Below are 57,671 nucleotides of genomic sequence, written 5' to 3'. Positions count from 1 at the left end.
TCTCGGGGACGTGGACGCGTGGACGGGGGCCGGTGAAAATCACGACGCGGCTTCCACCCGGCTGTACGTGCTCAGGCCGGGCTGGTAGTCACGCTTTTCGAACTGCTTGAGCGCCACGTTGATCCACTCGTTGCCGCTGAGACGGGAGAGCTCCCAGAGCTTCGCCTGGTCGTAGTCGATCGACGCCGGGAGGTCCATGGTCGTGGTGCGCTCATAGACCTGCTTCGCCAGTTCCAGGGTGATCGGGTTCTTGTTGATGATCCGTCCGACGATCTGGTCGGTCTCCGCGTCCAGTTGATCCGCCGGTACGGCCTTGTTCACCAGCCCGTACGTCTCCGCCTGCCGCCCGGTGAGAGTGTCCCCGGTGAGGATGTAGTACAGCGCCTGCTTGCGCGGCAGGTTGTGGGTGGCCGCCCAGGTGGCTCCACCCGCCGGGAAGATGCCGAAGTTGATTTCGGAGAGTCCGAACTTCGCGGTCTCCGTCGTGATGGCCAGGTCGCAGATCCCCGCGACCAGGAACCCACCGCCGAAGGCGTACCCGTTCACCTTGGCGATGGTCACCGCGGGAAAGGCCTTCAGCCGCTTGAACCAATTGAGCGCCACCAGATTGGTCCGGTAGAACAACTGCGGGTCATCGAAAGGCTGCAGGAAGCACTCTTCGAGGTCCATTCCGGAGCTGAAACTGTCACCACTGCCGGTCACGACGACCGCCTTTACGGTTCCGGCTGCCTCGATCGCGTCCAGGGCCTCATTCATATCCAGGTGCATCTGCGGATTCATCGCGTTCTTCTTGCCCGGCCGGTTCAGGTAGATCGTGGCCCTCGGTCCGTCGATCTCGACTTTCACCGTGTCCAGCGTGATCATTTTTTTGGCCTCTTCTCCAGACGAAGTGCGCACGCGCACAGCAATTCACCAGTCCACCGTCCGTGGCTCCGGCCACGGATTCGAGCATCACACTTTCTGTAGCGGGTCGACTTCTCCCAATGTGCTTTGCCGTGAATCGCTGCGGAGCGCTCCGAGGCGGTGCCGGCGGCCAAGGCGCCTCTCCGGGGTCGCACGCGGGCGGACGGCCTTGCCACCGGCGAGATCCCGGCGCACCTTGCCGAGACCTGAAGAGAGCAATCGGGAAGAGGCGAGCCCGGCGGGCTGGGGGCAGTCTGTTGCGTGGGGGGCACGTAAGCGGGCCAGTTCCAGATCGTGAGCAGCGGGAGGGTGCTGGTTCTGCTCGTGCCGGGGGAACCCAGAACGTGCTTTCTCGCTGGTCTCGGAGTTCGGTCGCTGCCTCAGGGTGCTACCGCACGCCGACAGCTGTTTCTGTGCTCTTTCCGCACAGTCGAGAAACAATCAGGGAGGAACTTCGTATGGATCACTCCGGCATGCCTGGGATGGCACCCACCGTTTCGACGGTGGACACCGTCGGCGCTGTTCTCTTCATCGGCTGGGCCGTCGCGATGTGGGCCGCCGTCGCCGTGCTCGCGGTCGGTAACCGGAAGGCGGTGAAGCCGTGGCTGTACAAACTCGCCGTAGGGCTTGTGGGCGTTGGCGTGGTGGGCCAGGTCGGCCACTTCCAGGAACACGTCACACAGGCGGGCTACTGGATCGCCCATCCCTACGCCCCGGCGTGGATGACTCCGTGGGCTGACAGCTTTGCCCGTGGGATGGGTCAGGTCGATGCCGGCAAGCCCGCCCTCGGGATGGAGATCCTGCACCTGGTCGGCAACTTCATCTTCCTTGCCGGACTGGTCGGCATCGTGCAGATTACGCACCGGGTCGCCGGGCAACTGAAGGCGCGCAAGTGGGCCAGGATGGGCGTCTGGATGCAGGGCATCCACGGCATCGAGCACGTCGTGCTGACGGCTTCCGTGGCTCTGGGCGCGAGCCGGGCCATCGGCCTGTCCACCTGGTTCGGTGCCATCGAACCGGGCCCGGCACTGGTGACTTACCGAGTGTGGTGGCACTTTGTGGCCAACGCGGTGGGCACGGTCATCCTCTGCATCGCCCTCTATCACCTCTGGAAGGAGAAGCGGGCGGTCAAGGAGAGTTTCGGTCTCCTGAGGGACGTGGAAACCGCGGCTGCCCCGGCCGGCTCCGAGGAGGGTTCCGCGAGCGCACTCGAACCTCTGGGGAGCCGCTGACGGGCGGTGGCTCCCGGGCCCGGTCATCGCGCGGAGCGTGTGGCCGGGCCTGTTCGAAGCCGAGCTTTCGCGGTGCGATCCGGCCCGGTCAGGGTAGCCGCGCTCCTCGATGGGCTCCGCCCCCTGGAGTCGAGTGCGTACTTCGGGAACCCTTGCACCGGCGGTGGTGGCCCCTGTGGAGTGCGATGAGCATGACGGGAAACCAATAGGGCGCCCGTGTTGATGAGTTGAGACTTCGGATGTCTCCTCGACGCACGGGCGCCTCGTGCGCTGCGCCTCCGCACCGTCACCTCATCCGTGGCCACTGCGAATTGCTCACTCATGGGCGCGATCCGGGTCCTGGCCCGTGAAAGCCGCAGCCCTGGTGGTTCGAGCACTTCAGCGATTTTGTGCTGCACATTCTCGGCGTCGTCGCGAGAGCCGTGCACAAGCACCACGAAGCCGTGCTCGATGAGCGTGGGCAGGGGGTCGTGGACGGACGGCGGGACCACGAGAACCGCCGGCCGACGCGCACGACGTCGGGCGGAGCGCCGACGTGGCTGTGTCGAACAGCGGCGGAGACAGGCCACCGCACCGTGACGTTCCGGTGCCGTCAAGAGCTCCGGCCCCCAACTTCGGTCAGAAATCCGGACTTGAGGAACCACCTCATCACGGCCACGACGACGAGGTGGTGCTCGGAGCCGGGGGAGCGTGGACGCGTCCCGGTTCTGCCGGGCCCCCTCGAACAACCGCGAACGGCCCCCGCTCCACCAGCAGGTGAAGCCGGTGAAACCCGTTGGGGGCCGGAGGTTTATTCCGCATCGCGCTGAACACCGCCATCGGAAGCGGTACTGTAAACGCGATTTTCGGCCATCTTCTCTCGACATCCATCTCAAACCGCAATTTTGAAGATGCGGAAGGTTTCGAACAGTTAAACGATATTCGTCGGCCATACTCGGCCGCCCCGGCGCAGGCCCGGTTCGTAACGTTCGGGAAGGTGTACCGCCATATGAGGGAGCCGCCGCGCGACCGGTGCAGAACGAGCAGGCACCCCAAAGCGAAGCCGTCGACCTGCAAGGTAACTCGCTGTGATGAACGCGTCGGTGGGTCGAGGTGCGCTGCGACCGCTCACCGGAACAAACCCGATCGGGATTCCGAAATTCCCGACAGGCAATTGGTGATTTCATGCACATCCGAATGCATTATTAGCATCCAAAGCCGGGGGATATGGATGGCCACAGAGGCAGCGATCGAGCGCAGCATAAGAGCCATGTGGAATCACCACGCCGACCCGCTCTCCCTGGGACAACTGGCGGACACTGCCTTTTACAGCAAGTTCCACTATTCACGGATGTTCAACGAGGTGACCGGGACGTCGCCGGGCCGGTTCCTCGCCGCGATCAGACTGTTCATGGCCAAGCGGCACCTGCTGGAGACCGCGGCCAGCGTCTCGGACATCACCCACCGGGTGGGCTACAACAGCCTGGGCACATTCACCAGCCGCTTCACCCGCAGCGTCGGCCTCGCGCCGACCAGGTACCGGTTCCTGGCTCGCGGCGGCATGCCACCGCTCGCCCTGCCGGCCGCCCAGACCCGTCACGGGTTGTCCACTGTGGCCGGACGACTGCACTTCCCGGCAGACGTCGGCCCGGTCCGGGTCTATGTGGGCGCGTTCAGCACCCCGATCATGGAGGGACTGCCGCGCTCCTGTGACACTCTGGACGAGTGCCGCCCGTACCGCCTGAACGTCCCCGACGGGCTGTGGTTCATCCGGGCGGCCGCCGTGATGCTGCACGACGGCGCGCCTGGCCCGCAGGTCCGCCTGCCGAGGCTGATCGGCTCTGGGTGGGCGGTCCGCGCCCGCGGAGGACGCATGTACAACGCCGATGTGCAATTGCGGGCGGCCACCCAGCTCGACCTGCCGATCCTGCTGGCTCTGCCGGAACTGGACGGCCCGTACCACCGGCCGCTGCACGCCGCCCCGTCCGGCGAGGCCGGGGTCGCCGACAGCGGGTTCGGTCGGGCTCCCTGCGCGGGCGACTGGCAGGCGGATCCGTGGGGCCGGGCCGGAGCGCACCGGCTGCGGGCCGTGCAGGAGGGCTCACCATAGGCGGAACCTGCGCCCGGCCCCTGGGAAACGGGCACAACAGACGCGAGCCGGCCGGGCGGCCCGGGGCCCGGCCGAGCGGTCCGGCGAGGAAGCGGTGGCCTCGCCGGACCGGTTGCCGCCGCACGGACCCCGCCGGACGCCGCCTTGGTCATCGCACCCGTGAACCATGAGTACGGCCTCGGCTACCTGATCGCCGCCGTGATCCTCGGCGGTCTCATCCAGATCGCCCTGGGCGCTCTGGGGGTGGGGAATGATGCGGTTCGTCCCGCGCAGCGTGATGGTCGGCTTCGTCAACGCCCTGGCCATCCTGATCTTCATGGCACAGGTCCCGGAGATGCGGGGCGTCCCGTGGGCCGTCTACCCGCCGATCATCGTGACGACCTTTGTGGTGGTGGCCAGGTCCAGGTGCGGATCGAACATGGCCCGATACTTCGTGGGCGGCGAATGCATGGACAAGAACCGCACTTGCGGGGTGCCGACGGGGAAGTGGGACGCCACCGTCACCGCCGCTCCTCGGACGTTGCGAGGCCACTCCGGCGACAACTCTCCGTGAAGGATGACGGATGCTCAGACATCTCTGACGTGTCGTCAACGATTCAAGATCACCTTGCACATGTGTTGCACAAGGCGCTGAAAAACAACAGTGGTCAATGGAGGGTCGTGAAGGTGAGTACCCGCAGGTCAGCTGGGATATTTAGGTGTCGTGCCCCTTGCCTTCAAGGGGCACGACACCGCGCCGGTCAGATGTCCCGGAAGATCTCGATCTGCGCGCCCACCGAGTTGAGTCGCTCCGCCAGCTCCTCGTAACCGCGGTTGATGACATAGACGTTGCGGAGTACGGAGGTGCCTTCCGCCGCCATCATCGCCAGCAGCACCACCACGGCGGGCCGCAGGGCGGGCGGGCACATCATCTCGGCGGCGCGCCAGCGGGTCGGGCCCTCGACCAGGACCCGGTGGGGGTCGAGCAGCTGGAGACGGCCGCCGAGGCGGTTGAGGTCGGTGAGGTAGATCGCGCGGTTGTCGTAGACCCAGTCGTGGATCAGGGTCTGGCCGTGCGCGGCGGCCGCGATGGCCGCGAAGAAAGGGACGTTGTCGATGTTGAGGCCCGGGAACGGCATCGGGTGGATCTTGTCGATCGGCGCCTCCAGCTTGGAGGGCCGGACGGTCAGGTCCACCAGCCGGGTGCGGGCGTTGTCGGCCGCGTACTCCGGGGTGCGGTCGCAGTCGACGCCCATCTCCTCCAGGACCGCGAGCTCGATCTCCAGGAACTCGATCGGCACCCGTCGGATGGTGAGTTCGGACTCGGTCACCACGGCGGCGGCCAGCAGGCTCATCGCCTCGACCGGGTCCTCGGAGGGGGAGTAGTCCACGTCCACGTCGATCTGCGGGACCCCGTGCACGGTGAGCGTCGTCGTGCCGACCCCGTCGACCCGTACGCCCAGTGCCTCCAGGAAGAAGCACAGGTCCTGGACCATGTAGTTGGAGGAGGCGTTGCGGATGACGGTCGTCCCGTCGTGGCGGGCGGCGGCCAGCAGCGCGTTCTCGGTCACGGTGTCGCCGCGCTCGGTCAGCACGATGGGGCGGCCCGGGGCGACGGTGCGATCGACCTGCGCGTGGTAGAGCCCTTCCGTGGCGGCGATCTCCAGGCCGAACCGGCGCAGCGCGATCATGTGCGGCTCGATCGTGCGGGTGCCGAGGTCGCAGCCGCCCGCGTACGGCAGGGTGAACTGCTCCATCCGGTGCAGCAGCGGGCCCAGGAACATGATGATCGAGCGGGTGCGGCGGGCGGCGTCGGCGTCGATCGCCGCCATGTCCAGCTCCGCGGGCGGCACGATCTCCAGGTCCACACCGTCGTTGACCCAGCGGGTGCGCACCCCGATGGAGTTGAGTACCTCCAGGAGCCGGAACACCTCCTCGATCCTGGCGACCCGGCGCAGGACCGTGCGGCCCTTGTTGAGGAGCGAGGCGCACAGCAGCGCGACACAGGCGTTCTTGCTGGTCTTGACATCGATGGCACCGGAGAGCCGGCGGCCGCCGACGACCCGCAGGTGCATGGGCCCGGCGTAACCGAGCGACACGATCTCGCTGTCGAGTGCTTCACCGATGCGGGCGATCATCTCAAGGCTGATGTTCTGGTTGCCGCGCTCGATTCGGTTGACGGCGCTCTGGCTCGTGCCGAGCGCCTCGGCCAGCTGCGTCTGTGTCCAGCCCCGGTGCTGCCGGGCGTCACGGATGAGCTTGCCGATGCGTACGAGGTAGTCGTCTGACATGGCGGCAGGTTATCTCAGATATGAGATGAGGTTAATGTGGGGGTGTGCTGTTCGAGTGACGGCCGTGCACCGGTCCCGCGAGCGTCCTCGTATTCGCGGCCCATGCTCTCCCGGGGGCGCGCACGTGGCGCGGGCTGTGCATCCGTACGGGGCTGGAGCGCCCGTACGGCCGTGGTGGCCCCGTTCGGTTGTGGAGGCGGGGCTCCGCACCGTTCCGCCGGTTCGCGGCGACCTCAGGGCAGCACGCGGTAGGTCACATGGGTGACCGCGTTCCCGGCCCGCGTCTCCACCTGCTCAAGGTCCAGCGACGGCACGCCGTTGAACAGTCGTGTGCCGGCACCGAGGGTGAACGGCAGGATGTGGAGCCGCAACTCGTCGATCAGGCCGGCGGCGAGGTACTGGTTGATGGTGGTAGCACCGCCGTGGATCGACACATCACGCTCCCCGGCCGCCTCGCGAGCCCGCCGCAGAGCGGATTCGATGCCGTCGGTGACGAAGTGGAACGTGGTGCCGCCCTCCATCGGCTGCGGATCACGCGGGTGGTGGGTCAGGACGAAGACCGGGGCGTGGTACGGCGGGTTGTCGCCCCACCAGCCCTTCCACGGCCGGTCCCACGCGCCGCGTACGGGGCCGAACATATTGCGCCCCATGACGAAGGCGCCGACCGTCGTCAGCCGGTCGAGCTCGGCCTGCCGCTGCTCCGGGGTCTCGAACATCCAGGAGTGCAGCCGGTCGCCCCAGCCGTCGCCGGCGTCGTCGCCGAACGGGCGCTCCTCGCTCTGGCCGAGCCCGGCCGAGTACCCGTCGAGGGAGATCGAGAGCTCGCCGGTCACCCTGCCCGAACGTCCGGTCACTGTGCGGCCCTCCTGATGGCGACCTGCCGTCGCCTCGGCGGTGAACCGCCCGACGCGTTCACCATGGGGTAGACCGCTCCGACCCCCCGAACTCATCGCGCCGACGTGAGCCGCGCTGCTGTGAGCCTCGCACTGAACCCCCGGCCCGGACACTCAGGGCCTCAAGGCATCAGGGGGTCGGGGCTGCAGGGCCTCAGGCCCCGTGCGCGGGCCTCGGTGCGCGGCGCAGTCGTTCCTCCAGTGCTTCGAGCAGGCCGGGCAGGTCGGGGGCGACGGCGAGGTCCTCCAGGGTGGAGGCGGCGAGGAAGCCCGCGTCGGTGAGGCCGTGCAGGGCGCCGATCAGGGGTGTCCAGAAGCCCCCGGCGTCGAGGAAGCCGACGGGCTTGGCGTGCAGGCCGAGCTGACGCCAGGACCACACCTCGAAGATCTCCTCCAGGGTCCCCAGCCCGCCGGGCAGCGCGACGAAGGCGTCGGCGCGGTCGGCCATGACGGCCTTGCGCTCGTGCATCGAGTCGCAGATCACCAGCTCCGTGACCTCCTCGCGCGCCCACTCCCGCTCGATCATGCTGCGGGGCATGACGCCGATCACCTCTCCGCCCGCCTTCATCGCGGAGTCCGCGAGGATGCCCATGAGTCCGGTGCTGCCGCCGCCGTAGACGAGCCCGATCCCGCGGCGCGCCAGGTCGCCGCCCACGTGCGCGGCCAGCTCGGCATGGGCGGGGTCGTGCCCGTCGGACGAGGCGAGGAAGACGGCGAGGCGGCGCATACGGACTCCCGGGTACGGCTGCGGTGGACGGTCCGGTCTACCACGGTCGTGTCCACGACGGCCGGGCCCGAACCATCGACCAGGGGCGACCGGGCTCACGTAAGGCTGTGAGCTGGGCTTTCTCACTGCTGGCCACTCCCATGGGCGAGCGAGGGGGCCCGCCGTCACCGAACTCGGCCGTGTCGGCCTCGTCGGCCGCGCCGTCAACCCGTCTCCCGTACGAACTGGGAGGGAGCCGGTGTGCAGCCGGACGACCCTTGCGCCGCCGCTGACTCCCTCGGCCGCGCCCTGGTCCTGGCCCGACTTGCAGGCTGACCCGGTCCAGTTCATCGACAGCACTCCGCGCGGCGCCTCCTCCCGTCCACGCCGGCGACTGATCTCGCCGACGGAGGCCCCCGTCCCGGCGAACCCAGCCGTTTCGACTTCCATGGCGGTGCATCTGGTCGTGAGTGGGCAGTTGGTGGCCTTGAGTCCCTACGCAGTCGAGGCCACCTGCTCTAAATTGGTCATCTCATCGACTCGGGTGACGCCAGGGGGATTGGGTGCACGAGGGCATGGCTGTCGGGAGCCGCTACCGTGTGGAACGCCTCCTGGGCAGGGGCGGCCTGGGCGAGGTCTGGGAAGCGACGGACCGTACCCTCGGCCGACGGGTCGCCATCAAGTTCGTCACCGGCGTCATGCAGTATCCAGAGGCGGCTCAGCGGTTCGCGCGTGAGGCCCGCACCCTCGCCTCGCTCCGCCACGGCAGCGTCGTGACCGTTCACGACGCCGGAACGGCCGACCATGGCGGTCAGACTCTGCCCTACCTCGTGATGGAGCTACTGGACGGCGCCACCTGGGAGTTCTCGCATGTGGACTCGATCGTGGAGACCGGGGCGCGCTTGGCGGACGTTCTCGCGCACGTCCACGCGGCGAAGGTCGTGCACCGGGACATCAAGCCCGCCAACATCATGATCTGTGCCGACGGGCGCACCGTGCTGATGGACTTCGGTATAGCCCGGGACGACTCCTCGCTCACCCGCACAGCCACCACCACCGGAAAATACTTCGGAACCCCCGGCTACATGGCCCCCGAGCAGCTCCAAGGCCGTGCCGCCACACCCGCTTCGGACGTCTACGCGCTAGGGATCGTCCTGGTCGAGAAGCTCACCGGCCACCGGCTGCCCGTCACGCAGCTCATGCCCCAGGTCCAATCCTCCATCCGCGAGCCCGTACTGTCCCTGCTTACCCGGATGACCGCTGCACGTCCCGAGCAGCGGCCTTCCGCCGCCGAGTGCGTTTCGCTGCTGCGCGCGTCCGAGACGCCCACGGCATTGCGGCACGTGCCGTCCACAGGAAAGGAGTGGCGGCAACGGCTGGTTGCGCCGACGGTACTGCTGGTGCTGCACACGATCGTCCTGTTCCAGCCCGCCTACAGGACAAGCTGGAACGACAGCGTCGTCATGGCGTTCGGCAAACAGATCGTCTATGCGGAGGAAGAGGACTTCGTCGAGTGGAACTTACGAGCCTGGGGAGCCCTGACTGCCGTCGGAGCCGGCGTCGGGGTGGCGACGCTGCTGGTGGTGGTCATGCTGCTCGTCCTGAGCTCTCGGGTGCCGACGAGGCTGGCGGGCTATGGCGCGGCGGTGCTCGTCGTGGTGTGCCTCGGCTGGCAGGCCATGTCCAACCCGCCCTATTACTACGGTCGCTGGGACCCCCAAGTCGCCTATGGTCTGTGGCTCTTCTATCTGCTGACGGCGGTGACCATCGCCATGTACGTCTACCACGATGTCCGTGCCCGCCGGGTGGGCACACAGCCATAGGCCATGGCCGTGCAGAGTCGGCCAGCGATGGACTCCGGGCGGCGGCCGCACCGGAACCGCGACCTCGAACCGGGCCGTCGCGCATTCCAGCAACGCATGCCGCCACCGACGCCCGCGTGCGCCCTCCAGCGCGCGACACCCTCAGCGTGCTCACCCCTCACGACTGGATTCACTGTCGGAGAAGCCGAAACGGCTGTGTTCGCTGTCAAGCGCCTCGACTCGATGACACAGCACAGGGGCACCTGGGCATGACCGGGCGGCGGCTATGTACTAGAGTTATCTCGACATCGAGATATCTGCCGAGGCGCACCACAGCCGCCGCCCGGTAAGGGTTACCTAACTAAGCCTTACCTTAGCGGATGGTCGGGGCCGTAGACGGCAAAACGCGGCGCCGACTGCCAATGAGGCGCGGCGCGGAGATACGCGCACATTGAAGAAGGAGACTGTCGTGTCGGCGAACAGCTTCGACGCCCGCAGCACGCTGCGCGTGGGCGACGAGTCGTACGAGATCTTCAAGCTGGACAAGGTAGAGGGCTCCGCGCGCCTCCCGTACAGCCTGAAGGTCCTGCTGGAGAACCTGCTCCGCACCGAGGACGGCGCGAACATCACCGCCGACCACATCCGGGCCATCGGCGGCTGGGACTCCCAGGCTCAGCCCAGCCAGGAGATCCAGTTCACGCCGGCCCGCGTGATCATGCAGGACTTCACCGGCGTGCCGTGTGTCGTGGACCTCGCCACCATGCGTGAGGCCGTGAAGGCGCTGGGCGGCGACCCGGCCAAGATCAACCCGCTGGCCCCGGCCGAGCTGGTCATCGACCACTCCGTCATCGCCGACAAGTTCGGCACCAAGGAAGCCTTCGGCCAGAACGTCGAGCTGGAGTACGGCCGGAACAAGGAGCGGTACCAGTTCCTGCGCTGGGGCCAGACCGCCTTCGACGAGTTCAAGGTCGTCCCCCCGGGCACCGGCATCGTCCACCAGGTGAACATCGAGCACCTGGCCCGCACCGTCATGGTCCGTAACGGCCAGGCCTACCCCGACACCCTCGTCGGCACCGACTCGCACACCACCATGGTCAACGGCCTCGGTGTGCTCGGCTGGGGCGTCGGCGGCATCGAGGCCGAGGCCGCGATGCTCGGCCAGCCGGTCTCCATGCTCATCCCGCGCGTCGTCGGCTTCAAGCTGACCGGTGAGCTGAAGCCCGGCACCACCGCCACCGACCTCGTGCTGACCATCACCGAGATGCTCCGCAAGCACGGCGTCGTCGGCAAGTTCGTCGAGTTCTACGGTGAGGGCGTCGCCGCCACCTCGCTCGCCAACCGCGCCACCATCGGCAACATGTCGCCGGAGTTCGGCTCCACGGCCGCGATCTTCCCGATCGACGACGAGACGCTGAAGTACCTGCGCCTGACCGGCCGCGACGCGCAGCAGGTCGCCCTCGTCGAGGCGTACGCCAAGGAGCAGGGCCTCTGGCTCGACCCGGCCGCCGAGCCCGACTTCTCCGAGAAGCTGGAGCTCGACCTCGCCACGGTCGTCCCCTCCATCGCCGGCCCGAAGCGCCCGCAGGACCGCATCGTCCTCGCGAACGCCAAGGAGCAGTTCGCCCGCGACGTCCGCAACTACGTCTCCGACGACGAGGAGGCGGGCAAGGAGTCCTTCCCGGCCTCCGACTCCCCGGCCGCCTCCAACGGCGTCCCGTCGCGGCCGACCACCGTCACGGCCCCCGACGGCTCGACGTACGAGATCGACCACGGAGCCGTCACGGTCGCCGCGATCACCTCCTGCACCAACACCTCGAACCCGTACGTCATGGTCGCCGCCGCGCTCGTGGCGAAGAAGGCGGTCGAGAAGGGCCTGACCCGCAAGCCGTGGGTCAAGACCACCCTCGCCCCGGGCTCGAAGGTCGTCACCGACTACTTCGACAAGGCGGGCCTGACCCCGTACCTCGACAAGGTCGGGTTCAACCTCGTCGGCTACGGCTGCACCACCTGCATCGGCAACTCCGGCCCGCTGCCGGAGGAGGTCTCCAAGGCGGTCAACGAACACGACCTCGCCGTCACCTCGGTGCTCTCCGGCAACCGCAACTTCGAGGGCCGGATCAACCCCGACGTCAAGATGAACTACCTGGCGTCCCCGCCGCTGGTCGTCGCGTACGCCATCGCCGGTTCGATGAAGGTCGACATCACCAAGGACGCCCTCGGCGTCGACCAGGACGGCAAGCCCGTCTACCTGACCGACATCTGGCCCACCGAGGCCGAGGTCAACGACGTCGTGGCGAACGCCATCGGCGAGGACATGTTCAACAAGTCCTACCAGGACGTCTTCGCGGGCGACGCCCAGTGGCAGGCCCTGTCGATCCCGACCGGCGACACCTTCGAGTGGGACTCCGAGTCCACCTACGTGCGCAAGCCCCCGTACTTCGAGGGCATGACGATGGACACGACTCCGGTCGAGGACATCACCGGCGCCCGGGTGCTCGCCAAGCTCGGCGACTCGGTCACCACCGACCACATCTCCCCGGCCGGTGCGATCAAGGCCGACACCCCGGCGGGCAAGTACCTCACGGAGCACGGCATCGAGCGTCGTGACTTCAACTCCTACGGCTCGCGCCGTGGTAACCACGAGGTCATGATCCGCGGCACGTTCGCCAACATCCGCCTGCGCAACCAGATCGCGCCGGGCACCGAGGGCGGCTACACCCGCGACTTCACCAAGGCTGACGGCCCGGTGTCGTTCATCTACGACGCCTCGCAGAACTACCAGGCCGCCGGCACCCCCCTCGCGATCCTCGCGGGCAAGGAGTACGGCTCCGGCTCGTCCCGTGACTGGGCCGCCAAGGGCACCGCGCTCCTGGGCGTCAAGGCAGTCATCGCCGAGTCCTACGAGCGCATCCACCGCTCGAACCTCATCGGCATGGGCGTCCTCCCGCTCCAGTTCCCCGAGGGCCAGAACGCCGAGACCCTCGGTCTCACCGGCGAGGAGGCCTTCTCCTTCACCGGCGTCACCGAGCTGAACAACGGCACCACCCCCCGTACGGTGAAGGTCACCACCGACACCGGTGTGGAGTTCGACGCGGTCGTCCGCATCGACACCCCCGGCGAGGCGGACTACTACCGCAACGGCGGCATCCTGCACTACGTGCTGCGTCAGCTTGCCGGTTCCTGACCTGAGGTGAACGAGCGCCCTGCCCCTGCGTCTCGCGCGGGTGCGGGGCGCTCGCGCGCGACGGGGCGGAAGGCGCGCCTGCGAGCATGATCGGACGCGAGCTGCTTCCGGAGCGGAACCGCGCGTCCTGCGACGACGAAGAACCCCGTACCTGGTACCAGGTACGGGGTTCTTCCGTCCTGGCGACCGTGCGGCAGACGACCGCCGCCACAGGGGAAGACGTCAGCCGGTCGCAGGGTCCTCCAGCAGCTGTGGCCCATCGCCCCGACCTTTCCTCCTCGATGGCACGGATGAACTCCTCGTGGGCCGGTCCGTGCCTGGGCGGGCTGCGCACCGGTCAGCGGTCATGCTGCGCGGCCAGGGCCGTCACGCCGCGTCGCAGGCGGCGGAAGTAGGTGGCGCGGCTGAGGTGCAGGCTGTGGGCGACCTGCCAGTGGGTGCCCGACCGGTCGACGTAGTACGCCCGCAGGATTCTCCCGGCATCGGCGTCGGCCGCTACGGGGCTTGCCGCCAGGCTGTCCACGGCTTCGACGAGCCAGGCGCGCAGTGCCCGGGCCGTCGGTGTGTGCGCGGCGGTCAGGAGCGGACTGCCGGCCAGCCCCTTGGGGGTGTGCAGGTTGCCCAGTGCCTCGGCCATGTGGGCCGCGGCGGGTTCGTCGGCGGTGTCCGGGGCGGTGGCGGTGACGCCCAGGCGGCGGAGCCAGGCGGGGAGTGCCGCGCCGGTGAAGTCGTTGCTGTAGACCTGCGGGGCGCGTCCGCAGCGGTAGATGTCCTCGCGGATTCCCCCGTGGCGGCGGAAGGCGAGACTGTCGAGAAGCTGGTGGTAGCCGGGGTCGGCGGTGGACACCAGGAGCCTTCCGCTGGTGACCGCCTGCCGCAGGATGTGGCGCAGCACCTGGGCGTGGACGGCCGGTTCGGGGCAGAACGCCGCCCCCAGGAACAGCCCGCCGCGGTCGCCCGCCGCGAGGCCCTCGGTGTGTTGCTGGAGCAGTGGCTCCATGCCCGCCAGGGTCTGCTCCCGGACGCCGATCAGGCTGATCAGCCCGATCGGCTGTCCGTCGATGTCGCGGGCCAGGCGGAAGCCGGTGATGTCGTCGTCCAGCCACTGGGTGACCAGCCGTTCCGTCCTGCGCTGGTCGAACCCCTTGAGTGATGCCCAGCCGTGCATCAGGCGGCCGATGTCGTCGGCGTCGGCGCCTTGGGCTGTCACGATCGGGACCGGTGGGCGGCCGGGCGGGAAGAGCACCTCCCGTACGACCCGGTCACCGGCCAGGAGCATGGACTGCTCGGCCAGTTCGGCCCGCCGCTCGGGCGGGGCCGACCCGGTGAGCATCGCGCCGCGGTAGCGCGCCGCGCGGGCGAGCAGCGCGCCGTGCTGGTCCGGCCGCCGCCACTGGTAGGTCATGTCGAGCAGGGCGCGGTACGGTTCGGCGACGGTCAGCCCCAGGGCGGTCCGGTGGACCAGACTGAGCCCGGCCAGGTCCGTAAACAAGTCCGGGCCCCTGGCCAGCAGCTTCTCGTCCGCCGCGCCGACGGCGGCGAGCAGCCGGAGCGCCTGGGCCCTGCGGCGGCCCGGCAGTTCGCGCTCCAGGCGCTGGAGGATCTCGGCGCTGACCTCGTCGGCCACCGCTGCGGGGGCGGTGGGCGCGGCCCCGGCGTGCATCGCCCGGCAGGCGGCGAGCGCCACCAGGGGAATCCCGCCGGCCAGTCGGACGACGAGGTCCCGCGCGCCGGGGTCCGCGAGGCCGGCCCGGCTCGCGAGCGCCGCGATCTCGTCGTCGGGCAGAGGAGGAACGGCGAGGGTGACCGGGTCGCCCCCGGCCCAGCCCCGAGCCGCCCGTAACGGCCTGCGGCTGAGCACGAGTACGGGGCGGTGGCCGGCGGCGTCGTCGAGTGCCCCGGCGGCGGACTCCATCGCCGTACGCCCATCGACGCCGTCCAGCACCAGTGGCCTGCGGTCATCACCGGTCACGGCCCGCCGCAGGTCACCGGGGGCGTGCGGGCGGGACAGGTCGAAGTGCTGGGCGTCGAGCGAGCGCGCCAGCCAGGTCTTCCCCACGCCGAGCGGACCGGTCAGATTCACCAGCGGACGGGCCGCGACCGCCGCGCCCAGTTCGGCGGCCAGAGCCGCCCGTGTACCGCTGTCACCGTCGTTCGCCCCCATCGCGCCCCCCATCGGATGGTCCCCTGATGCCGCCCGAGGTCCCTGTACGGGTTGAGACACATATGAGACTCCCGGCGAGGCGGGAGCTTATACGTTCGTCCACGTGTTCTGACCAACTAGCAACGGAGGAGCCGTGAAGAAGTCCATCGGGGCGGCCGGAGCCGTGTTCAGCGCCCTCGCCCTCGCCGTGGGAATGGCGACCCCAGCCGCGGCCGACAGCCCGTCCAACGGCCGTTGGAACAACATGCGGGCCCTGCACACCGGAATGTGCGCTGCCGTGGGCAACAACTCGACCAAAGTCGGTGCCGGGCTGATCCAGTACCGGTGTGACTACAAGTCCAACAAGGAGTTCTACGCCCAGGGGGCGGGCACGAACGCGTACTTCCTGCGGATCAGATCCACCAACATGTGCGTGACCCCGCAGACCGGCGCCAACCACGCCCTCCTCGTCCAGTCCCCGTGCGCCAACGTGGACTCGCAGGTGTGGGTGGCCGAGTACGCCGGCAACGACAGCTGGAAGATGCGGAACCGGGCTACGGGCTTCTGCATGGGCGTCGCGTGGGGCACCACCAACAGCGGCCAGCCGTTGGACCAGTCCTCCTGCGGCGCGTTCGACGGCCAGACCTGGCGGTTCACCGCGGCGTAGTACGCCCGGCCGGTCGGCCGGACAGGTGGCAGCGCGGCCACGGGACCGTCGACGCTCTCGCCGCCGCCGGCCTCAAGTGCTGGGCGGGCAAGGCATACCCGTGACGGCGGACGGTCCGCCCCGGATCACTCCGGGGCGGACCGTCCGCCGTCACGGGGCCTTCCGGTCAGCCTGACATCGCTTCCCGCTCGACCCGGTCGATCCGGCACTTCGTGCCCGCCGGTACCTCGCCGAGGCCCTGGGCCTTGATCTTGGCGGTCGCGCCGGGGGCGACTTCGTCTTCCGTGACCGCGAGGCCCTCGCTCACCACGTCACCGTCTCGGTCCACGAACGTGACGTAGACGACGTAGGACGCCGGGCTCCCGCTCCCGTTCACGACCTTTATCTCGGCGGACATCCAGTTGATCAGGGAGTCCCGCGTGCACTTCGTGATCGTGGCGTCCTTCTCGGCGGCCGGTTCGTCGGCCTCCGGCTCCTCGAAGTCCTCCAGCTCCTCCCAGCCCTCAAGGCCGTCCGGCCCCACCGTGTCGCCGTACCGCGAAACCGCCCGCTCCTCGGCGAGCGCGATGGACTCCGAGGCCTTCTGCATCAACGCGTAGCCCAGCGCCACCGTCGCGCCGATGACGACGAGCCCGCCGACCAAGGACAACGTCACGATCAGCCCCGTACGCCGCTGCTTGCGCGGCGGGGCGGCAGGAGGCGCCCACGGCGACTGCGGCTGTGCGAACGCGGGCTGCCGCGGTGGCTGCGGCTCCGGTTCGGGCGGCGGAGGCAAGAAGGCGTCGGACATGCGGTCCCCCCACGGGAAATCGATCAGGCAAGGGCCCTACGGTACGTGCCTCCGCCTCCCCACGCCGCACGCGTTCCGGCTGGTCCGCCGCCCGCCGGGCCCGACGCACCGCCCCACGCGCGGAATCCGGGGCCTCGCCGCCCCCAGGTGCGATCGTGGGCCGGGGGCCGAGACTGCGGCCCCACCCGCAGGGCCAGGGGCTCCGAGCCCGCGGTCCCCACCCGCACCACCCCGGCACCGAGAGCGAACGGACCACCATGGGCGAGCTGATCCTCATCCGCCACGGCGAGACCGAGTGGTCCCGCTCCGGGCAGCACACGAGCTGGACCGACCTCCCCCTCACCGACACCGGGGAGCGGCAGGCCCGCGCCCTCGTCCCGCTGCTGGCCGACCGGCACATCGCCCTCACTCTGGTCAGCCCGTCCGTCCGGGCCCGCCGCACCGCCGAGCTGGCCGGGCTCACCGCGGCCCGGGTCACCCCCGAGCTGCGGGAGTGGGACTACGGCGGCTACGAGGGCATCACCACCCGGGAGATCCACCGCACCCGCCCCTTCTGGAACCTGTGGACCGACGGCGTCGACCCCGGCACCCCCGAACACCCCGGCGAGAGCCCGGCGGACGTCGGGGCGCGGGCCGACACGGTGCTGGCGGGGGTGCGGTCGGCCGCCGAGCGGGTCGGGGACGGGGACATCGCGCTCGTCGCCCACTCCCACCTCCTGCGCGTCCTCACCGCCCGCTACCTGGGGCTGACCCCGGCCGAGGGCCGCCTCTTCCAGCTCGCCACCGGCGCGGTCTCCCGGCTCGGTACGGAACACGGCCAGCCGGTCGTCACCGCGCTCAACGTCGCCCTGCCCGAGAGCTTCCGAGGGGTGAACCAGGAGGGCTGAACGCCGACGGCCGGCACCCCGCCCTCGGGTTACCGGCCGCCGGCGTACGGCACAGACGTCAGGAGAACAGCTCCACCTCCGCCAGCGTCGCCGAACCCGTCAGCACCAGCCGGTACTTCGCGTAGTCACCGGGCCGGCCCACCGAGAACACCCGGGTCTGCCTGTCCCAGGCGAACGACTGGCCGGAGCGGCGGTCGATGTCCGTCCACTTCTCGCCGTCGGACGAGCCCTGGAGCGTCCACCCCTTCGGGGCCCGGTCCGCCGCCGACGACGTCAGCGTGTACTGGAGCGCCTCGGCGGACCCGGGGACAGGCAGCTCCACCGAGGTGACCTCCGCCGCGGTGGCCGAGGTGTTGTCGAAGAGCGCGCCGTCGCCCTTGAGCACATCGCCCTTCGGCGACGGGACTCTGTCGTCCTGCTGGATGGAGACCGGGGCCGCGTTCCTCCCCGTGCCCCACCTGGACGGCTCGGGCCCCATGTCGAACGCCAGCGTGCCGCCCTTGGCCAGCACATCGTGGGGGAGCGCGGTGGAGGTCCACTTCCTGCCGTTGACCTTCAGGCTCTGCACGTAGATGTTCTTCGCGCTGTTCTTCGGGGCCTTGACGACCAGCTTGCGGCCGTTGTCCATGCGGACGGTCGCCTTCTTGAAGAGCGGCGAGCCGATCGCGTACTCCCCGCTGCCCATCACCAGCGGGTAGAAGCCGAGCGCGGAGAAGAGATACCAGGCCGACTGCTCGCCGTTGTCCTCGTCACCGTGGATGCCCTGGCCGATCTCGCTGCCGACGTACAGGCGGCCCAGCACCTCGCGGACCTTCTCCTGTGTCCTGTACGGCTGTGAGGCCGCGTTGTACATGTACGTGGCGTGGTGGGCGACCTGGTTGCTGTGCCCGTACTGGCCCATCCGCACGTCACGCGCCTCGGTCATCTCGTGGATGACCCCGCCGTAGCTGCCGACGAACTCGGGGCCCGCCGTCTCCGGGGTGGAGAAGTAGGTGTCCAGCTTCTTGCCCAGGCCCGCGCGGCCCCCGTACAGGTTGGCCAGGCCCCGGCTGTCCTGCGGGGCGGTGAAGGCGTAGCCCCAGCCGTTGGTCTCGGTGTAGTCGTAGCCCCACACGCGCGGGTCGTACGCGTCGGAGGGCAGGCGCCAGTCGCCGTCCGGCTTCCTGCCCTGGAAGAAGCCCGCCTCGCCGTCGAAGAGCGTGACGTACTTCTGCGCCCGGTTGAGGAAGTACTCCGACTCCTCCTTGTACCGCGCCTTCTTCGTCTTCTTGTAGAGCTCCTGGCCCATCCGTGCGATGCCGTAGTCGTTGAGGTAGCCCTCCAGCGACCAGGACAGGCCCTCGTGGGTCGCGGTGTCCGCGTATCCGGCGAAGACGGAGGTCTCCATGCCCTTGCGGCCGACGCCCGGGGACGGCGGAGCCACCGTGGCGTTCTTGACCGCCGCCTCGTACGCCGCCTCCGCGTCGAACTTCACGCCCTTGACGTACGCGTCGGCGAACGCCACGTCCGAACTGGTGCCGGTCATCAGGTCCGCGTAACCGGGGGAGGACCAGCGCGAGGTCCAGCCGCCGTCCTTGTAGTGCTGCACGAAGCCGTCCACCAGCTCACCCGCCTTCTTCGGGGAGAAGAAGGAGTAGGCGGGCCAGGTCGTGCGGTAGGTGTCCCAGAAGCCGTTGTTGACGAACACCTTGCCGTCGACGATCTTCGCCCCGGTCCTCGTCGGGGTGTCCTCGCCGACCGGCTCGACGAACGGGCTGGCGTACCTGTTCTTCCCGCCCACCTTCTCGTGGCCGGAGTTCGGGTAGAGGTAGAGCCGGTAGAGGCTGGAGTAGAGGGTCGTGAGCTGGTCCTCGTCGGCTCCCTCGACCTCGATCGTCTTCAGGACGTCGTCCCAGGCCGCCTGTGCCTCGCGCCGCACCTTCTCGAAGGAGGCGGACTCAGGGATCTCCATGGCCAGGTTCTTCTTCGCCTGGTCCACGCCGATCAGCGAGGTGGCCAGGCGCAGGTTGACCGTACGGTCCCTGCCCGCGTCGAAGCGGAAGAAGCCCGTGACGTCGTCACCCCCGCCGCCCTTCAGCCTTCCGCTGTCCGTCACCGGCGCGTCGAAGACGCCGTACACGAACATCCGGGTCGCCCCCGTGGACAGGCCGCTCTTCACGTCCGTGTAGCCGGAGAAGGAGCGGGCCTTCGGATTCAGGGTCAGACCGCCCGCGTTCGTCACGTTGTCGAAGACCAGGCTTGCGTCCTTGCCGGGGTAGGTGAACCGCATCCGGGCCGCGTGGTCGGTCGGCGCCATCTCGGCCTTGAGGCCGTTCTCGAACGTGACGCCGTAGTAGTGCGGCTTCGCGACCTCGTTCTCGTGCCGGAACGGCAGCCCCCGGGCCGTGCGAGCCGCGTCCGGGGTGCCGCTCGCGGCCGAGGGCATCAGCTGGAAGGTCTGCCGGTCGCCCATCCAGGGGCTCGGCTCATGGCTGGCGCTGAAGGCCTGGAGCGTGGGGAGGTTGTCTTCGTTGTTGCCCCGGGAGTAGTCGTACAGCCAGCTCAGCGAACCGGCGTTGGTCACCGGCGTCCAGAAGTTGAAGCCGTGCGGGACCGCGGTGGCCGGAATGTTGTTGCCGCGCGAGAAGCCGCCGGAGGAGTTGGTGCCCCGGGTGGTCAGCGCGTAGTCCGACAGATGCGCCCTGCGCTTCTCCGGCTTCCTCGGGGTGATCGTGATGTCGTCGATCCAGCCCTGGAACTTCGCCTTCCCCTTCGGGGAGTCGTACGCCACCAGAATCCGGTCGACCGTCTTGCCCGCGGCCACCGTGCCGAGGCGGGCGGCGACCTTGTTCCACTGGTTCACGTAGAGCCGCTTGGCATCGGCCTGGCCCTGCGGGGTGAGCAGCCCGCCGTGGCTGTCGGTGGCGCCCAGCTCGCTCAGGTACGTGCCGTCGGTGAAGGCGAGGTCCACCGAGACGTGGGTCGCCGGGTAGTCGAGGTCCGTCTCGCCCATCTGCGGATAGACCAGGTAGGACAGCTCGGTGTGCTTGGTGACGGCCGTGTTCACGTCGAAGATCTTGTTGTACGAGTACGCCCGGCCGTCCGGTTTGTGCGTACCCGCGTAACGCAGTGCCTTCTTTCCGGTGAACCCCGCGCCCGACTTCGCGGTGGGGGAGCCCGAGGGGCCGCGGTCGGGCCGGCTGCGCATCTCGTCGGGCACCGGCGCGGAGGTGTCACCGTTCGAGAACTGAACGTCGGCGAGCTGGAGCTCGGCCCCGCCGCCGTTCGCCGTGATCTCCAGCCGGAAGTGGCGGTAGGCGGTGTCGGCGGTGAAGTCGTACGTCTTCGTCTCGTGCCGCTTCGCGAAGCTCTCGCCCTCGCGGGTGTCGAGGTCCCTCCACTCCTCGCCGTCCGCCGAGCCCTTCAGCGTCCAGTCCTTCGGGTCGCGCTCGGCGTGGTCGTTGGCGGAGGTGAGGGCGTACGTCACCACCTTCACCGGCTCCTCCAGGTCGAACTCGACCCAGCCGGTCTTCGCGAACGCCAGCCACTTGGAGCCCGGCTCGACATCGACCAGGTTCTCCTTGACCTCGCCGCCCGCGGTGTTCTCGGCGCTCGCGCGGACCTCGGTGACCCGGTCGGTGACGTTGCCCGGTATGCCGGAGGAGAACCCGCCGTCGACCCCGGAGGCGCGCTCCTTGCCGTCGGGGCCCACTTCGACGGTGTCGCGCCAGTCGGGCTGCTTCTCATCCGTCTCGAACGAGCTGCTGAACGTCCGCTCGCCGGGCGGCTTCCGGTCCGGCGGGGCCGGCTGGGCGGAGGCGACCGCGGGGGCGATCACGACCAGGGCCAGGGAGGCCGCCAGGGCTGCCGCTGTGGGGGTCCGTCTCCGGCGAGGGGCCGGGCGGGGGACCGTACCGGGCGCCTCTTCGGAGCCGTGTTGAAGACCGCGTGGTGGCTGCATACCGAGCCATTCCTCCCCGGAGAAGTGCATGGACAACGTTGTCATTGCGGGGTGCAGGGTCCAGTAGGGAGCCAAGTGACAGGACGTGTCAAGGGTGTTGGCGCGGGCCCGTTCGACGAATCCGCAGTAATGGGGAAATAGCCGCCCCAGGAAGCGGGCAAGGGGTGCCGAGCCGCCCCCGAGGTCTCAACTCGGGAAAGACTGCAGCCCAAACCTGCTTTCGATCTTGCTCAGTTGGCGGCAAGTGGACTATACCTGTCGGCGTCTGCACAGCCGTTTCAGGCGGATGTGCACGGGGCGAAACAGGGACGGTCGCAAGGACGCCGGGGGCGTTCGCGCTGTACGGTCTCCCGAAACCTCCACGGCGCCGGCCCGGCCGGTACATCAGCACATCTGCATATCCGCACCACCCAAGCGCAACTGACCGCGGTGGCGGGGCCCTTCGCCTGAGGCGAATTTTCGACGGGTGACCGGCACACCGCCTGAGTCCTGGAGAAGGCGAGGACTTGAGCATGGGATCCACCTCCGCCCACAACAATGAGGGCCTTGGCCGTCGCGATCTGATCAAGCGTTCTGCCGCACTCGGCCTGATCGCTGTTCCGACGATGAGCTTCCTGTCCGCCTGCGCGAGCGGTGGCGGTGACAGTGACGACAAGGTCGAAAAGGGCGAGAAGACCGACAAGAACCCGCTGGCCGTCAACGGCAGCGCGCCGCTGGAGATCGTCATCTTCGACGGTGGCTTCGGCACCAAGTACGCCGAGGACGCCAAGGCCGTCTACGAGAAGACGTACCCCGAGGCGGAGGTCAAGTTCTCCGCGACGCAGAAGATCCAGTCGGTTCTTCAGCCGCGTTTCAACGGTGGCACCCCGCCCGACCTGATCGACAACTCCGGCGCCCAGCAGATGGACATGGGCGTCCTGGTCGGCAAGAAGCAGCTCACCGACCTGACCCCGCTGCTCGACGCCCCCTCCATCGACGACCCCGCCAAGAAGGTCCGCGACACCCTGCGGCCCGGCATCGTCGAGATGGGCCAGTTCGACGGCGACCCGGTCTGGATCATGTACTACGCGTACACGGTCTACGGCGTCTGGTACTCGCAGACCGCGCTGGAGAAGCTCGACGCCACGTACCCGGAGACCTGGGACGAGATGCTCGCGCTCTGCGCGAAGGCGAAGAAGCAGGGCATCGCCGGCTGGACCTACCCCGGCAAGCACCCGTACTACATCCCGTTCTCGCTCTACCCGTTCATCGGGAAGATCGGCGGCGTCGAGGTCCTCGACGCGATCGACAACCTGGAGCCGAAGGCCTGGGAGCACCCCGCGGTCAAGGCGGCCTTCGAGGCGTACTACGAGCTGTACGCCAAGGGCTACATCCTCAAGGGCACCCCCGGCCTGGACCACCGCGGCTCGCAGGGCGCCTGGGCCCGCGGCAAGGCGCTGTTCATCCCGAACGGCTCCTGGGTGGAGAACGAGGAAGCGGCGATCATCCCCAAGGACTTCAAGCTGTCCGTGGGCGCCCCCTCCAGCCTCGACTCCTCGGACAAGCTGCCCTTCGGCACGATCTGGGCGTCCGGTGGCGAGCCCTTCATCGTCCCGAGCAAGGCGAAGAACCCCGAGGGCGGCATGGAGCAGCTGCGCATCATGCTCAGCGAGGCCTCCTCCAAGTCCTTCACCAGCAGCACCAAGTCGCTGTCCGCCTTCAACGGCGGCACCGACGGCCTGGAGCTGTCGGACGGCCTGAAGTCCGGTGTCGCCGCGCTGGACAAGGCGGGCACCAACGTGGTCAACCCGCGCCTCCAGGACTGGTACGTGAAGCTCCAGAAGGAGCAGATCGGTGTCGCCGCGCTCGGCGAGATGATGGCGGGCCGCGCCACCCCGGCCGAGACCATCAAGAAGATCCAGGCCTTCGCCGACGCGACCGCCAAGGACCAGTCCATCAAGCACTTCAGGCACCAGTGACCACGCGTCACCAGCGGCGGGCAGCACGGGAAGGTCGGAGTCGGTAACGATGCAACACGGTAAATACCGGTTCATAGTCGGGTTCTTGGTGGTCCCGATGGCGTTGTACGTCATCTTCGTCATCTGGCCCTTCATCCAGTCCATCTACTACTCGTTCACGGACTGGACGGGGCTGAGTCCCGACTTCAAGATGGTCGGGTTCGACAACTACACCAAGATGCTCGACGACGACATCTTCTGGAAATCGCTGCAGCACAGTGTGCTGCTGGCTGTTCTGCTGCCGCTGGTGACGCTGGGCCTCGCCCTCTTCTTCGCCTTCATGCTCAACGTGGGCGGGCGGCGCCGGAAGGGCGCCGCCGTCACCGGCGTACGGGGCTCGGGCTTCTACAAGATCGCGTACTTCTTCCCGCAGGTGCTCTCGATCGCGATCGTGGCCATCCTGTTCCAGTTCGCCTTCGACCCGGCCCAGGGCATGATCAACGGCACGCTCAAGGCCGTCGGCTTCAACGACGTACCGGACTGGCTGGGCGATCCGCAGCTGGCCCTGTGGGTCATCATGGCGGTCCTCGTCTGGGGCACGACCGGCTTCTTCGTGGTGCTGTTCTCCGCGGGCATGGCCTCCATCCCCAAGGACTTCTACGAGGCCGCCCTGCTGGACGGCGCGAGCCGCTTCACGACCTTCTTCCGGATCACGCTGCCCCTGCTGTGGGACACGGTCCAGTCCGGCTGGGTCTACATGGGCATCCTGGCCCTCGGCGCCGAGGGCTTCGCCATCGTGCACATCATGAGCGTCGGACCCGGCGGGCCCGACTACTCGACCACCGTCCTGCCGCTGTACGTCTACCAGTCGGCGTTCCGTGACGGACAGGCGGGCTACGCGACCACGATCGGTGTCGCCCTGCTCATCGTGACGCTGGCGTTCGCCGCCATCGTGATGCGGCTGGGCCGGCGCGAGCGGCTGGAGTACTGATGAAGACCACTGACACCCCTCCCGCCGGGACCGACGCGTCCAAGGTCCCCGCGCAGCGCACCGGGGCCGCCGGCAAGAGCCCGGCGGGCCCCGCGAGGAGCAGCGAGGGCCAGGTCCTCAACGTCTTCTCGCACGGTGTGCTGATCCTCTGGGCGATCATGGTCGTCCTGCCGCTGTTCTGGGCCGTGATGTCCTCGTTCAAGACCGACTCGGACATCTTCAACTCGCCGTGGTCGCTGCCAGGCTCGCTCAACTTCGACAGCTGGGGCCGGGCCTGGAGCCAGGCCCATATGAGCGAGTACTTCCTGAACACCATCCTGGTGGTGGGCGGTTCGCTCGTCGGCACCCTGGTCCTCGGCTCGATGGCCGCCTACGTGCTCGCCCGCTTCGAGTTCCCGGGCAACCGCTTCATCTACTTCCTGTTCGTCGGCGGCATGAGCTTCCCGATCATGCTGGCCCTGGTCCCGCTGTTCTACGTCATGGACAACCTGGGGCTGCTGAACACGATCCACGGCCTGATCCTGGTGTACATCTCCTACTCGCTGCCGTTCACCGTGTTCTTCCTGACCTCGTTCTTCCGTACGCTGCCGACCTCGGTGGCGGAGGCGTCGATCATCGACGGGGCCTCGCACACCCGGACGTTCTTCCAGGTCATGCTGCCGATGGCCAAGCCCGGCCTGATCAGCGTCGGCATCTTCAACTTCCTGGGGCAGTGGAACCAGTACATGCTGCCGACGGTGCTGAACACCGACCCGGAGAAGCGGGTGCTGGCCCAGGGGCTGGTGGAGCTGGCCGCCAGCCAGGGGTACAAGGGCGACTACTCCGGCCTCTTCGCCGGCCTGGTGATCGCGATGCTGCCGGTGCTGGCGGCGTACATCATCTTCCAGCGCCAGGTGGTCTCCGGCCTGACGGCGGGCGCGCTGAAGTAGGTCACGTATCCACAACGGTCCGGCGCCCCGGCGGAGAACTCTTCCGCCGGGGCGCCGGACCGTTGTGGTGTCGGTGAGGCCCTGCCCGCTCAGGTCTTGACGGGAGGCACCCCCGAACGGTCAGCTTAGAGTTCACATGTTGGAGGAAGCCGGGGTCTCGTCGCTGCGGCCCCGGCCGGGGCGGTCCTCTTCGGACCGCCCGCCAAGGGCAGGAGTGGATGGGTCGATGGAGACTCCCGGGTCGCAGACATCGCTGCACAGGGCCAATCTGGAGCGGGTCGTACGCGCCGTACGGATGGCGGGATCGCTCACCCAGGCGGAGATCGCCCGGAGCACCGGGCTCTCCGCAGCCACGGTCTCCAATATCGTCCGGGAACTGAAGGACGGCGGAACGGTCGAGGTCACCCCCACCTCGGCGGGCGGCCGCCGTGCCCGCAGCGTCTCGCTCAGCGGCGACGCGGGCATCGTCATCGGCGTCGACTTCGGCCATACGCACCTGCGCGTCGCCGTCGGCAACCTGGCCCACCAGGTGCTGGCCGAGGAGGCCGAGCCGCTGGACGTCGACGCGTCGTCCGCCGAGGGCTTCGACCGGGCGGAAGCGCTGGTCAAGCGCCTCATCGAGGCCACCGGCATCGGCCCGGACAAGGTCGTCGGCGTGGGTCTCGGAGTGCCGGGTCCGATCGACGTCGAGTCGGGCACGCTGGGCTCCACCTCGATCCTGCCGGGCTGGACGGGCATCAACCCCAGCGAGGAGCTCTCCGGCCGCCTCGGAGTCCCGGTGTACGTCGACAACGACGCCAACCTCGGGGCGCTCGGCGAGCTGGTCTGGGGCAGCGGCCGGGGTGTCAAGGACCTCGCGTACATCAAGGTCGCCAGCGGTGTCGGCGCCGGTCTGGTGATCGACGGGACCATCTACCGGGGCCCCGGCGGCACGGCCGGCGAGATCGGGCACATCACGCTCGACGAGTCGGGCCCGGTCTGCCGCTGCGGCAACCGGGGCTGCCTGGAGACCTTCACCGCCGCCCGCTACGTCCTGCCGCTGCTCCAGCCCAGCCACGGGCCCGGGCTCACCATGGAGCGGGTCGTCCAGCTGGCCCGGGAGGGCGATCCGGGGTGCCGCCGGGTGATCGGCGACGTGGGCCGCCACATAGGCAGCGGGGTGGCCAACCTGTGCAATCTGCTCAACCCGAGCCGCGTGGTGCTCGGCGGCTCGCTGGCGGAGGCCGGGGAGCTGGTTCTGGGGCCCATACGGGACTCCGTGTCGCGTTACGCGATCCCCAGCGCGGCCCGGCAGCTCTCGGTGCTCCCCGGGGCGCTCGGCGGCCGTGCCGAGGTGCTGGGCGCACTCGCCCTGGTGCTCAGCGAGATGGGGGATTCAACCCTTTTGGAGAGCACCCTCCCCGCAGCGACTCCTGCCTTCACTTAGATAACGAATGGCACCGTTGTCATCTCGTTAAGGATTTACTCCTTGACGCTGGTGCTGCGGCCGAGTTGACTTCCAGCCACCTCGGCCGCAACGTCGCGGCCTCGTCAGGGAGGTTCGAGAATGAACACGCGTATGCGTCGTGCCGCCGTTGCCGTTGCCGCCACCACGATGGCGATCTCGCTGGCCGCTTGCGGGAGCGCCAAGGAGTCGGGCGACAAGGCCGAGAAGAGCTCGGAGAAGAAGGGCGACGACCTGAAGATAGGTCTGCTCCTTCCCGAGAACCAGACGGCCCGTTACGAGAAGTTCGACCGGCCGATCATCGAGAAGAAGATCAGCGAGCTCACCGGCGGCAAGGCGGAGGTCGTCTACGCCAACGCCAAGCAGGACGCGACCACTCAGTCGCAGCAGGTCGACACCATGATCACCAACAAGGTCGACGCGCTCATCCTCGGCGCGGTGGACGCGAAGGCGATCGCGAACAGCGTCAAGAAGGCCAAGGCCGAGGGCATTCCGGTCGTCGCCTTCGACCGTCTCGCCGAGGGCCCGATCGACGCGTACACCTCCTTCGACAACGAAGAGGTCGGCCGCGCCCAGGGCACCGCCCTGCTGGAGGCCCTGGGCGACAAGGCCGACGGCGGCACGATCGTGATGATGAACGGCGCGATCACCGACCCGAACGCCGCCCTCTTCAAGAAGGGCGCCAAGTCCGTTCTCGACGGCAAGGTGAAGTACGGCAAGGAGTACGACACCAAGGAGTGGAAGCCGGAGAACGCCAACGCCAACATGGAAGCGGCGATCACCGCGCTCGGCAAGGACAAGATCGACGGCGTCTACTCCGCCAACGACGGCATGGCGGGCGGCATCATCACCGCCCTGAAGGCCGCCGGTCTGCCGAAGCTCCCCCCGGTCACCGGCCAGGACGCGGAGCTGGCGGGCGTGCAGCGCATCGTCACCGGCGAGCAGTTCATGAGCGTCTACAAGTCCTACCCGGCCGAGGGCGTCGTCGCCGCCGAGATGGCCGTCGCCCTCGCCAAGGGCGAGACGCTCGACTCGATCGCCACCTCCAAGGTCGACAACGCCAGCCAGAAGGGCATCCCGACGGTCCTCGTCCCGGTCATCTCGCTGACCAAGGACAACATCAAGGACACCGTCATCAAGGACGGCATCTACACGATCGACGAGATCTGCACCGGCAAGTACAAGGCCGCCTGCGACAAGATCGGTCTGAAGTAGCCCTCCGGGACCCGGCCGCCCCGCGCGGCCCGGTCCCGCCCCGCCGTAGGCCCGCCGCACCCGAGCGGGGGCCGCACGGCAGCAACGCCCGCGCACGCGGCCGCCGTACCCCGGCCCGCACGCGCCACGAAGCCTGTCCGGTGCCCCGCCCACCAACCGTCCCGCTACCGGGCGGGGCGCCGGACGGAACAGCTTCCCCTTTCTTCTGTTCTCTTCTGCTCGACCGCCGCGCCTTTCCCCGGGCGCGGCATCCCCGCCGGTCAGGCGGCGAAGGAGATGGTTCACGTGTCCGCTACGCCCGTGTTGGCGTTGCGAGGGGTCTCCAAGCGATTCGGTGCCGTACAGGTACTCACCGATGTAGAGCTTGAGGTCCACGCCGGCGAGGTGGTCGCCCTGGTCGGCGACAACGGCGCCGGTAAATCAACGCTGGTCAAGACGATCGCCGGAGTCCACCCCATCGATGAGGGAGTCATCGAGTGGGAGGGCAGCGCCGTGCGGATCGACAAGCCGCACGACGCCCAGAACCTCGGCGTCGCGACCGTCTATCAGGACCTCGCGCTGTGCGACAACATCGACGTCGTCGGCAACCTCTACCTGGGCCGCGAGCTGCGCAGGTTCGGCATCCTGGACGAGGTGGAGATGGAGCGCCGCTCCCGCGAGCTGCTGTCCACGCTCTCCATCCGCATCCCGAGCGTCCGCATCCCGATCGCCTCGCTCTCCGGCGGCCAGCGCCAGACCGTGGCCATCGCCCGGTCGATGCTCGGCGAGCCCAAGCTCGTCATCCTCGACGAGCCGACCGCCGCCCTCGGCGTCGAGCAGACCGCCCAGGTCCTCGACCTCGTCGAGCGGCTGCGCGAGCGCGGTCACGCGGTCATCCTCATCAGCCACAACATGGCCGATGTGAAGGCCGTCGCCGACAAGGTCGCGGTGCTCCGGCTGGGCCGGAACAACGGTGTCTTCGATGTGAAGACCACCTCCCAGGAAGAGATCATCTCCGCCATCACGGGCGCCACGGACAACGCCGTGACCCGACGTGCGGCGCGCAACGCGGAGGTTTCCAAGTGACCACCGACAACTCCGCGACCTCGCTGGACAAGGCCGCAGCCCCGGCCGACGCGCCGGTCGGCAACCAGGACGCGCCCCAGGGCGCCGCCACGGTCGTGGACCCCCGCCTGCTCATCCGCCAGCAGGGCTTCACCGGCTACCTGACCGAGTTCAAGCGCAAGATCAGCGGCGGTGACCTGGGCTCCATCCCGGTGATCGTCGGCCTCGTGGTCATCGCCATCGTCTTCCAGAGCATGAACTCCGAGTTCCTCTCCGCGAAGAACATCAGCGACATCGCGACCACGATGGTCGCCACCGGCATGATGGCCGTCGGCATCATCTTCGTCCTGCTGCTCGGCGAGATCGACCTCTCGGTCGGCTCGGTCAGCGGTGTCTCCGGCGCCCTCGTCGCGGTGCTCAGTGTCACCCAGGGCATGAACGAGTGGCTGGCGATCCTCGTCGCCATCGTCAGCGGGGCGGTGATGGGCGCGATCCACGGCTTCTTCTTCGCCCGGATCGGGGCCCCGGCCTTCGCCGTCACCCTGGCCGGTCTGCTGTTCTGGCTCGGCTTCATGCTCCAGCTGCTGGGCGACTCCGGCACCATCAACCTGGACGGCGACGGGGTGGTCGGCCAGCTGACCACGTACTACTTCACCGATGTCGCCGCCGCCTACGGGCTCGCCGCCGTCGCGGTCGTCGGCTACTTCCTCGCCGCCTTCCTGGACACCCGCCGCCGCGAGGCCGCGGGCATCCCGGCCCGGCCGATCGTCGACATCACCGTGCGCACCGCCGTCCTCGCGGTGTTCGCGTTCGCCGCCGCGTACATGTTCAACCAGTACCGCGGCCTGCCGCTCGCCCTGGTCCTCTTCCTGATCGTCCTGGTCGGCACGGACTTCCTGCTGCGCCGCACCGCCTACGGGCGGAAGATCTTCGCGCTCGGCGGCAGCGTCGAGGCCTCCCGGCGCGCCGGTATCAACGTCACCGCGATCCGGATCTCCGTCTTCTCCATCGCGGGGACCTTCGCGGCGATCGGCGGCCTGTTCTGGGCCTCCAAGATCGCGGCGGCCAACCAGGGCTCCGGCACCGGGGACCTGCTGATGAACGTCATCGCGGCGGCCGTCATCGGCGGCACGAGCCTCTTCGGCGGCCGCGGCCGCACCTGGAACGCGCTGCTCGGTGTCATGGTGATCGTCTCCATCCAGTACGGACTGTCACTGGAAGGCATCGCCACCCCGATCCAGTACATGATCACCGGCGGTGTGCTTCTCGCCACGGTCGTGATCGACTCCGTCACCCGAAAGACCCAGAAGACCGCGGGCCGCGCCTGACCGCACCACGCGCAGGTGCCCGGTACTCCTCCCAGGGGGGCGCCGGGCACCTGCGCGTGTCCGCGTATGGCTACGAACCGGGCCGCCCGCTGCCCACGGCCGCGGACGGAACATTAGACTCATCGGATCGGCACGCACGCTCGATCAGCTCAAACGCAAGGAGGCACGGGTGGATCTGCTGACCCGCATCAAGGGACCGCGCGACCTGGACCGGCTCAGCCTCGGTGAGCTGGAGCAGCTCGCGGAGGAGATCCGTACCTTCCTCGTGGACGCGGTGTCCAAGACCGGCGGTCACCTCGGGCCCAACCTGGGCGTCGTCGAGCTCACCATCGCCCTGCACCGGGTCTTCGAGTCGCCCAAGGACAAGGTGCTCTGGGACACCGGCCACCAGAGCTACGTGCACAAGCTGCTCACCGGCCGCCAGGACTTCTCCCGGCTCAAGAGCAAGGGCGGCCTCTCCGGCTACCCCTCCCGTGCCGAGTCCGAGCACGACATCATCGAGAACAGCCACGCCTCCGGGGTCCTCGGCTGGGCCGACGGCCTCGCCAAGGCGAACGAGGTCCTCGACAAGGACGACCACGTCGTCGCGGTCATCGGCGACGGCGCGCTCACCGGAGGCATGGCCTGGGAGGCGCTGAACAACATCGCCGCCGCCAAGGACCGCCCCCTCGTCATCGTCGTCAACGACAACGAGCGCTCCTACGCCCCCACCATCGGCGGGCTCGCCAACCACCTCGCCACGCTCCGTACGACCGACGGTTACGAACGGTTCCTGGCCCGCGGCAAGGACATCCTGGAGCGCACGCCCGTCGTCGGCCGCCCGCTGTACGAGACCCTGCACGGCGCCAAGAAGGGCCTCAAGGACTTCATCGCCCCGCAGGGCATGTTCGAGGACCTCGGCCTGAAGTACGTCGGCCCGATCGACGGCCACGACATCGAGGCCCTGGAGTCCGCGCTCCAGCGCGCCAAGCGCTTCGGCGGCCCGGTCATCGTGCACTGCCTCACCGAGAAGGGCCGCGGCTACACCCCGGCCCTGGAGGACGAGGCCGACCGCTTCCACGCGGTGGGCAAGATCCACCCGGACACCGGGCTGCCGATCTCCAGCTCCGGCCTCGACTGGACCTCCGTCTTCGGCGAGGAGATGCTCAAGCTCGGCCAGGAGCGCGAGGACATCGTCGCCATCACCGCGGCCATGCTCCAGCCCGTCGGCCTCGGCAGGTTCGAGGCCGCCTTCCCGGACCGGATCTACGACGTGGGCATCGCCGAGCAGCACGGCGCGGTCTCCGCGGCGGGCCTCGCCACCGGCGGCCTCCACCCGGTCTTCGCGGTCTACGCCACCTTCCTCAACCGCGCCTTCGACCAGGTCCTGATGGACGTCGCCCTGCACAAGTGCGGCGTCACCTTCGTCCTGGACCGGGCCGGCATCACCGGCACGGACGGCGCCTCGCACAACGGCATGTGGGACATGTCGATCCTCCAGTGCGTGCCCACGCTCCGGATCGCCGCCCCGCGCGACGCCGACCAGGTCCGCGCCCAGCTGCGCGAGGCCGTCGACGTCGACGACGCGCCCACCGTGGTCCGCTTCTCCAAGGGCGCGGTCGGCCCGGCGGTCAAGGCGGTCGGCAAGGCGGGCGGCATGGACATCCTGCGCGAGCCGAAGGCGGCCCGCCCCGACGTCCTGATCGTCTCCGTCGGCGCGCTCGCCCCGATGTGTCTGGAGATCGCCGACCTGCTGGACGCCCAGGGCATCTCCAGCACCGTCGTCGACCCGCGCTGGGTCAAACCGGTCGACGAGGCGCTCGCCCCGCTCGCCGAGCGCCACCGTGTCGTCGTCACGGTCGAGGACAACTGCCGCGCCGGAGGCGTCGGTTCCGCCGTCGCCCAGGCGCTGCGCGACGCCGGCGTCGACGTACCGCTGCGCGACTTCGGCATCCCGCCGGTCTTCCTGGACCACGCGTCGCGCGGCGAGGTCATGGCCGAGATCGGACTGACCGCACCGGACATCGCCCGCCAGGTCACCGGCCTGGTCGCCAAGCTCGACGGCCGCTTCGAGAGCCGCGCGGTGGAGCCCGCCCGCGACTGACGTCCGACCCTCCATACGGCCGACGGGCCGGGAGAACCGCCCCTGTACGGGTGGCTCTCCCGGCCCGTTCGCGTGAAACGGACCGGATGGCGTGATCATGCGGTGTCCGGTGCCCATCATGGCGCTCACAACGAGTGCGTGGAGGTACGCAGGTGAGCGCGCAGGCCACACCACCCCGCGGAAGAGGCGTCTTCCGCACCAAGTCCGTCGAACAGTCGATCCTTGACACCGAGGAGCCGGAACACGCGCTCAAGAAGTCCCTCTCCGCCCTGGACCTGACGGTCTTCGGCGTCGGTGTCATCATCGGCACCGGCATCTTCGTCCTCACGGGCAAGGTCGCCAAGGAGACGGCGGGACCCGCGACCGCCCTCGCGTTCGTCGCGGCGGCCGTCGTGTGCGCGCTGGCCGCGCTCTGCTACGCCGAGTTCGCCTCCACCGTCCCGGTGGCGGGCTCCGCCTACACCTTCTCGTACACGTCACTGGGCGAGCTGGTGGCCTGGATCATCGGCTGGGACCTGGTGCTGGAGTTCGCGCTGGGCACCGCGGTGGTCGCGGTCGGCTGGTCCGGCTACGTCCGCTCACTGATGGACAACGTCGACTGGACGATGCCCCAGGCGCTCTCGGGGCCGGATGCGGCGGAAGGGTTCGGCTTCGACCTCCTGGCCTTCGCCCTGGTGCTGGTGCTGACCGTCATCCTGGTCGTCGGCATGAAGCTCTCCGCCCGGGTCACCTCGGTCGTCGTGGCGATCAAGGTCGGCGTGGTCCTCATGGTGATCGTCGCGGGCCTGTTCTTCATCAAGGCCGAGAACTACAAGCCCTTCATCCCCCCAGCCGAGCCGCAGCCCGCCGGTTCGGGCTGGGACGCCCCGCTCGTACAGCTGATCTTCGGCTACGAACCCACCAACTTCGGCGTCATGGGCATCTTCACGGCTGCCTCCATCGTCTTCTTCGCGTTCCTCGGCTTCGACGTGGTGGCCACCGCCGCCGAGGAGACCAAGCTGCCCCAGCGCGACATGCCGCGCGGCATCCTCGGCTCGCTCATCATCTGCACGGTGCTCTACGTGGCGGTCTCGATCGTGGTCACCGGCATGCAGCACTACAGCGAACTCTCCGTCAGCGCCCCGCTCGCCGACGCCTTCAAGGCCACCGGGCACCCCTTCTACGCCGGTCTGATCAGTTTCGGCGCGGCGGTCGGCCTCACCACGGTCTGCATGATCCTGCTGCTCGGCCAGACCCGCGTCTTCTTCGCGATGAGCCGCGACGGCCTGCTCCCGCGCTTCTTCTCCAGGACGCACCCGCGCTTCAGGACCCCGTACCGTCCGACGATCCTGCTCGGCGTGCTGATCGCGGTCATCGCCGGGTTCACGAGCATCGACGAGCTGGCCACCCTGGTGAACATCGGCACGCTCTTCGCCTTCGTCGTCGTCGCGCTCGGCGTCCTGGTCCTGCGCCGCACCCGCCCCGACCTGCACCGCGCCTTCCGCACCCCGTGGGTACCGGTCCTGCCGGCCGCCTCGGTGGCGGCCTCGGTCTGGCTGATGCTCAATCTGCCCGCGGAGACCTGGCTGCGGTTCGGCGCCTGGATGGCGCTGGGCGTGGTCATCTACTTCGTGTACGGGCGCTCGCACAGCCGGATGGCCAGGGAGGGGCGCTGAGGAGTGTCCGGCAGTCCCGCGTGGGCGGGCGGTGCCCGGCACGCGCGCTCGGGAGTCTCGCGCGTCCAGCATGCCACCCCCGCCATTAATATGATCCTATGACTTGGCTGATCACGGGTGGTGCGGGTTTCATCGGGGCGCATGTCGTCAAGGCGATGCTCGACGCCGGCGAGCCCGTAGTGGTGTACGACGATCTATCGACCGGGGACCCGGCCCGCGTGCCCGCGGACGTGCCCTTCGTCAAGGGCTCGACCCTCGACCGGGGACAGCTCGACCGGACGTTGTCGGAGTTCGCCGTCGACGGGGTCGTCCACCTCGCCGCCAAGAAGCAGGTGGCTGAGTCCGTCGCGCTTCCGCTCCACTACTACCGGGAGAACGTGCACGGTCTCCAGACTCTTCTTGAGGCCGTCACGGAGGCGGGAACCCGGCGGTTCCTCTTCTCCTCGTCCGCGGCTGTCTACGGCCTCCCCGACGTGGACCTCGTCACCGAGGGGACGCCGTGCGCGCCGATCAATCCGTACGGCGAGACCAAGCTCGCCGGTGAGTGGATGGTGCGCGCGGCGGGCGCCGCACACGGCATGGCGACAGCCTCGCTGCGCTACTTCAACGTCGCGGGGGCGGGGAGCCCGGCCCTCGCCGACACGGGCGTCTTCAACCTGATTCCCATGGTCTTCGAGAAGCTCACGGAGGGTGCGGCCCCGATGATCTTCGGGGACGACTACGCCACCCCCGACGGCACCTGCGTCCGCGACTTCATCCATGTCGAGGACCTGGCTTCCGCGCATCTCGCGGTGGCGGGCGCCCTGGGGGAGCGCGGCGACGGCTCCGACCTCACGGTCAACATCGGCCGGGGCGCGGGCGTTTCGGTACGCGAGATGATCGCCCTGATCGGCGAAGTCACGGGATACGGCCCGGACGCCGAGCCCGCCGTGATGGCCCGTCGAGCCGGGGACCCGGCCCGGGTGGTGGCCTCGGCGGACCGGATGCGTACGGAGCTGGGCTGGACGGCCCGGCACGACGTACGCGACATGGTCGCCTCGGCGTGGGAGGGCTGGTGCTTCTCCCACCCGGAGGCCCGTCGCTGACCGCGCCCGCACAGGGCTGACGCGGCGAGGCCCCGGGGGTGCGTCCCCCCGGGGCCTCGCCGCGTCGGTCGTTCCGGTCCGGTGTCAGCCGCCCGTGGCCGGGGACTTCTTGGCCGATTCCGGGATCGTGGCGTCCGTGCGGATCGCCTCCCACAGTTCGCCGGCCTGCGGCTCGGCGGCGACCACCCGGTTGCGGTCCTGCTTGTCGTACGCCACCGGAAGCATGATCGTCTCCATCGAGCCCGGGTCGACCCCGTTCATCGAGCGGCCGAACTCCGCGAGCGAGGTCAGGGAGGCGAGCCCGGAGTCGGTCGTCAGCGCCTTGGTGGCCGAGTTGGCGATCTTGTACGAACTCGCCGGGCTGCCCAGCAGGTCCTGCGACTTGATCTCGCTCAGCAGCGCCAGCAGGAACTGCTGCTGGAGGCCGATACGGCCGAGGTCACTGCCGTCGCCGATGCCGTGCCGGGTCCGGACGTAGGCGAGGGACTCGGTGCCGTTGAGCTTGTGCGGTCCGGCGGTGAGGTTGAGGCCGGAGGCCTTGTCGTTGATGTCCTGGGGCACATCGACGGTGACTCCGCCGATGGCGTCGACCAGGTCCTTGAACCCGGCGAAGTTGATTTCCAGATAGTGGTCGATCCGGACCCCGGACATCTTCTCGACCGTCTTGACGACGCAGGCCGGGCCGGCCAGCGAATACACCGAGTTGAACATCACCCGGTTCGCCTCGGGGAGGTCCGAGCCGTCGGACTTGGAGCAGACGGGCCGGGTCACGAGCGTGTCGCGGGGGATGGACACCGCGACCGCCTTCGTGCGGCCCTCGGGTATGTGCACGACCATCGCCGTGTCGGAACGGGCACCGCTCACCGCCCCGCCGCCGCCCAGCTCCTTGTTCTCGGCGCCCGCCCGGGAGTCGGAGCCGAGCACCAGCAGGTTCTGCCCGGCGGTCGGGAGCTTCTCCGGGCGTTCGTCGCCGAGCGCCTTGTCGATGTCGACGCTCTTGATGTTGCCGTCGAGCTGGCTGTAGAGCCAGTAGACGGTCCCTCCGGCGGCCAGCACCAGCGCGAGCAGGGTGAAGAGGATTCCTCGCCGTACGCGCTGCCCGCGCGTACGAGCCTTCGGGGCCCGGCGGCTCTTGGGCTTGCGGCGGGAGGGCAGGTCGGAGTCGTCAGACATACACACAGCTCGTCATCGTCTGGGCCCCGGGGTCAGTGGGGTAACCACTGAGGCGTGTCGGACCCTCCTTGGGGATCGGCTGCCGAAGCCACAGGAGGGGATCGTGCGGATGCTCGCCGCGGTTCGGATGTTGGGACAGCAGGACCGCAGGAGAACACCTGTTGATCGAACATGCTCGGATCAAACAGATGCTGGAGAACTATAGACAGATTTCTGGACCGGAAGGGAGAGCGCATATCTTCTTGGGAGCCGGGATACATCGGAACGCCCGGTTCCGCTCCAGAGGGGATCGTCGGGCTCATGGCACGCAGAGGGGGACGCCGAGGCGGGCGTGAGGACAGGGCGCCGCACGGGTCGGGGACGTCCCCGACCGCCCGCTCCGAGGCGGTGGCGATCGTCGTGGCCACACCGGCGGACGCGCTTGCTCTGCTGGCCGGGGAGGAGCCCGGGGCCGCCGTGCACATCGTCTGTGCCCAGCCCGGCACGGCCGACGAGCGCGCTGCCCTCGACAGGGCCGTCGAGGACGCCGCACGCAGGGGCGTCCGGGTGGCGGGGGACGCCTGGGTCATCGACGCCGAGGTGGGAAAGATCACAGCCCTGGTCCTCGACGCCCTGCACGAGCTGCGGCCGTTGCGCGTGCGGACGCTGGACCCCGACCCGGCGCACGTGGCCTTCGACGCCGAGGCCAAGCGCCCGGTCATCGCCGAGCCGCCGCTGCGGGGCAGTGTGGCGCGGGCCACGATCGCGGCGGCGCGCAGGTATCAGCGCACCTGCGGTGCGCCGGTCTTCGTCGACTGCCGACGGGCCGGGGTGGATCCACGGCTGGGGGCGCAGGCAGCTGCCCGCCACCCCCGGTCCACGCGGTGGCTGGTCCGGGGTGCGGACGGCCGGCTCTCCGCGTATCTGCCGTCCGCCGCGGGCGTGCTGCGCTGGACCGAGCGGACGGCGGGGCGGGACGACTGGTCGGGCCCCGAACTGCTGGAGAGCCCCGACCTCCTGCCGGGGCTGACCGTGCTCCAGGACGGCGACGGCTATGCGCACCTGATCGGTCTGCGGCGCCGGAAGCGCGCCGACGGCAAGGAGCATGTCGACATCGTCCACACGACGCAGTACCAGAGCGGACGCCCCATCGGCCCGTGGCATTCGGTGGGCAACCCGAACGCCAACGACCGGGCCAAGGCGCGGGAGGTGGGCTTCCCGGCGGCGGTCTTCGACACCGCGGGAAACCTGCATGTCTTCGTGCGGAACTTCGGACACGGCGTCAGCACCCGCCGCCAGTCACCTGACGGGAAGTGGAGTGCGTGGCAGCACCTGCGGGGCGTGGCCGTCGCCGATGAGCTGATCGCGCTGCCCGGCCGGCTCGGCGGCGCCGAGATCTGGGCCCGGACGAGGGACGCGGCTTCGGCGGTCCGCTGGCACCAGGAGGCGCCCCAAGGTGCGTGGACCCTGGACGCGGAGCCCATGGTGAGCCCCTATCCGGGGAGCCTTTCGGCGGCGCCCGAGGCGGGTACGGTCCGCTTCCGCTACGCGGCCACCAACGAGGTCTGTGCCGGGGTGCCGGGAGGCGGTCCGGTGGGGCTGGGGGGCGCGGACGGGGCCGGGCCGATCGCCGCTGTCGCCGGAGTGGACATCCAGGGCTGGGGCTGCACCGTGCTGGCGAGGTGGGGCCACGCGGGGGCGTGCGCGGTGGGAGCCCACGAGGACGGCCGGCCGGAAGGCGGCGTCTGGTGGTTCGACGCGGGGGAGACCTCGCTGGTGCCGCCCGCGGTGGCCGTCGACGGGTACGGCCGGGCCGTCATCACCCTGCTGGGGGCCGACGGCCGGCTGAGGGTCGCGCGCCAGGAGCCCGGCGCGAGCGGGCTGGCCTTCGGCTCGTGGATCACGGTCCGGTGACATAGCGGTAATAGAAGGATCAATGATCGACCTGGTTCGCATGCGTACAACCATTGACAGTTTTGGTTTGTCTTTGAACTTGCTATGGTCTTGATCTGAAACTTACGTGGACAACGGGTGAAGCAACTGTGTCCATGATGTGAATGCCCCCTTGATCGCGTGTGCAAGCCGCTGGGGCGTGCTCGCAGGTACGCAAGGTCTGAGGGGTTATGGGGAAGCTGTCGCTGAGGGCTGTTCAGAAGCTGACGTGCAAGAAGCGCGACGCCTGGTGGACGGTTCTCCTGGTCGACCCGGTCGCCACCCGCATGCTGATCGGGATGGCGAAGTTCAAGTTCATCACCCCGAACCGGGTCACCTGGGCGGCTCTCTTCGTGGGCCTCGGGTCCGCGTACTTCTTCCTCAAGGGCGACGCGTGGTCGCTGGCGATCGGGGCGGGCCTCTACCACCTGAGCTTCATCCTCGACTGCATCGACGGCAAGCTCGCCCGGCTCAAGGGCAACGGCACCGTCTTCGGCGGCTGGCTCGACTACGTCTTCGACCGCATCAGGGTCCTGTTCTGCGCGCTCGCCCTGATGGGCGGGCAGTACCTGCGCACGCACAACGAGCTCTACCTGCTGGCAGCCCTGGTCGTGGTCTTCCTCGACATGCTCCGGTACGTCGACGCCCTGCAGATCTACAAGATGCGCATGTCCATGCGCATGAAGATCGAGAAGGTCACGCTGGAACGCCAGCGGCTGGACGAGGAAGAGGCCGAGCGGGAAGCCCGCGCGGCCGCCCACCGCCCGGCCGAGCCCGAGCAGCCCAAGGTCGTCTTCATCGAGGACCTGCTCCGGGAGAACCCGGGCGTGGAGGCCGAGGTCCTCAAGCAGCAGACGGGCGAGGTCGTCGACCTGCACGCGCAGTTCCGGCACCGCTTCCCCTGGTACACCCGGTTCCGCCAGGCCCTGCTGCGCAGCCGCATCCGGCCGCATCTGATCAGCGGTATCGAATTCCAGATGTTCATCTTCATCGTCGCGCCGCTGATCAACCAGATCCTGTGGACGACGGCGATATCGGCCCTGGCCCTCGGAGCCTTCGAGCTCGTCATCATGTACAAGTTCTGGCTCTCCACGCGTGACTTCACCCGCCTCATGGAAGAGCTCGCCCCGACGCCGCCCACCGCGGGCACCATCGCCGAGCACCTGCACCGCGGCCGCCACCGCCGCGCCGCCGCCCTCGACGAGCCCGCGCGTCAGGAGACCCTGGCCCGGCAGTTCCCCCTGCCCGAGCAGGACGACGACCTGGGGTTCCAGCCCTACCCCCAGCCGTACCCGCAGCACGCGCAGGACATCGAGACCCAGCAGCTCAGGGCGCTGCCCTACTGGGTGGAAAACGAAGGATCCGTACGATGAGTTCCCCGGTTGACCCGTCCGCGTACACGGTCTCCGTGGTGGTCCCGGCCTACAACGCGAGCGCCACCCTCGGCCGGGCCCTGCGGTCCGCTCTCGCCCAGACGCATCGCAACGTCCAAGTGATCGTCGTCGACGACGCCTCGGCCGATGGAACGCTCACGGTGGCGAGGGAGTTCGCCGCCCAGGACCATCGTGTACAGATCATCGAGCGCCCGGAGAACAGCGGCGGGGTCGGCGCTCCCCGGAACGACGGCATCATGGCCGCCACCGGACAGTACGTCATGTTCCTCGACGCGGACGACGAGCTTCCGCTCAAGGGCTGCGAGGAACTGCTCGCCTCGGCGGTGGTCACCGGGTCGGACATCACCGCCGGCCGGACGCTGCGCGTCAACCTCAACACTGATGAGACCTCCGTCTGGCAGCCGCAGCTGTACGCCGCGCCACGCACCGTCGGCGGGCTGCGCGCCCTGCCCCAGCTCTTCGACGACCCGATCGCGGCGGGCAAGCTGTACCGGCTCGACTTCCTGCACAACAACGGCGTCCGCTTCCCCGAAGGCGTGTACTACGAGGACACCTACTTCTCGACGCTCGCCAACTACCGTGCCTCCTCGATCACCTTCATCACCGCGCCGGTCTACCGCTGGATGTGGGAACGGGACTCCTCGGCCCCCTCCATCACCAACCGACGGGGCGAGCTGCGCAGCATCCGGGACCGGGTCGCCGTCCACCAGTACACGGACGGGTTCCTGCGCCAGGTCGGCGAGCAGGAACTCCTGGCCCACAAGGTGGTGAAGTTCCTCTCCCACGACCTCCATCTGTACGCCCGGGAGCTCCGCTCCGGCGACGAGCGCTACCGCAAGGCCTTCGCGGGCATCGTGGCGCCCTATCTGCGCTCCCTCGAACCCTCCGTCTACGAACTGTGCGGCGTGATGGAGCGGGTGAGGGCCTTCTGCCTCATCCACGAGCGGGTGGACCTCGCGCTGTCCGTCTCGGACTACAGCCAGCGGCGCAGCGTGCTCAGCTCGGACCTGGTCGAGCGGGACGGCCGCGTCTACTGGTCGGAATCGCTCCTGCACTTCCCGCAGGCGGAGCGCTTCCTCGACGTCACCGACCTCGAACTCACCGGCAAACCCCTGGGCGACGCCCGGCTCTTCAACCAGGCGACGGAACTGGAGATCAGGGACGGTGAGCTCCACCTCTCCGGATTCATCCTGAACCAGTTCGGAAGGTTCTCCGCCGACGGAAAGGTCGAGCTCAAGGCCGTCCTGCGGCTGCGCAGCACCAAACGCGACCACGTCTTCCCCGTCAACGCGATCGAGATCGACGACCACCGGGTCCACTACCAGTCCGTGCTCGACCTCGCATCCAGCATCGGAGCGGCCGACGACGACGGAGTATGGAACCTCTTCGTCCAGGTGCGCCACGCCGGAGAACGCGCCACCACGACCGTCGCCGTCCACGGCATCGACATCACCCGCGACCGCTACCAGGCGCCCTCGGGCCCGGTCGAGATGTACGAGACCGTCAGCGGCAACGTCGCCCTGCGGCCGGAGACCCGGGAGCGCACCCAGCAGGACACCCGCCGGGGCACCCCCTGGCACTGGTGGCAGGGGAACGAGGAGCCCCCGCCCCTGCCCGCCCTGCACTCCTACCGGGCGGCGGTCGTCGTCCACTGCCACAACGACGAGCACCACCTGTACGAGTTCCTGCACTCGCTGGCCGCCCAGTCCCTGTTCGCCGAGACCCAGGTCATCTTCGCGGACGACGGTTCCACCGACCGCACGGCCGAACTGCTGGACAACTTCGCGGCCTACTACCGCAACGCGAGCGTGCTGCGGCTCCCGGCCCGGGGCGCCGCCCTCGCGTACGACCAGGGGCTGGCCCAGGTCACCGCGCCCTACGTGCTGTTCGCGCGGGGCCGGGACATCCTGGGGGCCGACTGTCTGAGGCAGCTCACCGAATCGGCGGACAAACACGACATCGACGTGGTGATCGGTAACTACGACACCTTCCCCGGGCCCCGGCGCAACGCCGACGAGCCGTGGAAGAGGTACTTCGGCAAGGGTGCGCGCGGGGTGACCGACCTGGTCAGGAAGGCCCCCCACATGGTCTTCTCGACCGACCTCGGCAACAAGCTCTTCCGTGTCTCGCTGCTGCGCGGCCAGGGGCTCAGAGCGGCGGACGGCGGCCCCTTCGCCGACGTCTGGCTGAGCCTGGTGGCCGTGCTGGCCGCACGTTCCTTCAGCCTGGTGGACCGCTACGTCTACTTCGACCGCGACCCCGCCCGTAACGACTCGCTCTTCGACGTCGACTGGAACGACCCGGCCAAGGTCCGCCGGCGGTTGCGGCTGAACCGCTTCCTGCTGGACTTCGGCGACCTGATCGAGGCGCCCTCGGCCCGGCTGATCCACCGGTTCGTGGTGCGCTCGTACCAGCCTTATCTGCGCAACTTCCACCGGATCATGAACCGATCCGAGATCGCGGAGGTCTTCGACGAACTCTGCGCCGTCTACGCCCGCCTGCCCGAGGACCTGCTGCTCCAGTACGTCGTCCACCCGGTGTCCCGGGTGCAGCACCACGCCGTTCGGACCAGGAACTTCGAGCTCTTCTGCGATCCGCTGGGCGGCGCGGACTACGAGCCCAGGGTCCGGCTGGACGAACAGGGCATGTACCGGCAGCTGGCCGCCGACCCGGTGGCCTCCCGGCTGCTGCGGGTGGAACGGCAGCGCGGCGTGCTCGAAAGCATCCGGTACCGCGACGGCGAGCTGCAGTTCGAGGGCGTGATGACGCTGACCGGCGTGGACATCGCCCAGCTCCTCACGAACCGCTTCGAGCTGGTCTGCACGGACGGGAACCGGTCCGTGGCCATCGAGGCGGAGCAGGTCTACCGCCGCGACCGCTGGCGCGTCCGCAAGGAGCGCGACTGGTACGGCGGCTGGCGCGCCTCCGCCGACCCCTCGGTCCTCGCTCCGCTCTCCGGACGCGACCTGACGGTCTCACTACGCTTCCACGACGGTGAGCGCCACACGGACGCTCCCGTCGCCGCCCGGCTGATGCTCCACCGTTTCAAGGGCATGCGCCGCATCGGCAGCGACCGGCTGTGGCTCGGTGTCCGTGCGGACGACTCCGTGGTGTTCCGGTACTTCACCGGTGCCGGGCAGAAGCTGCGCGGCCGGATCTGGCACCTGCTGCGCCAGACCCGCGCCGCGCTGCCCGGCCGCCCCGGCTGGCGGACCCGGCTGGCGTACCTGCTGAGCTATCCCCGGCTGCACCGCAAGGACATCTGGATCATCGGCGAGCGGGCCGACACGGCTCAGGACAACGCCTACCACCTGTTCCGCTGGATCAGGGAGAACCACCCGCGCCGCAAGGTCTACTACGCGATCAACGGCGACGCCAAGGACCGCGCCAAGGTCGCTCCGTACGGGCGCGTGCTGGACCGGACGTCCCGCAAGTACCGCGTCTATCTGCTGCACGCCAAACGGCTCATCAACCCCTATGACCTGGAGGCCTACCTCGGCTTCCCCGAGCTCAGCAAGAGCTCCTTCCTGCGCGGCTACGGCGACCTGCTCAACTACCGCAGGGTCTTCCTCCAGCACGGGGTCACCTACAACGACGTGGCGCCCTCGGTCCATCACCAGGTCACCAGCGTGGACCTGCTGCTGACGGTCGGTCAGGCCGAGCGGTCGTACTTCGCCGAGCACTGCGGATACGGCTACGCGCGCGTCGCGGCGGCCGGATTCCCCCGGTTCGACGCGCTGAAGCCGGTGCGCTCCGAGCGCCCGAGAATCCTGCTGATGCCCACCTGGCGGCGGGACATCGTGGCGCCCTCGTACGACAAGGCGGCCAAGGCGAAGATACCGTTCGCCGCCTCGGAGTACTTCCGGTTCTTCTCCACCCTGCTGCGCGACGAACGCCTGCTGTCCGTGCTGGAACAGTGCGGTGTGGACCTGGAGTTCATGCCGCACTACGAGATCCGCCCCTATCTGCACCACTTCCGCATCGACCACCCCTCCGTCACGGTCACCGGCGATGGTCGGGACGTCCAACTGGCCATGCGCGAATGCTCGTTGCTGGTAACCGACTACTCCTCGGTCTTCTTCGACGTCGCGTACATGGGCACGCCCATCGTGTACACGCCGTTCGACGAGGAGGACTTCTACGGCAACCACTACAAGCGCGGCTACTACGAGTTCGAGCGGGACGGATTCGGCCCCGTCTGCCGTGACGTCGACTCCACCGTCCGGGAGATCATCGACACGGTGCGCCGCAACTTCACCGTCGAGCCCCAGTACCGGGCCAGGGTGGACGCGTTCTTCGGGCGCCGGGACACCAGCAACTCGGAGCGGGTCTTCCGTGCCATCGAGGGACTCGAATCGGCCGTGGAGAGCAGCCGGGCGACCGACGCACCGGCGACGTCACGGTCGATGCCCGGCATCGGACCGGACGGCGGGACGGGGTTCCGCGAGCCGGACCGGCACCGGGAGTGGGCGTAGTGCCGCGCCGTCCGCGCACCCTGTTCCTCGCCGGTGATTCCAGCGTCACGAGCCGGCCGCGCAGCCTTGCGCCCATGGCCGGCTGGGGTCAGGCGCTCCCGCTCTTCCTCAGGGGCGTCAGCGTGATCAACTGCGCTCGGGCCGGGGCCAGTTCGCGGAGCTTCGTCGAGCGGGGCAGGCTGGCGTGGATTCTGCGGGAGGCTCGCCCGGGCGATCTTCTGCTGGTCTCGTTCGGTCTCATCGACATGAAGCGCTGCGCCGGGCGCTTCACGGAGCCGTTCACCGACTTCCAGCACTACCTCCGACGCTGCGTCGACGGCGCACGGGACCGCGGGGCACATCCCGTGCTGGTCACCAGCCAGGAGCGCGGGGTCTTCGACGCGCAGGGCAATCTGAGGCGGCTGCTCGGCCTGTACCCGCTGGCGATGAAGGAGATCGCGGAGACGGACTCCGTACCGCTGATCGACCTCAACGAGTGGAGCGTCCGACGGTGGCGGCGGGCGGGGCCGCACGGCACCCGGCGGATCTTCCTGCACCTGGAGCCGGGGGAGCATCCCAATTTTCCCGAGGGCGTGGCCGACCACACCCACCTCCGGGCGTCCGGAGCGATCGAGTGCGCCCGGTTCGTGGCCGGTGAACTCCAGGACCGCGCCATGCTGGAGCCCGACCACTTCACCCGCGTGGAACGCCCTGACGTCCTTGAGGACAGCGTCGCCTGGCTGGAGGACCACGACTTCGACGAGCTCACCCGCACCCGGACCCTGGAGGTGGTCATATGAACGACTGGCATCCGCTGGCACGCATTCAGGTCGCTCACCCCGAACGCACGGCGGTGTCGGCCGTACTGGAACTGCACGCCGATGCGGACCCCGCGCTCGCGGTCGTCCCCGGCCAGGAGATCTGCCTGCACCTTCAGGTGACCCCGGCGGGCGGGCCCTACCGGGCGTACGGCTACCTCTTCGACGACATCGTGGCGGAGCACGCCACGATGACGAACCTCCAGGGCCTCGGCCACCTCCCCAACGGGCGGTTCGCGACCTACGCCCGGGGCAACGAGCCCCGCGCCGTGACCGCTGTCCTCAAGGTCTCCGACGACGCTCCCGAAGGCGCGGTCCTGCTGCCCAAGGTGTGCGTCGGGGTGATGTCGTACGCCGGTGAGAAGCTGGTGTCCTCCGCGCAGATCACCGACGCCGGATTCCGGGTGCGGCGCGCGTGGCTCCCGGGCCGCAACATCACGATTCCGCCCGGGGGCCGGGCGGTCATCGGCGTCGACCGGGAGGTGGCCGAGGCGGGCCTTCGGGTGGTGGGCGTGGGGCTTCCCCAGTACGGCGGCGTCAGCGCGCTGCCCGACGGCAGCATCACGTACACCGGTGTGCCCGGAGCCACCGGCTACGACCGGTTCTCCGTCTGCTACGAAAACGCCGCCGGGACGCGCAACTGGTCCGAGGTGACCGTGTACGCCGGGGACGACGTGGGCCTGACTCCCGGTCTGTTCCCCGGAGTCCACACGGGATGAACCGGCGACGGCTACTGGCGGCCGGGGCGGCGGCCTGGGTGTTGGGCGGGTGCCGCTCCCCGGACGGCCCGGCGGCCGACGACGCCCGGGGGCCGTCCGCCGGAGCCTCCCGTCCGCCGGAACCGCCGCGGAGGCCGACCGTCCCGCTGCCCCCGGGGGTGACCTACGCGGAGCACACCGTGCGGATGTCCGGGGGCCCGGTGCGCCACCAGGTCCTGACGATCGCCCGCTCGGCGCCGGTGCGGGTGAGCCCGGTACACGGCGACCGGCTCGACTCCGCGCGGACCGTACGGTCCATGGCCCGCGACGCCGGGGCGGTCGCGGCCGTCAACGGGTCCTTCTTCGACATCCGTACGAGCGCGGTCTTCAGCGGCTACGACGGAGACCCGCTCGGGCTCCTGATGGAGAACGGAACCCTGCTCAGCGAGGCCGCGAACGGGCGTACCGCCCTGGTGCTCGGTGTGCGGGGCGCGGGCCCGCGCATCGTCGAAGCGCGGTCCGTGACCCGGGTGACGGCTGCGGACGGCACGAGCCGACCGGTCGACGGCGTCAACCGGGTGCCGGGGCGGATCGTCGGGTGCGGCGGCACCGGAGGAGACGTCCTGCGGCGTACGGGGCGCGCCATGACCCGTCCCGTGCACAACCAGCTGTGCACGGACAGCGGGGAGCTGGTCCTTTTCACGTCCCACTGGGGCCCCGCCACCGCCACGGGCGGGGACGAGGTGGTGGAAGCCGTCCTGGCCGCCGACGGCCGGGTCCTCGACCTGCGTCGCTCCGCCGGACCTGTGCCCGCCCACGGCCGCGTCCTGCAAGGCATCGGGGAGGGTGCGGCATGGCTGCGTCGGCACGCCGCCGGCTCCGCCGTCCTGACCCTCGCCTCGGAGGTCTTCGACGAGACGGGGCGCCGCATCCCGGGGGAGGGGGCGGGGATGCTCGGGGCGGGCCCCCGGCTGCTGCGGGGCGGCGCGACCGACATCAACATCGAGGCCAACGGAGTCGCGGCGACGGCCCTGCGGCAGCGCCACCCCCGCACCCTGGCGGGGGTCGCCGAGGACGGCACACTGCTGCTGGTCACCGTCGACGGCCGCGAGCCCGGCGGCAGCGTCGGGGCGACCTTCGACGAGGCGGCGGAGCTGATGCGCTCGCTGGGCGCCCACGACGCGATGAACCTCGACGGCGGGGGCTCCACCACCATGATCGTGAACGGTCGCCTCCGGAACCGCCCCCGGTCGGGCGAAGGCGCGGAGGTAGGGGAGCGCGCGGTCGCCGATGCCCTCGTCGTCGTACCCCTGTGAACTCCGGAACGGCCCCGGCGGCACACGCAAGGGAACGGCCCGGCACACCACGTGGGTGCCGGGCCGTTCACCTGCCGTGCGTACTACGCGGGCACGCTCGCCACACCCTGCTCCAGGAACGGCTTGCCGTTCACCCGCTGGGAGACGCCCTCGCGGTCCAGGTACGGCGTGATGCCGCCCAGGTGGAAGGGCCAGCCGGCGCCGGTGATCAGACACAGGTCGATGTCCTGGGCCTCGGCGACGACGCCCTCGTCCAGCATCAGGCCGATCTCCTGCGCCACCGCGTCGAGCACGCGGTCGCGGGTCTGCTCCTCGGTGAGGACGGTGTCGCCCTGCTTGAGGAGGGCGGCGACCTCGGGGTCGAGGACCGGCGCTCCGGAGTCGTAGACGTAGAAGCCGCGCTTGCCCGCCTTGACGACCGCCGCGAGGTTCTCGGAGACCGTGAAGCGCTCCGGGAAGGCGCGGTTCAGGGTCTCGGAGACGTGCAGGCCGATGGCCGGGCCGACCAGCTCCAGGAGCACCAGCGGGGACATCGGCAGGCCGAGCGGCTCGACGGCCTTCTCCGCGACCTCGACCGGGGTGCCCTCGTCGATGACGTTCTGGATCTCGCCCATGAAGCGGGTGAGGATGCGGTTGACGACGAACGCCGGGGCGTCCTTCACCAGGACCGCGGTCTTCTTCAGCTTGCGGGCCACGCCGAACGCCGTCGCCAGTGAGGCGTCGTCGGTCTGCTCACCGCGCACGATCTCCAGCAGCGGGAGGATCGCGACCGGGTTGAAGAAGTGGAAGCCGACGACCCGCTCGGGGTTCTTCAGCTTCGACGCCATCTCCGTCACCGAGAGCGAGGAGGTGTTGGTGGCGAGGATCGCGTGCGCCGGGGCGACCGCCTCGACCTCCGCGAACACCTGCTGCTTGACGCCGATCTCCTCGAAGACGGCCTCGATGATGAAGTCCGCGTCCGCGAAGCCCTCGGCCTTGTCGAGGACACCGGAGACCAGGCCCTTGAGGCGGTTGGCCTTGTCCTGGTTGATGCGGCCCTTGCCGAGCAGCTTCTCGATCTCGGCGTGGACGTAGCCCACACCCTTGTCGACGCGCTCCTGGTCGATGTCCGTGAGGACGACCGGGACCTCCAGGCGGCGCAGGAACAGCAGCGCCAGCTGGCTGGCCATCAGACCGGCGCCGACGACGCCGACCTTGGTGACCGGGCGGGCCAGGTTCTTGTCCGGGGCGCCGGCCGGGCGCTTGGCGCGCTTCTGGACCAGGTTGAAGGCGTAGATGCCGCTGCGCAGCTCACCGCCCATGATCAGGTCCGCCAGCGCCTGGTCCTCGGCGTCGAAGCCGGCGCTCAGGTCGCCGTCCTTGGCCGCCGCGATGATGTCCAGCGCCCGGTACGCCGCCGGGGCCGCGCCGTGCACCTTGGAGTCCGCGATGGCCCGGCCGCGGGCGACGGCCTGGTCCCAGGCCTCACCGCGGTCGATCTCCGCGCGCTGAGGCGTGACTGAGCCCTTGAGCACGTTCGCGGTCCACACGAGCGACTGCTCCAGGAAGTCCGCACCCTCGAACAGCGCGTCCGCGATGCCGAGTTCGAAGACCTGCTTGCCCTTGAGCTGACGGTTCTGGTTCAGCGAGTTCTCGATGATCACCGAGACCGCGCGGTCGGCGCCGATCAGGTTCGGGAGCAGCGCGCAGCCGCCCCAGCCGGGGACCAGACCGAGGAAGACCTCGGGCAGCGAGAACGCCGGGAGCGCCTTGGAGACGGTGCGGTAGGTGCAGTGCAGACCGACCTCGACACCGCCGCCCATGGCCGCGCCGTTGTAGTACGCGAAGGTGGGGACAGCGAGGCCGGCCAGGCGGCGGAAGACGTCGTGGCCGCCCTTGCCGATGGCCAGCGCGTCCTCGTGACGGCTCAGCAGCTCGACGCCCTTGAGGTCGGCGCCGACCGCGAAGATGAACGGCTTGCCGGTGATGCCGACACCGGTGATGGTGCCCTCGGACGCCTCCTTCTCGACCTGGTCGATCGCGGCGTCCAGGTTCGCCAGCGACTGCGGTCCGAAGGTGGTCGGCTTGGTGTGGTCCAGGCCGTTGTCCAGCGTGATGAGCGCGAACCGCCCGGCGCCGTACGGCAGATCCAGGTGGCGTACGTGCGCCTGGGTGACGACCTCGCCGGGGAACAGCTCGGCCGCACCCTTCAGAAGCTCAGTGGTGGAGCTCACTTGTTGCCTCCGTCAGCGTTGAAGTGCGGGTTCTCCCAGACGACCGTGGCGCCCATGCCGAAGCCGACGCACATCGTCGTCAGGCCGTAGCGGACCTCGGGGTGCTCCTCGAACTGCCGGGCCAGCTGCGTCATGAGCCGGACACCGGAGGAGGCCAGCGGGTGGCCGTACGCGATGGCGCCGCCGTACTGGTTGACGCGGGCGTCGTCGTCGGCGATGCCGTAGTGCTCCAGGAAGGCGAGCACCTGCACGGCGAAGGCCTCGTTGATCTCGAAGAGACCGATGTCGTCGATGGTCAGGCCCGCCTGGGCCAGCGCCTTCTCCGTGGCCGGGATCGGGCCGTAGCCCATGACCTCCGGCTCGACGCCCGCGAAGGCGTAGGAGACCAGGCGCATCTTGACCGGGAGGCCCAGCTCGACTGCGACGTCCTCGGCGGCGAGCAGCGAGGCGGTGGCGCCGTCGTTGAGCCCCGCGGCGTTACCGGCCGTCACGCGACCGTGGGCGCGGAAGGGGGTCTTCAGGCCCGCGAGGGACTCCATCGTGGTGCCCGGGCGCATCGGCTCGTCGGCGGTGACCAGGCCCCAGCCCGTCTCGCCCGCCTCGGCGTTGGTGCGGCGCACCGACACGGGCACCAGGTCCTGCTGGATCTTGCCGTTGGCGTACGCCTTGGCGGCCTTCTCCTGCGAGCGCACCGCGTAGGCGTCGGCGCGCTCCTTGGTGATCGTGGGGTAGCGGTCGTGCAGGTTCTCCGCCGTCATGCCCATGAACAGGGCGGACTCGTCGACCAGCTTCTCCGACACGAAGCGCGGGTTCGGGTCGACGCCCTCGCCCATCGGGTGGCGGCCCATGTGCTCGACGCCACCGGCCACGACGACGTCGTACGCGCCGAAGGCGATGGAACCGGCCGTCGAGGTGACGGCGGTCAGCGCGCCCGCGCACATGCGGTCGATCGAGTAGCCCGGGACGGACTGCGGCAGACCGGCCAGGATTCCGGCGGTACGGCCCAGCGTGAGGCCCTGGTCGCCGATCTGCGTGGTCGCGGCGATGGCGACCTCGTCGATCTTCTTGGGGTCCAGGTCCGGGTTGCGGCGCAGCAGCTCCCGGATGGCCTTCACGACGAGGTCGTCGGCGCGGGTCTCGTGGTAGATGCCCTTGGGGCCCGCTTTGCCGAACGGGGTGCGGACGCCGTCGACGAAGACGACGTCCCGGATGGTACGAGGCACGGTGGCTCTCCTCCAGGGTGCGGGATGGCACTGCTGCGGGGCACGCCACGGGGCGCGCCGCCTGCCCATCATGCTACTTGCGGGTAACCAGACTGCCCACCCCCCACGGCCGGAGCGTCGAAGGTCACACCGGGACGGCGGCCGGTGCGGTGCCTCGCGGGCACCTCCGCGGCCCATCGGGACCAGCGGTTCGAGGCGGAGGCCCAGCGCGCGCCGCGGCACCGCGAAGATTCGGTCGCTCCCGTGCGAGTCGATCACCCGAGCGCCTCCGGCCGTCGGCAGGAGCGCCGACAACCTGGCGTGATTTCGCTCCTTCGCGACGAACATCCGCACCGCCGACGCATACGCTGCGTCGCCGTCCGCCTCCGTATTGTCGACCAGTCCGGCTCCGTCGCCTCCTCGCCGACCAGGAACCGCTGCACGCTGCTCCGGATCGTGAGGTGCGGCAGCGCTCCGGTCTCCCGGTCCGGGTCGCCCAGCTCCGTACGATCCCGCCGCGCGGCCTCGAACACGCGTATCCAGTCGCCGTACGCCGGGGTGTCCACGCCCGCCCCCGCGACCGCCGTGGTTCAGCCCCTGCGGTTCCTGCCGCGTTCCGGCCGGAGAAGTGAAACACCCCCCGGCCGACGGCCGGGGGGTGTACGGGAGCGCGTGTGTACGGGATCAGGCGCCGGGGTCCAGAGCCCGGAGCAGCAGGGGTGCGACCTGCTGGATCTGCCAGTTCCGCGCCCCGTATCCGGCGAGGGTGTCCTCGACGGCGCTCGGGGTGGGGTTCGCCGGGGGCTCCCAGCAGACCCGGCGCACGGTGTCCGGGGTGATCAGGTTCTCCTGGGGCATGCGGAGGCGCTCGGCCAGCTCCGAGACGGCGGTGCGGGCGGCCGAGAGCCGGGCGGCGGCGGCCGGGTCCTTGTCGGCCCAGGAGCGCGGGGGCGGCGGCCCGGCGGGCTGCTGGCCGGGCTGCGGGAGCTCCGACTCCGGCAGCGCCCTGGCCCGGTCCACGGCGGCCTGCCACTGCTCCAGCTGGCGGCGGCCCATGCGGTGGCCGAATCCCGGCAGCGCGGTCAGGGCCTGCACATTGACCGGCAGCGCGAGCGCGGCCTCGACGATCGCCGCGTCGCCGAGGACTTTGCCCGGCGAGACGTCGCGGCGCTGGGCGACCTGGTCACGGGTGGTCCACAGCTCGCGGACGACCGCCATCTGGCGGCGGCGGCGCACCTTGTGCATGCCCGAGGTCCGGCGCCAGGGGTCCTTGCGGGGCGGGGCCGGCGGCGCGGACGCGATGGCGTCGAACTCCTCCCGGGCCCACTCCAGCTTGCCCTGTCGCTCCAACTCCTTCTCCAGCGCGTCGCGCAGGTCGATCAGGAGCTCCACGTCGAGCGCGGCGTAGCGCAGCCAGGGCTCGGGCAGCGGACGGGTGGACCAGTCGACCGCGGAGTGGCCCTTCTCCAGGGCGTAACCGAGGACGTTCTCCACCATCGCCCCGAGGCCGACGCGCGGGAAGCCCGCGAGCCGTCCGGCAAGCTCGGTGTCGAACAGCGAGGTGGGGGTCATGCCTATGTCCCGCAGGCACGGCAGGTCCTGGGTAGCCGCGTGCAGGATCCACTCGGTGTCGCTCAGTGCGGAACCGAGGCCCGAGAGGTCGGGGCAGCCGACCGGGTCGACCAGTGCGCTGCCCGCGCCCTCGCGGCGCAGCTGTACGAGATAGGCGCGCTGGCCGTAGCGGTACCCCGAAGCGCGTTCGGCGTCGACGGCCACCGGGCCGGTGCCCGCGGCGAAGGCGGCGATCACCTGGGCGAGGGCGTCGTCGGACGTCACCACCGGGGGAATGCCCTCGCGCGGTTCGAGCAAGGGGATCGGCGCCGGGGCGACGTCGTCCGGGGGAGCGCCCCCGGTGGTTCGCAGTGAAGTGTCTGCTGCGGTCTCTTGGGCGTCGGTCACGCCTCAAGGGTATAGGTGTATACGCGCCACCCGTCGACGGAACGTTCCGTCGACGGGTGGCCATGCGCATATTCCAGCCGGGGGCGCATCGGAGCACGTCCCGGCGGGGTGGGGTCAGTGGATGATGCCCGTGCGCAGGGCCACGGCGACCATGCCGGCGCGGTCTCCGGTGCCCAGCTTGCGGGCGATCCGGGCGAGGTGGGACTTGACGGTCAGGGCGGAGAGGCCCATCGAGACGCCGATGGCCTTGTTGGACTGGCCCTCGGCGACCAGGCGGAGCACCTCCACTTCGCGGCCGGACAGTTCGCGGTAGCCGCCCGGGTGGCTCGGGGATCCGGGGGGCCTGCGGTGCATCCGGGCCGCGTTGGCGCCGATGGGGGCGACGCCGGGGCGGGTGGGGTGGCCGATGTTGGTTCGGGTGCCGGTGACGACGTAGCCCTTCACGCCACCCGCGAGGGCGTTGCGAACGGCGCCGATGTCGTCGGCGGCGGAGAGGGCGAGACCGTTCGGCCAGCCTGCGGCTCGGGTCTCGGAAAGCAGGGTCAGCCCGGAACCGTCGGGCAGGTGGACGTCGGCAATGCAGATGTCGCGCGGGTTGCCGACGCGGGGGCGTGCCTCCGCGATGGACGACGCCTCGATGACGTCACGTACTCCGAGGGCCCACAGATGGCGGGTGACGGTGGAACGGACGCGCGGGTCGGCCACGACGACCATGGCCGTCGGCTTGTTCGGGCGGTAGGCGACCAGGCTTGCGGGCTGCTCAAGGAGAACGGACACCAGGCCTCCTGGGGGGAGTGGCGGGACGGGCCGGCTCAGGGGATGAAGCCGGGGGCGAAACCGTGCTTGAAGGGTCATTGACCTCTTCGGCAGCGGACCCGTCCTCCTTTAGGGGAAGATCACGATTTGGTGAGTAACAATTCGGGCAAATAGGACGCGCGATCGATTGTACGAAAAGAGAGCCGGTGCTGTGCGATACGAGTGACGGAGCGTTACGAACACCAGGGCGAAGCGGGTAGCCGGGATGACGAAACGCTACGAAACCTGTGGCCCGCGCCGCTGCGGCAGCGTCACCACCGCCGCGTCCGCCGGGTCGGACGGCGGCAGGCCCGCGATCTGACACAGCAGATCACCCCAGGCCATCAGGTGCGCCGCCGCGTCCGGTACCCCGCCGCGCCCCTCCCGGGGCGTCCACGAGGCCCGGATCTCGATCTGCGTCGCCGGACGGCGCGCGGACAGCGCACCGAAGTAGTGCGATCCGGCGCGCGTCACCGTCCCGCCGGCCTCCCCGTAAGACAGCCCCCGCGCGTCCAGCGCACCCGTGAGCCAGGTCCAGCACACCTCCGGAAGCAGCGGGTCCGCCGCCATCTCCGGCTCCAGCTCCGCCCGCACCAGCGTCACCAGCCGGAAGGCCCCCTGCCAGGCGTCGTGCCCCGCCGGATCGTGCAGCAGCACCAGCCTGCCGTCCGCGAGATCGTCCTCCCCGTCCACCACCGCCGCCTCCAGGGCATACGCGTGCGGCGCCAGGCGCTGGGGCGGCCTGGTCGGCTCCACCTCCAGCTCCGGGCGCAGCCGCGCGGAGCGCAGTGCGTCGACCGCCGCGCGGAACGCGGGCGGCACGGAAGGCCCCTCCGCGCGCTCCTTGCCGTCAACGCCATCGGAATGATCGGAAAATTGTCCCTGAGCCGGAGCCATGCCGGGAAGAGTAAAGGGAAGGCGGGCCTCGTGCAGGGAGAGACACCCGTGCGGGGCCGGGCTCCTTCGCCGTGCGTGCGAAGATTCTGTGCGTGAGTGCCAACGACAGCCCTTCGGGCCAGCAGACGACGACCTCCGCCAGCCACGACGCGGGCCGCGCGGCCACCCACGACTCCGCGTTCCTCAAGGCCTGCCGGCGCGAACCCGTGCCCCACACGCCGGTCTGGTTCATGCGCCAGGCGGGGCGCTCGCTGCCCGAGTACCTGAAGGTCCGCGAGGGCATCGCGATGCTCGACTCCTGCATGATGCCGGAGCTGGTCACCGAGATCACGCTCCAGCCCGTACGCCGCCACAAGGTCGACGCCGCGATCTACTTCAGCGACATCGTCGTGCCGCTGAAGGCCATCGGCATCGACCTCGACATCAAGCCCGGAGTCGGCCCCGTCATCGCCGAGCCGATCCGCACCCGCGCCGACCTCGCCCGGCTGCGCGACCTCACCCCCGAGGACGTCCCGTACGTCACCGAGGCCATCGGGATGCTCACCGCCGAACTGGGCGCCACCCCGCTCATCGGCTTCGCCGGGGCCCCCTTCACCCTCGCCAGCTACCTCGTCGAGGGCGGCCCCTCGCGCAGCCACGAGCGCACCAAGGCCATGATGTACGGCGACCCGCAGCTCTGGGCCGACCTCGTCGACCGGCTCGCCGAGATCACCGGCGCCTTCCTCAAGGTCCAGATCGAGGCGGGCGCCTCGGCCGTCCAGCTCTTCGACTCCTGGGTCGGGGCCCTGGCCCCCGCCGACTACCGCCGCTCGGTGCTCCCCGCCTCCGCGAAGGTCTTCGACGCCGTCGCCTCCTACGGCGTCCCCCGCATCCACTTCGGCGTCGGCACCGGCGAACTCCTCGGCCTGATGGGCGAGGCCGGGGCGGACGTCGTCGGCGTCGACTGGCGGGTCCCGCTGGACGAGGCCGCGCGCCGCGTCGGTCCCGGCAAGGCGCTCCAGGGCAACCTCGACCCGGCGGTGCTCTTCGCGCCCACCCCGGCGGTCGAGGCCAAGACCCGCGAGGTGCTGGACCGGGCCGCCGGGCTTGAAGGGCACATCTTCAACCTGGGCCACGGCGTCATGCCGTCCATGGACCCGGACGCGCTCACCCGGCTCGTGCAGTACGTGCACGAGCAGACCGCACGCTGACACCGAGGGGCGCGGGGGCCTCGTCAGCTCCCCGCACCGCCGCCACCGTCTTGCGGGCCGCCACCAGCACCGGGTCCCACACCGGTGAGAACGGCGGGGCGTAGCCCAGGTCGAGCGCGGTCATCTGCTCCACCGTCATCCCGGCCGTCAGCGCCACCGCCGCCACGTCCACGCGCTTCGCCGACCCCTCGCGCCCGACGATCTGCACCCCGAGCAGCCGTCCCGTACGGTGCTCCGCGATCATCTTCACCGTCATCGGCTTCGCCCCCGGGTAGTAACCCGCCCGCTGCGTCGACTCGATGGTCGCCGTGACATAGCGCAGCCCGACCGCGCGGGCGTCCTTCTCGCGCAGCCCGGTCCGGGCGATCTCCAGATCGCAGACCTTGCTCACCGCCGTACCGACCACGCCCGGGAACGTGCCGTAGCCGCCCCCGGCGTTGGAGCCGATCACCTGGCCGTGCTTGTTGGCGTGGGTGCCCAGCGCGATGTGGCGGGTGCGGCCCGCCACCAGGTCCAGGACCTCCACGCAGTCGCCGCCCGCCCAGATGTTCTCGTGGCCCACGACCCGCATCGACAGATCGGTGAGCAGTCCGCCGTGCGGTCCGACGGGGAGGCCCGCCTCCTGCGCGAGCGCCGTCTCCGGTTCGACTCCGATGCCGAGGACCACCACGTCCGCCGGATACGTCCGCGCGTCCGTCGCCACCTCGCTCACCCGGCCGTCGGGACCCGTGAGAATGCCGGTGACCGCCGCCCCGTTGACCGTGGAGATGCCCAGGCCGTCCATCGCCTCGTGGACGAGCCGCCCCATGTCCGGGTCGAGCGTGGCCATCGGCTGCTCGCCCCGGTTGAGGACGGTCACCTCGAAGCCCCGCTTGAGCATCGCCTCGGCCATCTCGACGCCGATGTACCCGGCGCCCACCACGACCGCCCGCCGCCCCGTGCCGGAACCCAGGGCGTCCAGCGAGTCCAGGAGAGCCTGCCCGTCGTCCAGGGTCTGCACCCCGTGCACCCCGGGCGCGTCCATACCGGGCAGCTCCGGGCGCACCGGACGGGCCCCGGTGGCGATCACCAGCTTGTCGAAGCCCGTCCAGTACGTCGTCCCGCTCTCCCGGTCCAGCGCCCTCACCCGGCGCCCCGCCACGTCGAGCTGTGTCACCTCGGTCCGCATCCGCAGATCGATGTCCCGCTCCCGGTGCTCCTCGGGGGTACGGGCGATCAGGTCCTCGCGCCGCTCCACGTCACCGCTCACCCAGTACGGGATGCCGCAGGCGGAGTACGAGGTGAAGTGGCCGCGCTCGAAGGCGACGATCTCCAGTGCGTCCGGCCCCTTCAGCCTGCGGGCCTGCGACGCGGCGGACATGCCCGCCGCGTCACCCCCGATGACCACCAGTCGCTCCGCTGTCATACCGGGCCCCTTTCGCCGAGTTCCGCCGCGTCAGGGGCCACGCTACGGCGATCAGGGCGCCGGGGTGCCCTCCGCCTCCGGTCGGGGCGCTGCCGGGACCCCGCGGGCGGCCCGCCGGGCGCGCAGCACCCGCCAGACCACCAGCGCCAGGGCCGCGGTGATCAGGAACGGGAACGTGGCCCCGAACGCCACCGCGATCCACCGGAGCATCGTCACGAACGCGTCCCAGCCGCCGCCCAGCGCGTCCAGGAAGCCCGGGTCCCCCTTCTCCCCGTCGTCGCCCGGGGCGTCCGGCGGTGTCAGGTCCAGGGTGATCGTCGCCAGCGAGGTGCGGTCCTTCAGGCTCGCCTGCTGGGCGAGCAGCGACTCCAGGTCGGACTGACGGCTGCTCAGCTCGCCCTCCAGGGCCACCACGTCGCTGATCCTCTCCGCCTTGTCCATCAGCTCCCGCACCCGGGCCACGCTCGCCCGCTGCGTGGCGATCCGGCTCTCCACGTCGACCACCTGGTCGGTGACGTCCTTCGCTTCGGAGGTGCGCGACAGCAGCTTCCCGGAACCGGCGAGGGTGCGCAGCACCTCCTGGAACCGGTCCTGCGGCACCCGCAGCACCAGATGCGAGGTCTCGTACGTGTCGTCCATCCGCTCGGTGTTCTCCGTCGCCACCAGGCCACCGGCGCCCTCCGCCGCGCTGCGGGCGGCGGCGACGGCCTTCGGCACGTTCCTCACCTCGACGGAGAGCGTGGCCGTACGGATCACGTGGGTGGCCGCGGCCCCGGGCTTCGGGGCCTTCTTCCCGGCCGCCTTGCCGTCCGCCGGTGCTTCCGACGCCATGGCCCCGTCCTCGGCGCCCGACCCCGCCTGCTCGTCGGACAGGTTCTCCCGTCCCGCGTACTCGCTGTCCGCCGTCTTCGCGCTGCTGTCCGAGGCGTCGCCCGCCCCGCAGCCGCCGACGGCGAGCAGCGCGCCGAGCACCCCGGCCAGGAGCGCCGCCCGGCCCCGGCCGTACGGCCGCCGGGCGCGCGGCGCGGC

Annotated in this window: 38 protein-coding genes and 2 pseudogenes (1 of these 40 running past the window's edge); 24 read left to right on the top strand and 16 right to left on the bottom strand. The window is 69.8% G+C overall.

The window, feature by feature from the left end; all coding sequences use genetic code 11:
* Positions 1-43, bottom strand: partial view of an AMP-binding protein gene (locus CIB93_RS15765; protein ID WP_096627460.1) — the 5' end (the start) only. The gene continues 1,508 nt to the left of window position 1, outside the view; only the first 43 of its 1,551 coding nucleotides appear in the window; the start codon lies at positions 41-43; its stop codon lies off the left edge, out of view.
* Positions 40-864, bottom strand: coding sequence for a p-hydroxycinnamoyl CoA hydratase/lyase (locus CIB93_RS15760; protein WP_096627459.1), 825 nt, complete (start codon positions 862-864; stop codon positions 40-42). Before CIB93_RS15760 ends, CIB93_RS15765 begins: the two co-directional genes overlap by 4 nt.
* Positions 865-1,361: 497 nt before the next feature.
* Here CIB93_RS15760 and CIB93_RS15755 point away from each other — a divergent pair, with 497 nt between their 5' ends.
* The 3 genes and pseudogenes from CIB93_RS15755 to CIB93_RS15745 all read left to right on the top strand — a co-directional run.
* Entirely contained in the window at positions 1,362-2,135 is a 774-nt protein-coding gene (locus CIB93_RS15755; RefSeq protein ID WP_096627458.1) for a DUF6008 family protein, read from the top strand.
* A gap of 1,249 nt (positions 2,136-3,384) precedes the next feature.
* Positions 3,385-4,224 carry a helix-turn-helix transcriptional regulator gene (locus tag CIB93_RS15750; RefSeq protein WP_218839781.1) on the top strand — a complete coding sequence of 280 codons (840 nt, stop codon included), beginning with the start codon at positions 3,385-3,387 and terminating at the stop codon, positions 4,222-4,224.
* Between the two features lie 138 nt (positions 4,225-4,362).
* Positions 4,363-4,597: pseudogene (locus tag CIB93_RS15745) on the top strand (SulP family inorganic anion transporter); the annotation flags it as partial.
* 367 nt (positions 4,598-4,964) lie between these two features.
* Here CIB93_RS15745 and CIB93_RS15740 read toward each other — a convergent pair.
* The 3 genes from CIB93_RS15740 to CIB93_RS15730 form a co-directional block, all read right to left on the bottom strand.
* A complete protein-coding gene (locus CIB93_RS15740) occupies positions 4,965-6,494 on the bottom strand; it encodes a UDP-N-acetylglucosamine 1-carboxyvinyltransferase (RefSeq protein ID WP_096627456.1) in 1,530 nt (509 codons plus the stop codon).
* Between the two features lie 233 nt (positions 6,495-6,727).
* Positions 6,728-7,348, bottom strand: coding sequence for a dihydrofolate reductase family protein (locus CIB93_RS15735; RefSeq protein WP_096627455.1), 621 nt, complete (start codon positions 7,346-7,348; stop codon positions 6,728-6,730).
* 193 nt (positions 7,349-7,541) lie between these two features.
* Positions 7,542-8,114 carry a TIGR00730 family Rossman fold protein gene (locus CIB93_RS15730; protein WP_096627454.1) on the bottom strand — a complete coding sequence of 191 codons (573 nt, stop codon included), beginning with the start codon at positions 8,112-8,114 and terminating at the stop codon, positions 7,542-7,544.
* 554 nt (positions 8,115-8,668) lie between these two features.
* Between CIB93_RS15730 and CIB93_RS15720 the strand changes: the two genes are divergently transcribed.
* The gene (locus CIB93_RS15720) at positions 8,669-9,916 is read left to right on the top strand and encodes a serine/threonine-protein kinase (RefSeq protein ID WP_143660056.1); all 1,248 of its coding nucleotides are present in this window, start codon (positions 8,669-8,671) and stop codon (positions 9,914-9,916) included.
* A 448-nt stretch (positions 9,917-10,364) separates the two neighbouring features.
* Positions 10,365-13,079: an aconitate hydratase AcnA gene (gene acnA / locus CIB93_RS15715; RefSeq protein ID WP_096627452.1), complete on the top strand. Its 2,715-nt coding sequence runs from the start codon at positions 10,365-10,367 to the stop codon at positions 13,077-13,079.
* A 337-nt stretch (positions 13,080-13,416) separates the two neighbouring features.
* On the opposite strand, the gene CIB93_RS15710 is transcribed toward acnA, so the two are convergent.
* Positions 13,417-15,243 (bottom strand): DUF1492 domain-containing protein, encoded by a 1,827-nt coding sequence (locus tag CIB93_RS15710; protein ID WP_143660055.1) that lies wholly within the window; start codon positions 15,241-15,243, stop codon positions 13,417-13,419.
* A gap of 133 nt (positions 15,244-15,376) precedes the next feature.
* On the opposite strand from CIB93_RS15710, the gene CIB93_RS15705 reads away from it, so the two are divergent.
* Positions 15,377-15,889, top strand: a complete 513-nt coding sequence (locus CIB93_RS15705) for an RICIN domain-containing protein (protein WP_096627450.1) — start codon at positions 15,377-15,379, stop codon at positions 15,887-15,889.
* A 166-nt stretch (positions 15,890-16,055) separates the two neighbouring features.
* Here the strand turns inward: CIB93_RS15705 and CIB93_RS15700 are convergent, their stop codons facing one another.
* Positions 16,056-16,679, bottom strand: a complete 624-nt coding sequence (locus CIB93_RS15700) for a hypothetical protein (RefSeq protein WP_096627449.1) — start codon at positions 16,677-16,679, stop codon at positions 16,056-16,058.
* A 257-nt stretch (positions 16,680-16,936) separates the two neighbouring features.
* Here CIB93_RS15700 and CIB93_RS15695 point away from each other — a divergent pair, with 257 nt between their 5' ends.
* Positions 16,937-17,566: a histidine phosphatase family protein gene (locus CIB93_RS15695; protein WP_096627448.1), complete on the top strand. Its 630-nt coding sequence runs from the start codon at positions 16,937-16,939 to the stop codon at positions 17,564-17,566.
* A gap of 58 nt (positions 17,567-17,624) precedes the next feature.
* Here the strand turns inward: CIB93_RS15695 and CIB93_RS15690 are convergent, their stop codons facing one another.
* On the bottom strand, positions 17,625-21,506 hold the full coding sequence (locus CIB93_RS15690; protein ID WP_096627447.1) for a GH92 family glycosyl hydrolase: 3,882 nt from the start codon (positions 21,504-21,506) through the stop codon (positions 17,625-17,627).
* Positions 21,507-22,018: 512 nt separating this feature from the next.
* Between CIB93_RS15690 and ngcE the strand changes: the two genes are divergently transcribed.
* The 10 genes from ngcE to galE all read left to right on the top strand — a co-directional run bounded on the left by ngcE (position 22,019) and on the right by galE (position 35,217).
* Entirely contained in the window at positions 22,019-23,464 is a 1,446-nt protein-coding gene (ngcE, locus tag CIB93_RS15685) for an N-acetylglucosamine/diacetylchitobiose ABC transporter substrate-binding protein (RefSeq protein WP_096627446.1), read from the top strand.
* A gap of 49 nt (positions 23,465-23,513) precedes the next feature.
* Positions 23,514-24,434, top strand: coding sequence for a carbohydrate ABC transporter permease (locus CIB93_RS15680; RefSeq protein ID WP_096627445.1), 921 nt, complete (start codon positions 23,514-23,516; stop codon positions 24,432-24,434).
* Complete coding sequence (locus CIB93_RS15675; protein ID WP_096627444.1) at positions 24,434-25,363, top strand: carbohydrate ABC transporter permease; 930 nt, start codon at positions 24,434-24,436, stop codon at positions 25,361-25,363. Before CIB93_RS15680 ends, CIB93_RS15675 begins: the two co-directional genes overlap by 1 nt.
* A 226-nt stretch (positions 25,364-25,589) precedes the next feature.
* Entirely contained in the window at positions 25,590-26,789 is a 1,200-nt protein-coding gene (locus tag CIB93_RS15670) for an ROK family transcriptional regulator (protein WP_096627443.1), read from the top strand.
* 120 nt (positions 26,790-26,909) lie between these two features.
* Positions 26,910-28,022, top strand: coding sequence for a sugar ABC transporter substrate-binding protein (locus CIB93_RS15665; protein WP_096627442.1), 1,113 nt, complete (start codon positions 26,910-26,912; stop codon positions 28,020-28,022).
* A gap of 276 nt (positions 28,023-28,298) precedes the next feature.
* Entirely contained in the window at positions 28,299-29,087 is a 789-nt protein-coding gene (locus CIB93_RS15660) for an ATP-binding cassette domain-containing protein (protein WP_096627441.1), read from the top strand.
* The gene (locus tag CIB93_RS15655; protein WP_179500125.1) at positions 29,084-30,394 is read left to right on the top strand and encodes a sugar ABC transporter permease; all 1,311 of its coding nucleotides are present in this window, start codon (positions 29,084-29,086) and stop codon (positions 30,392-30,394) included. Before CIB93_RS15660 ends, CIB93_RS15655 begins: the two co-directional genes overlap by 4 nt.
* A gap of 169 nt (positions 30,395-30,563) precedes the next feature.
* Positions 30,564-32,477: a 1-deoxy-D-xylulose-5-phosphate synthase gene (gene dxs, locus CIB93_RS15650; protein ID WP_096627440.1), complete on the top strand. Its 1,914-nt coding sequence runs from the start codon at positions 30,564-30,566 to the stop codon at positions 32,475-32,477.
* Positions 32,478-32,629: 152 nt separating this feature from the next.
* The gene (locus tag CIB93_RS15645; RefSeq protein WP_096627439.1) at positions 32,630-34,132 is read left to right on the top strand and encodes an amino acid permease; all 1,503 of its coding nucleotides are present in this window, start codon (positions 32,630-32,632) and stop codon (positions 34,130-34,132) included.
* Between the two features lie 98 nt (positions 34,133-34,230).
* Positions 34,231-35,217 carry a UDP-glucose 4-epimerase GalE gene (galE, locus tag CIB93_RS15640; protein ID WP_096627438.1) on the top strand — a complete coding sequence of 329 codons (987 nt, stop codon included), beginning with the start codon at positions 34,231-34,233 and terminating at the stop codon, positions 35,215-35,217.
* An 84-nt stretch (positions 35,218-35,301) separates the two neighbouring features.
* On the opposite strand, the gene CIB93_RS15635 is transcribed toward galE, so the two are convergent.
* Positions 35,302-36,390 (bottom strand): LCP family protein, encoded by a 1,089-nt coding sequence (locus CIB93_RS15635; protein WP_096627437.1) that lies wholly within the window; start codon positions 36,388-36,390, stop codon positions 35,302-35,304.
* A 300-nt stretch (positions 36,391-36,690) separates the two neighbouring features.
* On the opposite strand from CIB93_RS15635, the gene CIB93_RS15630 reads away from it, so the two are divergent.
* The 6 genes from CIB93_RS15630 (at position 36,691) to CIB93_RS15605 (ending at position 46,981) form a co-directional block, all read left to right on the top strand.
* Entirely contained in the window at positions 36,691-38,283 is a 1,593-nt protein-coding gene (locus CIB93_RS15630; RefSeq protein WP_143660053.1) for a hypothetical protein, read from the top strand.
* Between the two features lie 209 nt (positions 38,284-38,492).
* Positions 38,493-39,674 (top strand): CDP-alcohol phosphatidyltransferase family protein, encoded by a 1,182-nt coding sequence (locus CIB93_RS15625; RefSeq protein ID WP_096627435.1) that lies wholly within the window; start codon positions 38,493-38,495, stop codon positions 39,672-39,674.
* Positions 39,671-44,170, top strand: coding sequence for a glycosyltransferase (locus CIB93_RS15620; RefSeq protein WP_096627434.1), 4,500 nt, complete (start codon positions 39,671-39,673; stop codon positions 44,168-44,170). Before CIB93_RS15625 ends, CIB93_RS15620 begins: the two co-directional genes overlap by 4 nt.
* Complete coding sequence (locus CIB93_RS15615) at positions 44,161-44,949, top strand: rhamnogalacturonan acetylesterase (RefSeq protein WP_306454820.1); 789 nt, start codon at positions 44,161-44,163, stop codon at positions 44,947-44,949. Before CIB93_RS15620 ends, CIB93_RS15615 begins: the two co-directional genes overlap by 10 nt.
* Positions 44,946-45,686 (top strand): Ig-like domain-containing protein, encoded by a 741-nt coding sequence (locus CIB93_RS15610; protein WP_096627433.1) that lies wholly within the window; start codon positions 44,946-44,948, stop codon positions 45,684-45,686. Before CIB93_RS15615 ends, CIB93_RS15610 begins: the two co-directional genes overlap by 4 nt.
* Positions 45,683-46,981, top strand: a complete 1,299-nt coding sequence (locus tag CIB93_RS15605) for a phosphodiester glycosidase family protein (RefSeq protein ID WP_257002211.1) — start codon at positions 45,683-45,685, stop codon at positions 46,979-46,981. Before CIB93_RS15610 ends, CIB93_RS15605 begins: the two co-directional genes overlap by 4 nt.
* 83 nt (positions 46,982-47,064) lie before the next feature.
* On the opposite strand, the gene CIB93_RS15600 is transcribed toward CIB93_RS15605, so the two are convergent.
* From CIB93_RS15600 to CIB93_RS15580, 5 genes are all read right to left on the bottom strand, one after another.
* Positions 47,065-49,194 carry a 3-hydroxyacyl-CoA dehydrogenase NAD-binding domain-containing protein gene (locus tag CIB93_RS15600; protein WP_096627432.1) on the bottom strand — a complete coding sequence of 710 codons (2,130 nt, stop codon included), beginning with the start codon at positions 49,192-49,194 and terminating at the stop codon, positions 47,065-47,067.
* Positions 49,191-50,417: an acetyl-CoA C-acyltransferase gene (locus CIB93_RS15595; RefSeq protein ID WP_096627431.1), complete on the bottom strand. Its 1,227-nt coding sequence runs from the start codon at positions 50,415-50,417 to the stop codon at positions 49,191-49,193. The genes CIB93_RS15600 and CIB93_RS15595 overlap by 4 nt, the downstream gene beginning before the upstream one ends.
* 663 nt (positions 50,418-51,080) lie before the next feature.
* Positions 51,081-52,355: a ribonuclease D gene (locus CIB93_RS15590; protein ID WP_096627430.1), complete on the bottom strand. Its 1,275-nt coding sequence runs from the start codon at positions 52,353-52,355 to the stop codon at positions 51,081-51,083.
* A gap of 114 nt (positions 52,356-52,469) precedes the next feature.
* Positions 52,470-53,132: a response regulator transcription factor gene (locus tag CIB93_RS15585; RefSeq protein WP_003965521.1), complete on the bottom strand. Its 663-nt coding sequence runs from the start codon at positions 53,130-53,132 to the stop codon at positions 52,470-52,472.
* 255 nt (positions 53,133-53,387) lie between these two features.
* Positions 53,388-54,047, bottom strand: coding sequence for a DUF3000 domain-containing protein (locus CIB93_RS15580; protein ID WP_096627429.1), 660 nt, complete (start codon positions 54,045-54,047; stop codon positions 53,388-53,390).
* 92 nt (positions 54,048-54,139) lie between these two features.
* On the opposite strand from CIB93_RS15580, the gene hemE reads away from it, so the two are divergent.
* Complete coding sequence (gene hemE / locus CIB93_RS15575; protein ID WP_096627490.1) at positions 54,140-55,237, top strand: uroporphyrinogen decarboxylase; 1,098 nt, start codon at positions 54,140-54,142, stop codon at positions 55,235-55,237.
* A gap of 25 nt (positions 55,238-55,262) precedes the next feature.
* On the opposite strand, the pseudogene CIB93_RS15570 reads toward hemE, so the two are convergent.
* Together CIB93_RS15570 and CIB93_RS15565 are read right to left on the bottom strand one after the other, a co-directional pair.
* Positions 55,263-56,642: pseudogene (locus CIB93_RS15570) on the bottom strand (FAD-dependent oxidoreductase); the annotation flags it as partial.
* 51 nt (positions 56,643-56,693) lie between these two features.
* On the bottom strand, positions 56,694-57,671 hold a 978-nt coding region (locus CIB93_RS15565), incomplete at its 5' end, for a DUF4349 domain-containing protein (protein ID WP_373558759.1).

This window comes from Streptomyces sp. WZ.A104 (assembly GCF_002382885.1).
GTDB lineage: Bacteria > Actinomycetota > Actinomycetes > Streptomycetales > Streptomycetaceae > Streptomyces.
This window is presented reverse-complemented; position numbering and strand designations above follow the sequence as displayed.

Excerpts from the sequence above, each read along its gene's own strand:
- CIB93_RS15700 (WP_096627449.1), bottom strand. The coding sequence starts at position 16,679 with ATGTCCGACGCCTTCTTGCCTCCGCCGCCCGAACCGGAGCCGCAGCCA.
- galE (WP_096627438.1), top strand. The coding sequence starts at position 34,231 with ATGACTTGGCTGATCACGGGTGGTGCGGGTTTCATCGGGGCGCATGTC.
- CIB93_RS15660 (WP_096627441.1), top strand. The coding sequence starts at position 28,299 with ATGGTTCACGTGTCCGCTACGCCCGTGTTGGCGTTGCGAGGGGTCTCC.
- CIB93_RS15605 (WP_257002211.1), top strand. The coding sequence starts at position 45,683 with ATGAACCGGCGACGGCTACTGGCGGCCGGGGCGGCGGCCTGGGTGTTG.
- CIB93_RS15580 (WP_096627429.1), bottom strand. The coding sequence starts at position 54,047 with ATGGCTCCGGCTCAGGGACAATTTTCCGATCATTCCGATGGCGTTGAC.
- CIB93_RS15635 (WP_096627437.1), bottom strand. The coding sequence starts at position 36,390 with ATGTCTGACGACTCCGACCTGCCCTCCCGCCGCAAGCCCAAGAGCCGC.
- CIB93_RS15740 (WP_096627456.1), bottom strand. The coding sequence starts at position 6,494 with ATGTCAGACGACTACCTCGTACGCATCGGCAAGCTCATCCGTGACGCC.
- CIB93_RS15610 (WP_096627433.1), top strand. The coding sequence starts at position 44,946 with ATGAACGACTGGCATCCGCTGGCACGCATTCAGGTCGCTCACCCCGAA.
- CIB93_RS15690 (WP_096627447.1), bottom strand. The coding sequence starts at position 21,506 with ATGCAGCCACCACGCGGTCTTCAACACGGCTCCGAAGAGGCGCCCGGT.
- CIB93_RS15750 (WP_218839781.1), top strand. The coding sequence starts at position 3,385 with ATGTGGAATCACCACGCCGACCCGCTCTCCCTGGGACAACTGGCGGAC.
- CIB93_RS15630 (WP_143660053.1), top strand. The coding sequence starts at position 36,691 with ATGGCACGCAGAGGGGGACGCCGAGGCGGGCGTGAGGACAGGGCGCCG.
- CIB93_RS15710 (WP_143660055.1), bottom strand. The coding sequence starts at position 15,243 with ATGGGGGCGAACGACGGTGACAGCGGTACACGGGCGGCTCTGGCCGCC.
- CIB93_RS15620 (WP_096627434.1), top strand. The coding sequence starts at position 39,671 with ATGAGTTCCCCGGTTGACCCGTCCGCGTACACGGTCTCCGTGGTGGTC.
- CIB93_RS15695 (WP_096627448.1), top strand. The coding sequence starts at position 16,937 with ATGGGCGAGCTGATCCTCATCCGCCACGGCGAGACCGAGTGGTCCCGC.
- CIB93_RS15665 (WP_096627442.1), top strand. The coding sequence starts at position 26,910 with ATGAACACGCGTATGCGTCGTGCCGCCGTTGCCGTTGCCGCCACCACG.
- CIB93_RS15730 (WP_096627454.1), bottom strand. The coding sequence starts at position 8,114 with ATGCGCCGCCTCGCCGTCTTCCTCGCCTCGTCCGACGGGCACGACCCC.
- CIB93_RS15720 (WP_143660056.1), top strand. The coding sequence starts at position 8,669 with ATGGCTGTCGGGAGCCGCTACCGTGTGGAACGCCTCCTGGGCAGGGGC.
- CIB93_RS15625 (WP_096627435.1), top strand. The coding sequence starts at position 38,493 with ATGGGGAAGCTGTCGCTGAGGGCTGTTCAGAAGCTGACGTGCAAGAAG.
- CIB93_RS15680 (WP_096627445.1), top strand. The coding sequence starts at position 23,514 with ATGCAACACGGTAAATACCGGTTCATAGTCGGGTTCTTGGTGGTCCCG.
- CIB93_RS15670 (WP_096627443.1), top strand. The coding sequence starts at position 25,590 with ATGGAGACTCCCGGGTCGCAGACATCGCTGCACAGGGCCAATCTGGAG.
- ngcE (WP_096627446.1), top strand. The coding sequence starts at position 22,019 with ATGGGATCCACCTCCGCCCACAACAATGAGGGCCTTGGCCGTCGCGAT.
- CIB93_RS15755 (WP_096627458.1), top strand. The coding sequence starts at position 1,362 with ATGGATCACTCCGGCATGCCTGGGATGGCACCCACCGTTTCGACGGTG.
- CIB93_RS15760 (WP_096627459.1), bottom strand. The coding sequence starts at position 864 with ATGATCACGCTGGACACGGTGAAAGTCGAGATCGACGGACCGAGGGCC.
- CIB93_RS15675 (WP_096627444.1), top strand. The coding sequence starts at position 24,434 with ATGAAGACCACTGACACCCCTCCCGCCGGGACCGACGCGTCCAAGGTC.